The organism is Caldovatus aquaticus, assembly GCF_019458025.1.
Lineage (GTDB): Bacteria > Pseudomonadota > Alphaproteobacteria > Acetobacterales > Acetobacteraceae > Caldovatus > Caldovatus aquaticus.
The window spans coordinates 1-48,568 of sequence record NZ_JAHZUY010000022.1 but is presented as its reverse complement, the minus strand read 5'-3'; the positions used below and the strand labels follow the sequence as shown (position 1 = coordinate 48,568).

40 protein-coding genes and 1 tRNA gene are annotated in these 48,568 nt (G+C 77.6%); 21 read left to right on the top strand and 20 right to left on the bottom strand.

Going from position 1 to position 48,568, the window contains the following annotated elements; genetic code table 11:
* Together K1J50_RS10010 and K1J50_RS10005 are read right to left on the bottom strand one after the other, a co-directional pair.
* Positions 1-4,559, bottom strand: a 4,559-nt coding sequence (locus tag K1J50_RS10010) for a type I polyketide synthase (protein WP_220117571.1), incomplete at its 3' end; no start/stop codon positions are given.
* 151 nt (positions 4,560-4,710) lie between these two features.
* Complete coding sequence (locus K1J50_RS10005; RefSeq protein WP_220117570.1) at positions 4,711-6,102, bottom strand: glycosyltransferase family 4 protein; 1,392 nt, start codon at positions 6,100-6,102, stop codon at positions 4,711-4,713.
* A gap of 414 nt (positions 6,103-6,516) precedes the next feature.
* On the opposite strand from K1J50_RS10005, the gene K1J50_RS10000 reads away from it, so the two are divergent.
* On the top strand, positions 6,517-6,783 hold the full coding sequence (locus K1J50_RS10000; RefSeq protein WP_220117569.1) for a hypothetical protein: 267 nt from the start codon (positions 6,517-6,519) through the stop codon (positions 6,781-6,783).
* A 239-nt stretch (positions 6,784-7,022) separates the two neighbouring features.
* On the opposite strand, the gene K1J50_RS09995 is transcribed toward K1J50_RS10000, so the two are convergent.
* Positions 7,023-8,168: a trypsin-like peptidase domain-containing protein gene (locus K1J50_RS09995; RefSeq protein ID WP_255575155.1), complete on the bottom strand. Its 1,146-nt coding sequence runs from the start codon at positions 8,166-8,168 to the stop codon at positions 7,023-7,025.
* A 181-nt stretch (positions 8,169-8,349) separates the two neighbouring features.
* On the opposite strand from K1J50_RS09995, the gene K1J50_RS09990 reads away from it, so the two are divergent.
* The 9 genes from K1J50_RS09990 (at position 8,350) to K1J50_RS09950 (ending at position 17,830) form a co-directional block, all read left to right on the top strand.
* Entirely contained in the window at positions 8,350-10,758 is a 2,409-nt protein-coding gene (locus K1J50_RS09990) for a heavy metal translocating P-type ATPase (RefSeq protein WP_220117568.1), read from the top strand.
* Complete coding sequence (cueR, locus tag K1J50_RS09985; RefSeq protein ID WP_456304557.1) at positions 10,755-11,147, top strand: Cu(I)-responsive transcriptional regulator; 393 nt, start codon at positions 10,755-10,757, stop codon at positions 11,145-11,147. The genes K1J50_RS09990 and cueR overlap by 4 nt, the downstream gene beginning before the upstream one ends.
* A complete protein-coding gene (locus K1J50_RS09980) occupies positions 11,144-11,344 on the top strand; it encodes a heavy-metal-associated domain-containing protein (RefSeq protein WP_220117567.1) in 201 nt (66 codons plus the stop codon). Before cueR ends, K1J50_RS09980 begins: the two co-directional genes overlap by 4 nt.
* A gap of 147 nt (positions 11,345-11,491) precedes the next feature.
* Positions 11,492-12,526 (top strand): NAD-dependent epimerase/dehydratase family protein, encoded by a 1,035-nt coding sequence (locus K1J50_RS09975; protein WP_220117566.1) that lies wholly within the window; start codon positions 11,492-11,494, stop codon positions 12,524-12,526.
* Between the two features lie 63 nt (positions 12,527-12,589).
* Positions 12,590-13,645: a dihydrodipicolinate synthase family protein gene (locus K1J50_RS09970; protein ID WP_369413568.1), complete on the top strand. Its 1,056-nt coding sequence runs from the start codon at positions 12,590-12,592 to the stop codon at positions 13,643-13,645.
* Between the two features lie 14 nt (positions 13,646-13,659).
* On the top strand, positions 13,660-14,814 hold the full coding sequence (locus K1J50_RS09965; protein WP_220117565.1) for a Gfo/Idh/MocA family protein: 1,155 nt from the start codon (positions 13,660-13,662) through the stop codon (positions 14,812-14,814).
* A 5-nt stretch (positions 14,815-14,819) separates the two neighbouring features.
* Entirely contained in the window at positions 14,820-15,980 is a 1,161-nt protein-coding gene (locus K1J50_RS09960) for a dihydrodipicolinate synthase family protein (protein ID WP_220117564.1), read from the top strand.
* Between the two features lie 3 nt (positions 15,981-15,983).
* Positions 15,984-16,793: a sugar phosphate isomerase/epimerase family protein gene (locus tag K1J50_RS09955; protein WP_220117563.1), complete on the top strand. Its 810-nt coding sequence runs from the start codon at positions 15,984-15,986 to the stop codon at positions 16,791-16,793.
* A 65-nt stretch (positions 16,794-16,858) separates the two neighbouring features.
* A complete protein-coding gene (locus K1J50_RS09950; RefSeq protein ID WP_220117562.1) occupies positions 16,859-17,830 on the top strand; it encodes a Bug family tripartite tricarboxylate transporter substrate binding protein in 972 nt (323 codons plus the stop codon).
* On the opposite strand, the gene K1J50_RS09945 is transcribed toward K1J50_RS09950, so the two are convergent.
* The 3 genes from K1J50_RS09945 to K1J50_RS09935 are packed head-to-tail and all read right to left on the bottom strand — an operon-like array spanning position 17,817 to position 21,144.
* The gene (locus K1J50_RS09945; protein WP_220117561.1) at positions 17,817-19,280 is read right to left on the bottom strand and encodes an enolase C-terminal domain-like protein; all 1,464 of its coding nucleotides are present in this window, start codon (positions 19,278-19,280) and stop codon (positions 17,817-17,819) included. The genes K1J50_RS09950 and K1J50_RS09945 overlap by 14 nt on opposite strands.
* Positions 19,277-20,104, bottom strand: coding sequence for a sugar phosphate isomerase/epimerase family protein (locus K1J50_RS09940; RefSeq protein WP_220117560.1), 828 nt, complete (start codon positions 20,102-20,104; stop codon positions 19,277-19,279). Before K1J50_RS09940 ends, K1J50_RS09945 begins: the two co-directional genes overlap by 4 nt.
* Positions 20,104-21,144, bottom strand: coding sequence for a Gfo/Idh/MocA family protein (locus K1J50_RS09935; RefSeq protein ID WP_220117559.1), 1,041 nt, complete (start codon positions 21,142-21,144; stop codon positions 20,104-20,106). The genes K1J50_RS09940 and K1J50_RS09935 overlap by 1 nt, the downstream gene beginning before the upstream one ends.
* 156 nt (positions 21,145-21,300) lie before the next feature.
* Between K1J50_RS09935 and K1J50_RS09930 the strand changes: the two genes are divergently transcribed.
* The 5 genes from K1J50_RS09930 (at position 21,301) to K1J50_RS09910 (ending at position 26,106) form a co-directional block, all read left to right on the top strand.
* Positions 21,301-22,161, top strand: a complete 861-nt coding sequence (locus K1J50_RS09930) for a GNAT family N-acetyltransferase (RefSeq protein ID WP_220117558.1) — start codon at positions 21,301-21,303, stop codon at positions 22,159-22,161.
* 95 nt (positions 22,162-22,256) lie between these two features.
* Positions 22,257-23,279, top strand: a complete 1,023-nt coding sequence (locus K1J50_RS09925; RefSeq protein ID WP_220117557.1) for a tripartite tricarboxylate transporter substrate binding protein — start codon at positions 22,257-22,259, stop codon at positions 23,277-23,279.
* A complete protein-coding gene (locus K1J50_RS09920) occupies positions 23,276-23,830 on the top strand; it encodes a tripartite tricarboxylate transporter TctB family protein (RefSeq protein WP_220117556.1) in 555 nt (184 codons plus the stop codon). The genes K1J50_RS09925 and K1J50_RS09920 overlap by 4 nt, the downstream gene beginning before the upstream one ends.
* 9 nt (positions 23,831-23,839) lie before the next feature.
* Positions 23,840-25,366 carry a tripartite tricarboxylate transporter permease gene (locus K1J50_RS09915; RefSeq protein WP_255575154.1) on the top strand — a complete coding sequence of 509 codons (1,527 nt, stop codon included), beginning with the start codon at positions 23,840-23,842 and terminating at the stop codon, positions 25,364-25,366.
* A 77-nt stretch (positions 25,367-25,443) separates the two neighbouring features.
* The gene (locus K1J50_RS09910) at positions 25,444-26,106 is read left to right on the top strand and encodes a dienelactone hydrolase family protein (RefSeq protein WP_220117555.1); all 663 of its coding nucleotides are present in this window, start codon (positions 25,444-25,446) and stop codon (positions 26,104-26,106) included.
* Between the two features lie 69 nt (positions 26,107-26,175).
* On the opposite strand, the gene K1J50_RS09905 is transcribed toward K1J50_RS09910, so the two are convergent.
* Positions 26,176-26,261, bottom strand: a tRNA-Leu gene (locus K1J50_RS09905).
* A gap of 26 nt (positions 26,262-26,287) precedes the next feature.
* Here K1J50_RS09905 and lipB point away from each other — a divergent pair.
* Positions 26,288-26,974, top strand: coding sequence for a lipoyl(octanoyl) transferase LipB (gene lipB / locus K1J50_RS09900; protein WP_220117554.1), 687 nt, complete (start codon positions 26,288-26,290; stop codon positions 26,972-26,974).
* 101 nt (positions 26,975-27,075) lie between these two features.
* Here lipB and K1J50_RS09895 read toward each other — a convergent pair whose 3' ends face one another.
* From K1J50_RS09895 to K1J50_RS09865, 7 genes are all read right to left on the bottom strand, one after another.
* Positions 27,076-28,506, bottom strand: a complete 1,431-nt coding sequence (locus tag K1J50_RS09895; RefSeq protein WP_220117553.1) for a DEAD/DEAH box helicase — start codon at positions 28,504-28,506, stop codon at positions 27,076-27,078.
* A gap of 243 nt (positions 28,507-28,749) precedes the next feature.
* Positions 28,750-29,025, bottom strand: coding sequence for an acylphosphatase (locus tag K1J50_RS09890; RefSeq protein WP_220117552.1), 276 nt, complete (start codon positions 29,023-29,025; stop codon positions 28,750-28,752).
* A gap of 60 nt (positions 29,026-29,085) precedes the next feature.
* Positions 29,086-29,796, bottom strand: coding sequence for an ATP12 family protein (locus K1J50_RS09885; protein WP_220117551.1), 711 nt, complete (start codon positions 29,794-29,796; stop codon positions 29,086-29,088).
* Between the two features lie 95 nt (positions 29,797-29,891).
* Positions 29,892-32,534: an AsmA family protein gene (locus K1J50_RS09880; RefSeq protein ID WP_220117550.1), complete on the bottom strand. Its 2,643-nt coding sequence runs from the start codon at positions 32,532-32,534 to the stop codon at positions 29,892-29,894.
* A 69-nt stretch (positions 32,535-32,603) separates the two neighbouring features.
* Positions 32,604-33,638 carry an RluA family pseudouridine synthase gene (locus tag K1J50_RS09875; protein ID WP_220117549.1) on the bottom strand — a complete coding sequence of 345 codons (1,035 nt, stop codon included), beginning with the start codon at positions 33,636-33,638 and terminating at the stop codon, positions 32,604-32,606.
* A gap of 596 nt (positions 33,639-34,234) precedes the next feature.
* A complete protein-coding gene (locus K1J50_RS09870) occupies positions 34,235-34,879 on the bottom strand; it encodes a hypothetical protein (RefSeq protein ID WP_220117548.1) in 645 nt (214 codons plus the stop codon).
* Between the two features lie 184 nt (positions 34,880-35,063).
* Positions 35,064-36,437, bottom strand: coding sequence for a replication-associated recombination protein A (locus K1J50_RS09865; RefSeq protein WP_220117547.1), 1,374 nt, complete (start codon positions 36,435-36,437; stop codon positions 35,064-35,066).
* A gap of 214 nt (positions 36,438-36,651) precedes the next feature.
* Here K1J50_RS09865 and K1J50_RS09860 point away from each other — a divergent pair, with 214 nt between their 5' ends.
* The 3 genes from K1J50_RS09860 to K1J50_RS09850 all read left to right on the top strand — a co-directional run bounded on the left by K1J50_RS09860 (position 36,652) and on the right by K1J50_RS09850 (position 39,076).
* A complete protein-coding gene (locus tag K1J50_RS09860) occupies positions 36,652-37,656 on the top strand; it encodes a Bug family tripartite tricarboxylate transporter substrate binding protein (RefSeq protein ID WP_220117546.1) in 1,005 nt (334 codons plus the stop codon).
* Between the two features lie 146 nt (positions 37,657-37,802).
* Positions 37,803-38,324: a hypothetical protein gene (locus K1J50_RS09855; RefSeq protein WP_220117545.1), complete on the top strand. Its 522-nt coding sequence runs from the start codon at positions 37,803-37,805 to the stop codon at positions 38,322-38,324.
* 308 nt (positions 38,325-38,632) lie between these two features.
* Positions 38,633-39,076, top strand: coding sequence for a lytic transglycosylase domain-containing protein (locus K1J50_RS09850; protein WP_220117544.1), 444 nt, complete (start codon positions 38,633-38,635; stop codon positions 39,074-39,076).
* A 101-nt stretch (positions 39,077-39,177) separates the two neighbouring features.
* Here K1J50_RS09850 and pheT read toward each other — a convergent pair whose 3' ends face one another.
* The 4 genes from pheT to rpmI form a co-directional block, all read right to left on the bottom strand.
* Positions 39,178-41,646 (bottom strand): phenylalanine--tRNA ligase subunit beta, encoded by a 2,469-nt coding sequence (gene pheT / locus K1J50_RS09845; protein WP_220117543.1) that lies wholly within the window; start codon positions 41,644-41,646, stop codon positions 39,178-39,180.
* Between the two features lie 4 nt (positions 41,647-41,650).
* A complete protein-coding gene (pheS, locus tag K1J50_RS09840) occupies positions 41,651-42,760 on the bottom strand; it encodes a phenylalanine--tRNA ligase subunit alpha (protein ID WP_220117542.1) in 1,110 nt (369 codons plus the stop codon).
* Between the two features lie 95 nt (positions 42,761-42,855).
* Positions 42,856-43,230, bottom strand: a complete 375-nt coding sequence (gene rplT, locus K1J50_RS09835; RefSeq protein ID WP_220117541.1) for a 50S ribosomal protein L20 — start codon at positions 43,228-43,230, stop codon at positions 42,856-42,858.
* A 13-nt stretch (positions 43,231-43,243) separates the two neighbouring features.
* Positions 43,244-43,450 (bottom strand): 50S ribosomal protein L35, encoded by a 207-nt coding sequence (gene rpmI, locus K1J50_RS09830; RefSeq protein WP_220117540.1) that lies wholly within the window; start codon positions 43,448-43,450, stop codon positions 43,244-43,246.
* 195 nt (positions 43,451-43,645) lie between these two features.
* Here rpmI and K1J50_RS09825 point away from each other — a divergent pair, with 195 nt between their 5' ends.
* Positions 43,646-45,262: a helicase HerA-like domain-containing protein gene (locus K1J50_RS09825; RefSeq protein ID WP_220117539.1), complete on the top strand. Its 1,617-nt coding sequence runs from the start codon at positions 43,646-43,648 to the stop codon at positions 45,260-45,262.
* Between the two features lie 245 nt (positions 45,263-45,507).
* Here K1J50_RS09825 and K1J50_RS09820 read toward each other — a convergent pair whose 3' ends face one another.
* Positions 45,508-45,723: a DUF1192 domain-containing protein gene (locus tag K1J50_RS09820; protein ID WP_220117538.1), complete on the bottom strand. Its 216-nt coding sequence runs from the start codon at positions 45,721-45,723 to the stop codon at positions 45,508-45,510.
* A 144-nt stretch (positions 45,724-45,867) separates the two neighbouring features.
* Here K1J50_RS09820 and K1J50_RS09815 point away from each other — a divergent pair, with 144 nt between their 5' ends.
* A complete protein-coding gene (locus K1J50_RS09815; RefSeq protein ID WP_220117537.1) occupies positions 45,868-46,440 on the top strand; it encodes a DUF1013 domain-containing protein in 573 nt (190 codons plus the stop codon).
* A 94-nt stretch (positions 46,441-46,534) separates the two neighbouring features.
* Here the strand turns inward: K1J50_RS09815 and K1J50_RS09810 are convergent.
* On the bottom strand, positions 46,535-48,568 hold a 2,034-nt coding region (locus K1J50_RS09810), incomplete at its 5' end, for a peptidoglycan-binding domain-containing protein (protein ID WP_220117536.1).

Below are 48,568 nucleotides of genomic sequence, written 5' to 3'. Positions count from 1 at the left end.
CCCCCGGCGTCGCGCAGCAGGGCGCCGCCCGGGCCGTCGCCCTCCCACCAGGCGGGGTCCTGGCCGCAGGCGAAGTCCCACACCCGCCCGGCCAGCGGCTCGGCGAGCAGCAGCGCCGCGCCGGGCGCGGCGGCGTGGCGCCGCACGGCCTCCAGCAGCGCCGTCGCGTTCCCTCCGCCGCCGGCCGCGAGCGCCGCGCCGAGGCCGAGGATCAGGTCGGCCGGCCCGCAGGCCGGGGCGCCGTCGGCGCGCAGCGGGTCCCAGGTCTCCCGGGCGAATTCGACCCCTCCGGCGGGGCCGGACAGCGGGGCGGTGGCGCGCGCGCCCGCCGCCGCCCCGCCGGTCGCGGTGTAGAGCACCCGCCGCCCGCTGCGCCGCAGCGCCGCGAGCGCCTGGCGCGTCAGCACGCCCGCCCCGCCGGCGCCGAGCTCGAGCACCCGCAGCGGCCGCTGCTCCGGCCAGGCCGCGGCGTGCGCCGCGACCGCGGCGGCGAGCACCGCCGCCAGCCGCGCGAAGCCGCCGCCGTCGGGCGGCGGCATCCCGGCCGCCTCCGCCGCGGCCGCGCCGGGCCGCAGCGCCGCCGGCAGGCGCTCCGCCGCGCGCGCGAGCCAGGCCAGCTCGTGCGCGAGCTCCGGCTGCTCGGCCAGCACCGAGCGCCAGATCTCGACCGCCGGCGGCAGCGGCGGGCCGAGGTCGAAGCGCCATCCCGCCGCGCTTCCCTCCGCCTTCGCGGCCAGCCCCTGGGCGGCGAGCAGGCGCAGCAGCGCGCGCTGGTAGGGCGTGACGCCGAGCGGCGCGCCGGGCGGCAGGGCGGCGAAGGCCGCGTGTGCCGCCGAGGCGGCGAAGCCTTCGAGCAGCAGCGCCGTCTCGCCGAGGTCGCGCGCGGCGTCCGCGGCGCGTGCGGCGGCGAGCGCGGCGGCGAGGTCCGGTCCCTGCGGCGTCTCCGCCGCCGCGGGCAGCAGCGCGACGCGGAACAGCCCCTCCGCCGCGGCGGCGCGCGGGCCGAGCGGCAGGCGCTGCAGCCACAGCCCCTCGATGCAGGCGATGGCCTCGCCCGCGGCGTCGCGCAGCACCAGATCGGCGGCGAGGAAGCGGGTGCCGCGCCGGCCGAGCGCGATCCCGGCGCTGGCGATGGGGGCGGCGCCGCGCGTCGCCGCCACGCGGCCGAAGCGCACCGGCACCAGCGCCTCCCCTTCCGTCGCGGCGTGCCCGGCGAGCAGTCCGACCAGCCCCTGCAGGGCGCCGTCGAGGCGCACCGGATGCAGCGTCCAGCCGGCATCGGCGGGCGCCGCCTCCGGCCGGCGCAGCACGGCACGGGCGCGCTCGCCCGCGGCGTCCACCTCGACCCGCTCGACCGCCTGGAAGGCGGGGCCGTACTCCAGGCCGCAGCGCGCGGCGAGCCGCACCACCTCGGCCCCCGCGACCACCCGCGCCGGGGCGAAGCGGTCGGCGGTCGCGGCCGCCGCCGGCAGGCGGGGCAGGGCGGCGAGGCGGCCGCAGGCGTGCAGCGTCCAGCCCTCCTCCGACAGCCGCCGACGGCTCGCCAGCGCGAAGCCGCCTTCGCCGTCGAGGGTGCAGCGCAGCTCGCGCGCCCGCGCCGCCTCCAGCGGCAGGGCCCGCAGGATGCGGAACTCCGCCACCTCGAGCGCCGCCGCCTCCGGCGCCCGCGCCGCGATCGCGGCGAGCGCCATCTCCACCATCGCCGCCGCCGGCAGCACCGGCTCGCCGCGCAGGCGGTGATCGGCGAGCCAGGGCTCGGCCTCGGTGTCGAGAGTGCGGGTCCAGACGAGCGCCGGCTCGGCGCCCGCCTCGCGCCAGCCGAGCAGCGGGTGCTCGCGCGTCGCCTCGGTGAGGCGGCGCGACTCCACCGTGGCGGGGAACCAGACGGACGTGCGCTCGAACGGCGTCTTCGGCAGGGCGCGCCGCTCGGCCGGGCCGGCGAAGCCCGGGCCGCTGCGCGGGTCGGCGCCGCGCGCGAAGGCGCGGTCGGCGATGGCGGGGAAGGGATCGGCGCCGGGCGGGTCGCGGCGCGAGAGGGTGGCGAGCACCGCGCACTCCCCGGCGGCGTCGCGCAGCGATTCGCGCAGATAGCCCTGCAGCACCGGGTTGGGGCCGATCTCGAGGAACAGGCGCGCGCCGGCGCCGGCGGCGGCGCGCGCGGCGTCGAGGAAGCGCACCGGCTCGCGCAGGTTGCGCCACCAGTAGGCGGGGCCGCACGCCTCGCCGGCGAGCGCCGCGCCGGTGACGGTGGAGACGAAGGGGATCGCCGCCGGGCGGGGCGCGAGCCCGGCGAGGTCGGCGAGCAGCCCCGGCCGCACCGGCTCCATCGCCGCCGAGTGGAAGGCGTAGTCGAGTTCGAGCGGGACGAGGCTCCAGCGCCGCCGCTCCGCCTCGGCTCCGAGGCGCGCGAGCGCCGCCTCCGGCCCGGCGAGGGTGAGCGCGGCCGGGCCGTTGATCGCCGCGATCTCGAGGCCCGGGCCGCACGCCGCCAGCACCGGCGCCGCCGCCTCCGGCGTGGCGCCGCCGAGCGCGGCCATCCGCCCCGCTCCGCGCGTCGCGTGCTGGTGGCGCGAGCGGGCGACGATCAGCCGCGCCGCCTCCGCAAGGTCGAGGATGCCGGCGCACCACGCCGCCGCCACCTCGCCCACCGAATGGCCGAGCACGAGCGCGGGCGCGATGCCGTGCGCGCGCAGCGCCGCGACGATGCCGACCTGCACGGCGAACAGCAGCGGCTGGGCGAGGTCGGTGCCGGCGAGCGCCTCGGCCGTCACGCCCGCCTCGAGCAGCGCCAGCGGCGAGACGCCGAGCCGCGGGGCGAGGGCGGCGTCGGCCTCCGCCACCCCGGCGCGGAAGGCGGCGGAGGCGGCCAGCGCCTCCCGCGCCATGCCGGCCCATTGCGCGCCGTTGCCGCTGAAGACGAAGGCGACCGCGCCGCGCACGGCCGTCCCGTGCGCGACCCCGGCGCCCGCCCGCCCCTCCCGGCGCCAGGCGGCGAGGGCGGCGGCGAGCGCCGCCCCGTCGCCGCCGCGCAGCGCGAGGCGGTGGGCGAACAGGCCGCGGTGCCGCGCCGCGCCGCGCTTGAGCGCCGCGACCCGCGCCGCGTCGGCGCCGGCGAGCACGGCTTCCCAGCGCTCGGCGAGCGCCCGCAGCGCCCCGGCGGAGCGGGCCGAGAGCAGCAGCGGCGGCTCCGGCGCCTCCGGCGCGGCGGCGGCCTCGCGCGCCGCGCGGCGGCGGCGCGGCGCCGGGCCGAGCAGGGCGGTGGCGTTGGTGCCGCCGAAGCCGAAGCTGTTCACCCCCACCACCGCGTCGGCACGGCGCGGCAGCCGCTCCGCCGCGGTGGCGACGCGCAGGCCGAGCGCGGCGAAGTCGATCGCCGGATTGGGCGTCTCGCAATGCAGCGAGGGCGGGATCGCGCCGTGCTCCAGCACCAGCATCGCCTTGAGCAGCCCGGCCATGCCGGAGGCCGCCTCGAGGTGGCCGATGTTGGTCTTGACCGAGCCGATCGGCAGCGGCGTGCGCCGGTGCCGGCCGATCGCCGCGCCGAGGGCGCCGGCCTCGACCGGGTCGCCGGCCGGCGTGCCGGTGCCGTGCGCCTCGAAATAGACGAGGCGGTCCGGCGCGACGCCGCTCGCGGCCAGCACCTCGGCGAGCAGCGCCGCCTGCGCCTCCCCGCTCGGCAGCGACAGGCCGACGGTGCGCCCCGCCGCGTTCACCCCGCTGCCGAGCAACACGGCGCGGATCGCATCGCCGTCGGCGAGCGCGTCGCGCAGGCGCTTCAGCACCACCACGCCGGCGCCCTCGGCCCGCACGTAGCCGTCCGCCCGGGCGTCGAAGGCGCGGCAGCGCCCGGTGGGGGAGAGCATGCCGGCCATCGAGAAGCCGATGAAGCCGTAGGGGCTGAGCAGCATGCTGACGCCGCCGACCAGGGCGGCGGCGAGGCGCGGATCGTCGCGCAGCGCCCGCGCCGCGAGGTGCAGCGCCACCAGCGAGGAGGAGCAGGCGGTGTCCACCGTCTGCGCCGGGCCGTGCAGGTCGAACGCGTTGCTCAGCCGGTTGGCGAGGATGGACAGCGCGTTGCCGGTCATCTGGTAGCGGTCGGCCGCGGCCGGGTCGGCGAGGCGCAGCTCGGCGTAGTCGGTCGAGGAGCCGCCGACGAAGACGCCGACCCGCTGCCCGGCGACCCGCTCGGCCGGCCAGCCGGCGTCCTCCAGCGCCTCGGCCGCGACCTCGAGCAGGAGGCGCTGCTGCGGGTCCATCTCCTGCGCCTCGCGGGGCGAGAGGCCGAAGGCGGCGGCGTCGAACATGCGGGCCGCGTCCTCGCCGCCGACCGGGTCGAGCACGCCGGCGGCGAAGGTGTAGCTCCGCCCCGGCTCGCCGCGGCGGGGGTGGAAGAAGCGCGCCTGGTCGAAGCGGCCGGGGGGCACGGTGCCGACCGCGTCCCGCCCCGCGGCGAGCAGGCGCCAGAAGGCGTCGAGGTCGGACGCGCCGGGCAGGCGGCAGGCGGCGCCGACGATGGCGATCGCCTCGGCGGCGCGGCGGAGGCGGCGCGGGACGGTCATGCGGAGGAGGGCGGCTCGCCGCGGGCAGGGGGGCGGCCCGGCGCCCGAGCCCTCCGGCGTGGCGCCGCCGACCGGCTCGCCGCGGGCAGGGGGGCGGCCCGGCCGGCGCGGCGACCGCGCCCGGCGGGAGGAAGCGGATCTCACGCTTTCGTCATGGCACACCGGCGTTGCCGGCGGCAACCGCCGGGGCCGTGGCCGCCGCTGACGCTGCCGGGCGCAGGCGGCCGCCGCCCGCCCAGGCGATCGCATCGGCGCGCGCTGCCGAGCCAGCGGCGCGGGCGCCGTCGCGCGACGCCACGATCCGCGCCAGCAGTTCCTCTACGCGCGCGAAATGATCCGCCCAGCGCGGCGGCCGCCAGTGCCGCAGCCGCTCGAGCTGCGCGGCGCGCGCCGCGGATCGCGCATCGGCGTAGTCGAGGATCGCCCTTGCCCAGCCGGGTCCGTCCAGCGGATCGAGGTAGTCCGGCGCCGTCCCGCCGACTTCGCGCAGCGCCGGGATGTCGCTGGCCAGGGCCGGCGTGCCGAGCGCCAGCGCCTCCGCGAGCGGCAGGCCGTAGCCCTCGGCGAAGCTCGGGAACAGCAGGGCGCGGGCGCTGCGCAGCAGCCGCAGGACGGTGTGGTCCGTGGCCGGCCCGACCTCCTCCACCAGGCCGCGCAGCGCGGTGCAGCGGTCGAGCAGGTCGAGGACGTTCTCGTTCTCCCAGCCGCGCCGGCCGATCAGCAGCAGGCGCGGCGCGTCCGGCCCGAGCCGGGCGGCGAAGTCGCGCCAGAGGTGCAGCAGCAGCAGGTGGTTCTTGCGCGGCTCGATGGTGCCGAGGGTGACGAAATAGGGCGGCCCGGGCCGCTCCTCCGGCGGGGGCGGCGGCAGGCTCGCCCCGGGGCGGGCCGGGGCGAGCCCGAGGCCGAGCGGGGCGACGGCGACCGGCGGCGGGCCGCCGCGGCGGATCAGGTGCGGGCGCAGCGCCGCCTCGGTGGCGGCGGAGTTGACGATCACCCCGTCGGCGAGCGCGCCGACGGTCGCCAGCCGCCGCAGGTGCCGCTCGGCCTCCCCGGGCCGGCCGTATTCGGGGTAGGCCGCCGGGATCAGGTCGTGCACCAGGGGCACGAAGGCGACGCCGGCCCGGCGCAGGCGGGCGATCGCCGCCTGCCGTTCGAGCGCGCGATGGGAGACGGAGAGCAGCACGCACGGCCGGTGCGGCGTCGACCGCACCAGGCGGCGCAGGGCGCCGCGGCCGAGCCCCGCGAGCAGCGCCGCCTGCGCCATCGCGCCGGTCCGCGCCGCCCGCCGCTGCGCCCGCGCCAGGACGGCGGGCGGGCCGGCGCCTGCCCAGAGCTCCTCCAGCGCCGCGAGCATGGCCTGCACGGTCCGGCGCGGGACGGCGGCGAAGTCGCCCCAGGCGCCGAGGCCGACGAAGCCGACCCGATCCGGCTCTGCAGCGGCGAGCCAGTGGCGGGCATAGGCGGCCTCCACCCGGTCGATCCCGGACGGGGCCTGCCGCTGGCCGCAGCTCAGCAGCCTGGAGACGTCGAGCAGAACATGCACGGCTGGCGCTGCCTCGATCGGGATGGACCTCGGGAGCAGTCTGCCCGCGATTATCAACTCCAGGTTGCCGCCCGGGGCGCGATGCGGAGGCGCGCACGCCGTCCCGCATGCCGCGGGTCCGGCAGCCCTCGTTCCCCATCAGCGCGGCGGCGATTCGGCGACGCCCGAAATGATCGCGAAATCGTGAGGGGCTGTCAATGAAGTCCTTGGCCGGGGGGCGGCAATCGTCCCCTGTCGAAAGGCAGGATTGACAACGGTCCTGTTCTTCTCCGGGCGGTTGCCGCCGTTCTTCTTCCGGCGGTTGCCGGCGCGCCCGCCCGCCGGTCCCGGCGTCCGCCCGCGGCCTGGCCGGGCGCGGCTTCACCGCGGCTTAACCGCGTCCCGCGCAGCCTCGCCGCGGAGGCCGAGGCGCGCATGGACGGCGACCCGACGCTGCTGCAGCTCGTCGCCCGCACCGCGGCGGCGTACCTGAGGGTCGTGCTCGCCGATCCCGACACCGTCCGGCGCATGGTGTCGCCGGGGCTCGTCGCCGCCATCCTCGGCACCGGGGTGTCCCACGCCCTGGGGCTGCGGGAGGCCTACCGCAGCTACGCGATGCGCCTCGCCTTCAACGGGGCGATGGTGGTGCTCTTCTACCTGGTGCCCACCCTGCGGCTGGCGGCGGCGCGCCTCGGGCTCTAGAACGGATCGCGGACGACTGGAAGCAGCCGGCGCGGCGGCGGCCGAACGGGTTCACGCGCCGGAACCGTCGCCGCGCGCACCGCCGCGGGGGAACGGCTCTGGCGCGGAACGCGGAGCGCCGGAAACAGCCGGGAGCGCGAAGTCCGCTCGACCGGCAACGCGCCGTTGCCGCGCGTCCGGCCGGGCGGAAACCGCTCGGCAGGCAAGGCAGGGGCGGCCGCCGCGCAGGGTCCGGCCGCTCAGCGCTCGCAGCGGAGGAACACGGTGCTCGGATGCGCCGCCTCGCCGACTTCGGCCGCGCTCCGCTCCGGCCCGCGGCTCTCGGCGAGCCGCGGCGTCACGCCGGCGCGGCGCAGGAAGTCCAGCGCCTCCGTTCCCTTCACCGCGAAATTCACGTTCTGCGGGATGTCGCCCGTGAATTGCGCCACCCGCTGGGCGTTCAGCTTGCTCACCACCACCCCGACCACGTGCCCCAGGCGGTCGAGCAGCGGCCCCCCGGAATTGCCCGGCTGCACCGGGGCGCTGATCTGGAACTGCTGCGGATTGTCGCGCAGCCCGGCGAGCGCGCTGACCTCCCCCGTGGTCAGGGTCGGACCCGAGGACAGCAGGCCGGAGAGCGGAAAGCCGTAGGTCACCACGCCCTCGCCGCGGCGCACCGGCGGCGCGGCGCGGAAGGCGAGCGGCGGGCCGGGATCGCCCGGCACGGCAAGCAGCGCGAGGTCGCGCTGGCGGTCCACCTGCGCCGGCGGCACCGCGGCGAGCAGGCGGTTGTCGGCGGTGCGCACCAGCACCCGGTTGCAGTCGGCGATCACGTGCTGGTTGGTCAGCACCCGGTCGCGCGCCACCACGAAGCCGGTGCCGGAGGAGGCCCGCGCGTTCGGATTGATCCGCACCGGGCCGGGCGCGGGCGCGGCGGAAGCGCCGGGCGGCGGCGCCGGCGGCGGGGGCGCGGCCGCCATCACCTGCGCCGGCTCCGCGACCAGGGTGCGATTGGCGCAGATGTCCTGGTCCATCAGGCGCGCCTCCCGCCCGTCGGCCAGGACCAGCCGGATGTCGAAGCGGCAACCGGCCCGCTCGCCCGGCCGGATCAGGAAGACGCGGTCCGGGGCGAGCGGCCGCTCCAGCAGGTTGCGGCCCCACTCGCCGCGGCCGCTGCGCACGGCGTGCAGCGCCGTCACCTCCTGCCCGGTGCGGTTGACGATGCGGAACGGCTCCCGCTGCGCCTGGCCCGCCCCCTGGCCGGGTGGGGGTGCGGCGGCCGGCTGCGCCCCGGCCGGCGACGGCGGCACCGCGGCGGCGACCAGGGCCGCTCCGGCCAGCAGCGGCGCGACGAGGGCGGGCAGCGGCGGCATCGAACGGCGCGAAGGCGACATGGCGCGCGGCATGTCGGGCAGCCGTTGCGCCAAGTCAATGCAGCCGTCCGCGGACCGCCCGCCGGCGGGACTTGCGCCCGATCAAGGCGGCGCCGGCGCCGCGGCGGTCCCCTGCCCGGCGCGGCGCCCTCCGCCGCCGCCTTGACCTTCCCATTGTGGGAACCCCCATCTGGGCCTGCAGAGGAGCCCCCGCATGCCCGAAGCCCCCCTGACCCCGACCGGATCGCGGCTGGTCCTGCCCATCGCGGGCATGACCTGCGCGAGCTGCGCCGGCCGCATCGAGCGGGCGCTCCTCCGCGTGCCGGGCGTGGCCGAGGCCCATGTCAACCTCGCCGCCGAACGGGCCGAGGTCGTCGGCACCGCCTCCGCCGCCGCGCTCGCGGAGGCGGTGCGAGCGGCCGGCTACACGGTGCCGGAGGCGGTCTTCATCCTGCGCCTCGGCGGCATTACCTGCGCGAGCTGCGCCGGGCGCGTCGAGCGCGCGCTCCTCCGCGTGCCGGGCGTGATCGAGGCGCGCGTCAACCTCGCCGCCGAGACGGCGCGGGTGCGCGCCGTCGCCGGCACGCCGGAGGCGTCGCTGGTCGCCGCCGTGGAACGCGCCGGCTACCAGGTGCTCGGCACCGAGGGCGGCGGCGCGGCGGCGGAGGCCGAGGGCGCGGCGCGGCTCGCGCGGGAACAGCGGCAGCTCCTCGCCGCGGCGCTCCTCACCGCGCCCTTCCTCGGCGGCATGCTCGGGACGCTGCTTGGCCGCGACTGGATGCCGGGGCCGTGGTGGCAGCTCGCGCTCGCCACGCCGGTGCAGTTCTGGCTCGGCGCGCGCTTCTACCGCGCCGGCTGGGCGGCGCTGCGCGCCGGCACCGGCAACATGGACCTGCTGGTCGCGATCGGCACCAGCGCGGCCTGGGGGCTCTCGGCCTGGCTGCTGCTGACCAGCGGGCCGCATCACGGTCCGCAGCATCACGGCCTCTACTTCGAGGCGAGCGCGGTCGTGATCTTCTTCGTCCTGCTCGGCAAGCACCTCGAGGCCCGCGCCAAGCGCGCGACCGGGGCGGCGATCCGCGCGCTGCTCGCGCTGCGCCCGCAGACCGCGCGCCGGCTCGACGCCGCCGGCATGGAGACGGAGGTCCCGGTCGGCCTGCTGCGCCCGGGCGACCGCGTGGTGATCCGCCCCGGCGAGCGCATCCCGGTGGACGGCCGCGTGCTCGAGGGCCGCTCCGGCGTGGACGAGAGCGCGCTGACCGGCGAGAGCCGGCCGGTCGAGAAGGACCCCGGCGATGCCGTCGCCACCGGCACCGTCGCCCTCGACGGCCGCCTCGTGGTCGAGGCCACCGCGGTCGGCGCCGACACCACCCTCGCCCGCGTCGCCGCGCTGGTCGAGGCCGCGCAGGCGAGCCGCGCCCCGGTGCAGCGCCTGGTGGATCGCGTCAGCGCCGTCTTCGTCCCGGTGGTGGTGGCGATCGCCGCGCTGACGCTCGCCGGCTGGCTGCTCGCCGGCGCCGGCGCGGAGCGGGCGGTGCTGAACGCGGTCGCGGTGCTGGTCATCGCCTGCCCCTGCGCCCTCGGCCTCGCCACGCCGGCGGCGATCATGGCCGGCACCGGCGCCGCCGCGCGCGCCGGCATCCTGGTCCGCGACGCCGAGGCGATCGAGCGCGCGGGTGACGTGACCCTGGTCGCCTTCGACAAGACCGGCACCCTGACCGAGGGCCGGCCGCGCCTTGCCGCCGTGCATCCGGCGCCGGGCGTGACGGAGGCCGAGGCACTCGGCCTCGCCGCCGCGCTGCAGGCGGGCAGCGAGCATCCGCTGGCGCGCGCGGTGCTGGAGCGGATGTGCCCCGCCGCCCCGGCGGAGCAGTTCCGCGCCCTGCCCGGGCGGGGCGTCGAGGGCGCGGTGGCCGGGCGGCGGCTGCTCCTCGGCAGCGAGCGGCTGCGCGCCGAACGCGGCGCCGACCCCGCTCCCGCGCTCGCCGCCGCGGCGGCGGCGGAGGCGGCGCAGGGGCGCACCCTCTCCTGGCTGATCGAGGACGGCGCGGCGCCGCGCGTGCTGGCCCTCCTCGCCTTCGAGGATGCGCCCAAGCCGGGCGCCGAGGCCGCCATCGCCGGGCTCAAGCGGATGGGCGTGCGCGTGGCGATGATCTCCGGCGACAGCCGCGCGGCGGCGGAGGCGGTGGCGCGCCGCCTCGGCCTCGACGACGTCGCCGCCGAGGTGCTGCCGGCGGACAAGGCGGCGCGCGTCGCCGCCTGGCGCGCCCAGGGGCACCGCGTCGCGATGGTGGGGGACGGCGTCAACGACGCCCCCGCGCTCGCCGCCGCCGATCTCGGCATCGCCATGGGCACCGGCACCGACGTCGCGATCGAGGCCGCCGGCATCACCCTGCTGCGCGGCGATCCCGCGCTGGTGCCGGCGGCGCTCGAGGTGACGCGGCGCACCCTGCGCAAGATCCAGCAGAACCTCGCCTGGGCCTTCGCCTACAACGTCGTCGGCCTCCCGCTCGCCGCGCTCGGCCTGCTCTCGCCGGTGCTGGCGGGGGCGGCGATGGCGCTGTCCTCCGTCTCGGTGCTGACCAACGCGCTGCTGCTGGCGCGCTGGAGGCCGCATCCATGATGACCATCGGCGAGGCGGCCGCCGCCTCGGGCGTCTCCGCCAAGATGATCCGCCACTACGAGACGGTCGGGCTGCTCCGGCCGCACCGGGCGGCGAACGGCTACCGCGTCTACGCGGACGCCGACATCGCCGTGCTGCGCTTCATCCGCCACGCGCGCGACCTCGGCTTCCCGCTGGAGAAGGTGCGGCGGCTGCTCGCGCTGTGGCGCGACCGCAACCGCAGCAGCGCCGAGGTGAAGCGGCTGGCGCTGAGCCACGTCGAGGCACTGGAGGCGAAGGCCGCGTCGCTGCGCGCGATGGCGGCGAGCCTCCGCCAGCTCGCCGAGCACTGCCACGGCGACGAGCGGCCCGAATGCCCGATTCTCGACGAGCTGGAGAAGGCCCCATGATCGAACTGAAGGTGGAAGGCATGAGCTGCGGCCACTGCGTGAAGGCCATCACGCAGGCGATCCGGCAGCGCGATCCGAAGGCGGAGGTGCAGGTGGACCTCGCCGGCGGGCGGGTGCGGGTGGAGACGCGCCTGCCGCGCGCCGAGGTGGTCGCGGCGGTGGAGGAGGAGGGCTACACGGTTCCGCCGCAGGGCTGAGCCGCGCCGGCGCCGCGCCTGCGGCCGCCCTGCGCCGCCGCCCCTCGCGGTCCCTTCCCGGCTGGGCCGGCCCGGCCCCGCGGCGGTTGCCGGGAGCGGGCGGCGCGGCGATGCTCGCCGCCCGAGAGGGACGGTAAGGAGGGAGTCATGGACCGGGACGCCGCCTGGCCAGAGCGGATCGCCGACGAGGAGGCGCTCGAGGAGGTGCTGAGCCGCCCCGACGCGGCGCTGCGCGCCGACCTCGCCGCCGTGCCGGGCGACCTCCTGGTGCTCGGCGCCGCCGGCAAGATGGGGCCGACGCTCTGCCGCCTGGCGAAGCGCGCCGACCCGGCGCGGCGGGTGATCGCGGTGGCGCGCTTCTCCGAGCCCGGGCTGCGCGAGCGGATGGAATCCTGGGGCGTGGAGTGCCGCGCCGCCGACCTGATGGACCGCGCCGCCCTCGCCGCGCTGCCGGAGGCGCCGAACGTGGTCTTCATGGCGGCGCGCAAGTTCGGCTCGACCGGCAACGAGCCGCTGACCTGGGCGATGAACGTGCTGCTGCCGGCGATGGTGGCGGAACGCTTCGCCGCCGCGCGCATCGTCTTCTTCTCCACCGGCAACGTGCTGCCGCTGGTCCCCGTCGCCTCCGGCGGGGCGGACGAGGGGGTGGCGCCGGCGCCGGTCGGCGACTACGCCGCCTCCTGCCTCGGGCGCGAGCGGGTGTTCCAGCACGCGGCGGCGACCCGCGGCACCGCCTGCGCCGGCATCCGGCTGAACTACGCGGTCGAGCTGCGCTACGGCGTGCTGCACGACGTGGCGGCGAAGGTGCGCGACGGCATCCCCGTGCCGCTCGCCATGGGCCACGCCAACGTGATCTGGCAGGGCGACGCCAACGCCTGGGCCTTGCGCGCGCTGCGCCACGCCGCGCCCGCCTGCCCGGTCCTCAACGTCACCGGGCCGGAGACGGTCGCGATCCGCTGGCTGGCCGAGCGCTTCGGCGAGCGGCTCGGCCGCGCCCCGGCGTTCGAGGGGGCGGAGGCGCCGGACGCGCTGCTCTCCAACGCCGCGCGGGCCTTCCGCTGCTTCGGCTATCCGCGGGTGCCGCTGCTGCGGATGGTGGACTGGGTGGCGGACTGGGTGGCGCGCGGCGGGCGGACGCTCGGCAAGCCGACCAGGTTCGAGGTGCGGGACGGGCGGTTCTGAGACGGCGTTGACAGGGCGCGGCGGCGGGGGGACGAAACGCGCGGAGCGGCCGGGGAGGGAGAGGTGCTGCGCTGGAGCGACTGGCCCGCGGGGATGCTGGAGCGGCTGCGCGAGGGCTGCGTGATCCCGGCGCATCCGCTGGCGCTGACCGCGGAGCGGAAGCTGGACGCGCGGCGGCAGCGGGCGCTGTCGCGCTACTACCTGGACGCCGGCGCGGGCGGGCTCGCCGTCGGCGTGCACACCACGCAGTTCGCCATCCGCGAGGCCGGGCTCTACGAGCCGGTGCTGCGCATCGCCGCCGAGGCCGCGGCCGAGCGCGGCGGCACCGCGATCCTGGTCGCCGGCGCGATCGGCCGCACCGGGCAGGCGGTGCGCGAGGCGCGGATCGCGCGCGGCCTCGGCTACCACGCGGTGCTGCTCTCGCTCGCCGCCTTCCGCGGCGCCTCCGAGGACGAGATGATCGCCCACTGCGAGGCGGTGGCGCGCGAGATGCCGCTGTTCGGCTTCTACCTCCAGCCCGCGGTCGGCGGGGTGCCGCTGCCGGCGAGCTTCTGGCGGCGCTTCGCCGCGATCGAGAACGCCGTCGCGATCAAGATCGCCCCCTTCAACCGCTACGCCACGCTCGACGTGCTGCGCGGCGTGCTGGAGGCGGGGGCGGAGGAGCGCATCGCCCTCTACACCGGCAACGACGACCACATCGTCGCCGACCTCCTCACCCCCTTCGCGCTGTGCCACGACGGGCGCGAGGTGGTGCTCCGGATCGTCGGCGGCCTGCTCGGCCACTGGTCGGTCTGGACCAGGGCCGCGGTGGACCTGCACGCGCGCTGCCGCGCCGAGGGGCGGGGGCTGACGCTGCCCGCCGGCCTGCTCGCGCTCGATGCGCAGGTGACGGAGATGAACGCCGCCGTGTTCGACGTCGCCAACGGCTTCCGCGGCGTGATCGCCGGCTGCCACGAGGTGCTGCGCCGCCAGGGGCTGCTCGAGGGCACCTGGTGCCTCGACCCGGAGGAGGGCCTCTCGCCCGGCCAGGCGGCGCTGATCGAGGCGGTGGCGCGCCGCTACCCGCAGCTCACCGACGACGCCTTCGTCCGCGACAACCTGCACCGCTGGCTTTCCTGAGGAGAACCCGACGCATGGCGGAGCGCCGCATCGGCATCATCATGCATGGCGTGACCGGGCGCATGGGGACGAACCAGCACCTCGTCCGCTCCATCGCCGCGATCCGCGCCGACGGCGGCGTGCCGCTCGCCGACGGCGACCGGCTGATGCCCGACCCGATCCTGGTCGGGCGCAACCGCGAGAAGCTGGAGGCGCTGGCGAAGGCGCACGGCATCGCGCGCGTCTCGACCGACCTCGACGCCGCGCTCGCCGACCCGCGCGATGCGGTGTTCTTCGACGCCGCCACCACCCGGATGCGCGCCGGGCTGCTGCGCAAGGCGATCGCCGCCGGCAAGCACGTCTATTGCGAGAAGCCGAGCGCGGACAACCTCGCGGACGCGCTCGAGGTCGCCCGCCTCGCGCGCCGGGCGGGGGTGAAGAACGGCGTGGTGCAGGACAAGCTGTTCCTGCCCGGCCTGCGCAAGCTGAAGCTGGTGATCGACTCCGGCTTCCTCGGCCGCATCTGCGCGGTGAAGGGGGAGTTCGGCTACTGGGTGTTCGAGGGCGACCTGCAGCCGGCGCAGCGGCCCTCCTGGAACTACAGGAAGGCCGAGGGCGGCGGCATCATCCTCGACATGCTCTGCCACTGGCGCTACGTGCTCGACAACCTGTTCGGCGAGGTGCGCGCCGTCTCCTGCCTCGGCGCCACCCACATCCCGGAGCGGGTGGACGAACAGGGGCGGCGCTACAGGGCCGACGCCGACGACGCCGCCTACGCCACCTTCGAGCTCGCCGGCGGCATCGTCGCCCAGATCAACTCCTCCTGGGTGACGCGCGTGCGGCGCGACGACCTCGCCGTGTTCCAGGTGGACGGCACGCACGGCAGCGCGGTGGCCGGCCTGCAGAAGTGCTGGACGCAGAGCCGGGTCAACACCCCGAAGCCGGTCTGGAACCCGGACGTGCCGCAGACCATCGACTTCTTCGCCGGCTGGCAGGAGGTGCCGGACACCGAGGCCTACCCCAACGGCTTCCGCGCCCAGTGGGAGCTGTTCCTGCGCCACGTCGCGGGCGAGGTGGCGGAGTTCCCGTGGGACCTGCTGGCGGGCGCCAAGGGCGTGCAGCTCGCCGAGGCCGGGCTGCAGAGCTGGCGCGAGCGGCGCTGGATCGACCTGCCGCGGCTGGAGGCCTGAACGCCATGCCGACGATCGCCCTGCCGACCGCGGACCGCCGCCTCGTCCCCTTCGCCACGAGCGCGCCGCGCGAGTTCCCGCGCGCGACGCCGCCCTTCCCGCGCGTCGCCCTCGCCGCGGCGCACGTGGTGGCCGACCCGCTCGCCGAGCAGGACCCCTGGCTCGACGTGCGCATCGACTGGGAGCGCACCGTCGCCTACCGGCGCTACCTCTGGTCGCTCGGCCTCGGCGTCGCCGAGGCGATGGACACCGCGCAGCGCGGCATGGGCCTCGACTGGGAGGGGGCGAAGGAGCTGATCCGCCGCTCGCTCGAGGCGGCGCGCGACACCCCGGGGGCGGTGATCTTCTCCGGCGCCGGCACCGACCATCTCGCCCCCGGCCCCGAGGTCACGCTCGACGACGTGATCCGCGCCTACGAGGAGCAGTGCGGGGCGATCGAGGCGATGGGCGGGCGCATCGTCCTGATGGCCTCGCGCGCCCTGGTGCGGGCGGCGCGCGGCCCGGCCGACTACGAGCGCGTCTACGGCCGCATCCTCTCGCAGCTCCGCGCGCCGGCGATCATCCACTGGCTCGGCGAGATGTTCGACCCCGCGCTCGAGGGCTACTGGGGCAGCCGCGACCACTGGCAGGCGATGGAGACCGCGCTCGCCGTCATCCACGCCAACGCGGCGAAGGTGGAGGGGGTGAAGATCTCCCTCCTCGACAAGGACAAGGAGATCGCCATGCGCCGCCGCCTGCCCAAGGGCGTGCGCATGTACACCGGCGACGACTTCCACTACGCCGAGCTGATCGCCGGCGACGAGCACGGCCATTCCGACGCGCTGCTCGGCATCTTCGATCCGATCGCGCCGGCGGTGGGGGGGGCGCTGGCGGCGCTGTCGCGCAACGACCTCGCGGCCTTCCACGCGATCCTGGCGCCGACCGTGCCGCTCTCGCGCCACATCTTCCGCGCGCCGACCCGCTTCTACAAGACCGGCGTCGTGTTCCTCGCCTGGCTCAACGGGCACCAGGACCACTTCGTGATGGTCGGCGGGCAGCAGTCGGCGCGCTCGATCCTGCACTTCGCCGAGCTGTTCCGCCTCGCCGACGCCGCCGGCCTGCTGCGCGACCCGGATCTCGCCGTGGCGCGGATGCGCCACCTGCTCGCCCTGCACGGCGTCGCCTGAGCCATGCTGCCGCTCTCGCTCAACACCGTCACCGTGCGCGAGCGCTGGTCGCTCGCCGAGTGCATCGAGGGCTGCGCGCGCCACGGCATCCCCGGCATCGCGCCCTGGCGCGACAAGCTCGCCGAGATGGGCCTCGCGCGCGCCGCACGGCAGATCCGCGACGCCGGCCTCGCCGTCACCGGCCTCTGCCGCGGCGGCATGTTCCCGGCCGCCGACGCCGCCGGCCGCGCCGCCGCGATCGAGGACAACCGCCGCGCCATCGCCGAGGCGCACGCGCTCGGCGCCGCCTGCCTCGTCGTCATCGGCGGCGGGCTGCCGCCCGGTTCCAAGGACCTGCCCGGCGCGCGCGAGATGGTGCGCGAGGGCCTGCACGCGATCCTGCCCGAGGCGCGCGCCGCCGGCGTGGCGCTCGCGCTCGAGCCGCTGCACCCGATGACCTGCGCCGACCGCTCGGTGCTCTCGACCCTCGCCCAGGCGCTCGACCTCTGCGACGAGCTGGGCGAGGGCGCGGGCGTGGCGGTGGACTGCTACCACGTCTGGTGGGACCCGGACGTCGCGCGCCAGATCGCCCGCGCCGGGCGGCGCATCCTCGGCTTCCACGCCTGCGACTGGCTGGTGCCGACCACCGACCTCGTCTTCGACCGCGGCATGCCGGGCGACGGCGTGATCGACATCCCGGCCCTGCGCCGCATGGTGGAGGGCGCCGGCTATGCCGGCTTCCTGGAGATCGAGCTGCTCTCGCGCCGCTGGTGGGCCGAGGACCCGGACCACGTGCTGCGCGTGATGAAGGAGCGGCACCGGAGCGCCTGCTGAGGCGCGCCGCCGCCTGGACGCGAGGCCCCGCTTCGGGGATAGGAGGGGCGCCAGGAGAACGCCGCATGATCCGCCGCCGCACGCTGCTCGCCGCCGCGCCGCTCGCGCCCGGCCTCGCCCTCGCCCAGCCCGCCGTCTGGGCGCCGACCCGCCCGATCCGCTTCGTCGTCCCCTACGCCGCCGGCGGCAGCACCGACGTCGCCACCCGCATCCTCGCCGACCGCATGGCGGAGCTCCTCGGCCAGAGCGTGGTGGTCGAGAACCGCGGCGGTTCGGGCGGCAACATCGGCGGCGAGCTGGCGGCGCGCGCCGAGCCGGACGGGCACACGCTGCTGATGGCGGGCACCGGCCTGCTCACCACCAACCCCCACATCTACCGCTCCATGCCCTTCGACCCGGCGAGGGACCTGGCGCCGGTCTCCCTCGCCTACACCTCCGACATGGTGATCGTCGTCCACCCCGGCGTGCCCGCGCGCACGCTGGCGGAGTTCGTGGCGCTGGCGAAGGCGCGGCCGGGCGCGTTCTCCTTCGGCTCGTCCGGGCACGGCGCCTCCACCCACACCGCGACCGAGCTGTTCAAGATCGCCGCCGGCATCGACCTGCTGCACGTGCCCTACCGCGGCAGCGGCGCCGCCATGAACGACCTGGTGGCCGGCACCATCCAGATGATGCTGCTGCAGATCGCGGGCGCGGTCGGCAACATCCGCGCCGGCCAGGTGCGGGCGCTGGCCGTCACCGGGCCGCGCCGCCATCCGCTGCTGCCCGAGGTGCCGAGCATCGCCGAGGCCGGATGGCCGGAAGCGGTCGCCACCTCCTGGGGCGCGGTGATGACCGCGGCCGGCACGCCGGAGCCGGCGATCCGCCGCCTCAACCAGGCGGTGCGGCAGGCGCTCGAGTCGGAGCGGGTGCAGGAGCGGTTCCGCAGCGTCGGCGTGGACGGCGCCTCCTCCACGCCCGAGGAGCTCGCCGGGTTCCTCCGCGCCGAGCGCGAGAAGTGGGGCCGCGTCGTGCGCGAGGCGCGGATCAGGGTGGAGTAGCGGCGCCGCCGCCGGCGGGGGGCGGCCACGCCGCGCGCGGCATCTCCTCCATCGCCGCATAGTCCGGCTCGACGCTCGCCCCGAGGCCGGGCGTGTCGAGCGAATCGAGCGCCAGCATCCCGTCGCGGATCGCAAGGCGCGGCCCGCGCGGCGTCGCCGCGTAGAGGTCCGGGTGCGCGGCGAGGAAGCGCGCCGCCTCCGCCGCCGGCCGGCCGGCGAAGCCGTCCACGAAGTGGTGGCCGTTGCGCTCGACGTGGTTGAGGCCGAGCAGCGCCACCAGGGCGAGGTCCTGCTGCACGCACACCCCGGCGAGCGTCGTCAGGTCCTCGGCGCTCAGGAAGAACCGCTCGCCGCGCTCGGCCGCGTTCCACGCCCGGCAGCGCGCGAGGTTGACCAGCGACCGCCACACCCCCTTGCACGCCTTGCTCGACACCCCGGCATAGCCGAGCGCGCGCGCGCGCACGAAGGCGTCGAGCTCGCCGTCGCTCTCGTCGATGATCACCGGCCGGGCGGCGGCGAGCGTGGCGATGCCGGTCGCGAGCGCCTGCGCCCGCTTCACCGGCTGCTCGATGAACAGGATCGCCGCGCGGAGCCGCGCCAGCCGCGGCTCCGCCTCGATCGCCCGCCACAGCGCGAGCGCGCCCTCCGCGTCGGCGTACTGCTCGTTGCCGTCGAGCGTCGCGTAGTAGGCGCCGGGCAGGCGGTCGAGCACCGCGGCGATGCGCGCAAGCCGCTCCACGTCGGCCGCCGCGTCGCCGCCGACCTTCAGCTTGAAGTAGCGGTGGCGGTAGGCGGCGACCACCTCCTCCAGCGTCTCCGGCAGGCCGTCGCCGACGCGCTCCGCCTGGTCGGCGGCGGTGATCGGGTCCACGAGGCCGACCGTGTGCCGCGCATGCACCCGCCGCAGCGGCGCGAGGCCCGCGAGCATCGCCGCGAAGTCGAAGCCGGCGAGGTCGGGGATGACGGGGTGCGGCGCCATGCCGCCGATGTTGGCGCGCATCCCGGCCCAGAAGCTCGCGCCGTGCAGCTTGAGCAGCGCATCGAGCGCGGCGCGGTCCACCAGCGCGCGGCCGTAGCTCGCCACCAGCGGGTTCAGCCCCTCGCGCGCGCAGGCGGCGACCTGGTCGGCGTAGGCGTCGGCGAAGTGCCCGAAGGCGGTGTTGGCGCCGGCGGCGAGCGAGGCCTCGCCCGCGATCTCCAGCGCGCGGCGGAGCTGGTGCTCGTTCTGCGCGTCGGTCCAGCGCGGGTCCTTGTCGAACCACTTGGCGGCGAGCGTCTCGGCCGCCACGCCCCAGCCCTCGCGCCCGTCCTCGGTGCGGATGCGCGCGCGCACCACCGCCTGGCGGCCGTGCGTGACGGTGACGACGCCGAAGCGGAAGGGCAGGCGCAGGCGGAACGGCCATTCGCGCCGCTCGATGGCGAGGATGCGGAAGCGCGGGGCGGCGGTCATGCGGCGGGCTCCCCTTCCTGCAGGCCGCGCAGGTAGCCGATGGCGCGCGCGGCGCAGGTCGGCCCGTCGGGCAGGTACTCGAACGGCTCCACCGCGCAGTCGCCGGCGTAGCCGGCGCGGCGCAGCGCGGCGAGGATCGGCCCGAAGCGGTCGGCGCCCTGGCCCGGGGCGCGGCGGTTGCGGTCGTTCAGGTGCACATGCGCGATCAGGCCGGTCGGCACCCAGCGTTCGAGCAGCGCCGCCGCCGGCTCCGCCTCGCCGTTGCCGGCGGCGCAGACGTCGAGCATGGTGCGCAGGCCCGGCACGCCGAGGCGCCGCACCACCGCCGCCGCCTCGGCGACGGTCGTCACCCAGTTGGTCTCGCGCGGCGCCAGCGGCTCGAGGCAGTAGGTCAGGCCGGCGCGCGCCGCCCACTCGCCGGCGCGCGCCATCGCCTCCTCGGCCCGCGCCGCGTCGTCCGGCCCCGCCACGCGCCGCTGCGCCGGCGAGCCGTGCACCAGCAGCCGCGCGCCGAGGTCGGCGGCCAGCCCGATCAGCCGCTCGATCACCTCGAGCGTGCGCGCGCGCACCGCCGGATCGGCGCTGGTGATGGAGAGGCCCGGCGGCGCCACCAGCAGCCAGTGCAGCGAGGTGATGGCGAGGCCCGCCTCCTGCGCCGTCCGCCGCAGCTCGGCGCGCCGCGCCGCGGGCAGGAGATGCGGCGCCTCGCGGTCGAGGGTGAAGGGGGCGATCTCGATGCCGTCGTAGCCGAGCGCGGCGGCGAGCGCGCATTGCCGCGCGAAGGGCAGCACCGCCACCACCTCGTTGCAGAGCGCGATGCGCATCACGCCTCCTCCACCGCCACCGCCCGTCCTTCTTGCGCCGAGCGGCGCGCCGCGTCCAGCACCAGGGCCGGGAGCAGCGCGCCGGCGCGCAGATCGGCCTCCGGCGCGCGGCGGGCGGCGAGGCAGTCGAGGAAGGCGGCGAGTTCCGCCGCCACCACCTGCACCGGACCGGCCGCCGGCGCCGCCACCGTCTCGGCCGGCGCGTGCTCCGGCACGAAGGCGCCGCCCGCGGCCGGGCGGTGGCGGCCGCGGCGCAGCCGGAAGGTCTCGGCGGCGAAGTCCACCTCGGCGAGCGCGGCGCTGCCGGCGACGGCGATCTCCTTGCGCGTCTCGGCGCCGGGCACCACGGCATCCGGCCAGCGGCCGGGCAGCACGCAGCCGGCCTCGATCAGCCCGAGCGCGCCGTCGGCGAAGCGGAGCTGCAGCACGGCGAGATCCTCGCGCCCGCGCCCGAGCGGATCGGCGAGCTGGGCGAACACCCGCGCCACCGGCGCCCCGGCGAGCCAGGGCAGGAGGTCGGCGAAATGCACCGCGTCGTTGAGCAGCGCCCCGGAATCGCCGCGCGCGCGCTTGAGGCCGGAGAACCGCCCCGCCAGCCAGTGCAGGCGGCCGAACGCGCCCTCCGCGATCAGCGCGCGCAGCGCCCGCGCCTTGGGGTGGCTGCGGAAGTAGAGGCCGACCTGCACGATCCGTCCCCGCTCCGCGGCGAGGCGGAGCAGCGCCCGCGCCTCCTCCGCCCGCTCCACCGCCGGTTTCTCGAGGAACAGGTCGCGCCCGGCGCGGAGCACCGTCGCGGCGAGCGCGGCGTGGGTCGGGACCGGGGTGGCGAGGATGACGGCGTCGCAGGCGGCGAGCCCGGCCTCCAGGCCGGCGGCGAGGCGGAGCCACGGGAACGCCGCGCGGGCGGCGGTCGCCGCCGCCGGATCGGGATCGAACCCCAGCACCCGCGGCGCCAGGCCGAGCGCGGCGAGCGCGGCGAGGTGCACGCGCCCGAAGGCGCCGCAGCCGAGCAGCAGAAGACGCGGCGCATCGGCCGGCATGGCGCCGAGTGGAGGGCGCGCCCCGGCCGGCGTCAAGCCCGCCGCCCGCGGCCCCGGCGCCCGGCCGGCGCGTCGGCGCGGCATGGCCGGGCGAGGACGGCGGCGCGCCGGCCGCCGCTTGACGCGCCGCCGCGCGCCGCCGAGCGTCGCCGCGCCATGCCCGCCTTCCGCCCGCTTGCCGCCGCCGACCTGCCGCGCGCCGCCGCGCTCTCCGCCCTCGCCGGCTGGAACCAGACCGCCGCCGACTGGGCGCTGTTCCTGCGCGAGGGGGAGGTGCGCGCGCTCGACGACGGCGACCCCGCGGCGCTCGCCGCCACCGCCGCGATCCTTCCCTACGGCGCCGAGGTCGCCTGGATCGCCATGGTGCTGGTGCGCCCGGACCGGCGCCGCCAGGGCCTCGCCACCGCGCTGATGCGCTGGGCGGTCGCGGCGCTCGCCGGCGTGCCCTGCGTCGGGCTCGACGCCACCCCGGCCGGGCGCGAGGTCTATCGCCGCCTCGGCTTCCGCGACGCCTGGGGCTTCCGCCGCTGGGCGCTGCCCGCGGCGCTGCCGCGGGAGCCCGGCGTGGCGCTGCGCCCGCTGCGGGAGGCGGACTGGCCGGCGCTGCTCGCCCTCGACGCCGCCGCCTTCGGCGCGCCGCGCGCGGCGCTGCTGCGCGACTTCGCGGCGCGGCTGCCGCAGGCGGCGTGGGTCGCGCCGGATGCGGCCGATGCGCCGCGCGGCTTCATCCTCGGGCGCGAGGGCCTGCGCGCGCCGCAGCTCGGCCCCCTGCTGGCGCCGGATGCGGCGACGGCGCGCGCGCTCCTCGCCGCCGCCCTCGCCGCGCTGCCGCCGGCCGCGCCCGGCGCGCCGCGCGCGCTCGCCGACCTGCGCGACGCCGCCGCCGGCATCGCCGCCTGGTGCGCCGCGCACGGCGCGACCGCGCAACGGCCCTTCACCCGCATGGTGCTGGGACGCACCACCCCGCCCGGCGATCCGGCGCCGCTGATCGCCCTCGCCGGGCCGGAATTCGGCTGATCGGCGTGCCTTGACGCCTGCGCGCAGGGCGCCGCACCATCCGCGCCACCAGCGGGTCGCCCGCCCGCCGCAACGGGCCTTCGAGGGAGGCGAAGATGCAACGCAGGGAATTCCTCGCAGCGACCGCCGCCGCGCTCGCCGGGGTGGCGCCGGCGCGGGCCGGGGCGCAGCCGCTGCCGAACCTCCCCTGGCGGCCGGAGCGGCCGGTGACGATCATCGTCCCCTGGGCCGCCGGCGGCAGCACCGACCAGATGGCGCGCATCGTCGCCGCCGAGCTCGAGGCCGCGATCGGCCAGCGCTTCGTGGTGGTGAACCAGCCCGGCGCCTCCGGCTCGATCGGCACCCGCAACGCGCTCGAGGCGCCGCGCGACGGCCTCACCTGGGCCGCCGGCGCGGCGGTGGACGTCGGCTGCTACAAGGTGCTCGGCCTGCTCGACACCGAGCTCAAGGACTGGCACCTGTTCTTCGCCGTCGCCAACGTCAATATCGTCGTCGCCAACCCGAACAGCGGCTTCCGCGACTTCGGCCAGCTGCTGGAGGCGCTGAAGGCGCGCGGCCAGTCCATCGGCATCTCCACCGCCGGCGTCTCCTCGGCCGGGCACAATTTCATGGAGGCGATCCGCGCCGCGACCGGTATCCAGTACCGCCACGCCACCTACGACGGCGGCGCGCCGGCCACCGTCGCCGCCGTCTCGGGCGAGGTGCCGGTGGGCGCCGTGCTGCTGGTCGAGGCGGCGGAGATGATCAAGGCGCGGCGCCTGATCCCGCTCGCCGTGCAGGCCGAGCAGCCGGTGACGCTCGCGGGCTACGGCGAGATCCCCTCGATCCGCCGCTGGATCCCGGACATCCCGGCGCCGCTCAACTATTTCGGCATCTGGACGCCGAAGGGCGTGCCGGAGCCGGTGATCCAGACCATGACGCGGGTGTGGGAGGAGCGCATCGCGAACTCGCAGCGCCTCAAGGACTACGCGGCACAGCGCGCGGCGCTGTTCACGCCGCTCCATGGCCAGCGGGCCTACGACGAGGCGTGGAAGATGGTGCGCCAGACCGCCTGGCTCTACTACGACGGCGGCAAGGCGCGGATCTCGCCCGACACGATCGGAATCCAGCGGCTTTGAGCGGCAGCGACCCGGCGGCGCCGGAGGTCCACTCCCCCTTCGCCGGCGAGCGGGCGCCGGTCTCGCCGCGCGCCGACCTGCTCGCGGCGGCGGTGCTGCTCGCCTTCGGGCTCGCGGTGCTGGCGCTGTCGCTGCGGATGCCGACCTTCGCCGAGCAGTCGGGCACCGGCCTGACCGCGCCGGGCATCGTGCCGGGCTTCCACGGCACGGTGATCGCGCTGCTCGCGCTCGTGCTCGGCCTGCGCGCGGTGCGGCGCGGCGCGTTGCGCGGCGGCGCGCCGGGCCCGGCCAGGGCGCCGCGGCGGCAGGACGCGCTGCGCCTCTCCGCCGCCGCCGCGCTCGGCACGCTGTATGCCGGGTTCCTGGTCGGGCGGCTGCCCTTCTGGCTCGCGACCGCCCTGTTCGTCTTCGCCTTCACCGCCGGCTTCGAGTGGCCGCGCGGCCCGGCCGGGCGCGGGCGCCGGCTGGCCGAGGCGGCGGCGCTCGGGCTTGGCACCGGATGGGCGGTGCAGCTCGTCTTCGAGGACCTGTTCCTCGTGCGCCTGCCGTGATCGCCGACGATGCTTGACGCGCTCGGCATGCTCGGCGCCGGCTTCGCCCATGTGCTGCAAGGGGGCGCGGCGTTCCACGCGCTGTGGGCGACGCTGGTCGGCATCGTCATCGGCGCCCTGCCCGGGCTGACCGCGACCATGGGGGTGGCGCTGCTCACCACGCTCACCTTCTCGATGGACCACTCGGTGGCGCTGCTGGTGCTGGTCTGCGTCTATGTCGGCGCCATCTACGGCGGCTCGCGCAGCGCGATCCTGCTCAACATCCCCGGCACCCCGGCCTCCGCCGCCTCGACGCTCGACGGCTACCCGCTGGCGCGGCAGGGGCTCGCCGGCCGGGCGATGGGCATCTCCACCTCCGGCTCCTGGCTCGGCACGCTGTTCGGCACGCTGTGCCTCGCGCTGTTCGCCCCCGTGATCGGCGAGTACGCGCTGGAGTTCCAGTCCTACGAGATGTTCTGGGTGGCGATGTTCGGCATCGTCATCGCCGGCTCGCTCTCCGGCGGCGATCCGCTGAAGGGCTACATCGCGGGCTTCCTCGGCCTGTTCGTCGCCACCATCGGGCAGGAGGCGAACCACGCCTATCCGCGCTTCGCCTTCGGCAGCACCGACCTCGCTGGCGGGCTCGGCCTGCTGCCGGTCCTCGTCGGCGTGTTCGGCGTCGCCGAGGTGCTCTCCGCCATGCGCGGTCCGGCGGTGCGGGCGGTGTCCTCGAAGATCGATTCCGTGATCCCCCGCCTGCGCGACGTGCTGCAGTACTGGCGCACCATCCTGCGTTCCGGCGCGATCGGCACCTTCATCGGCGCCATGCCCGGCCTCGGCGAGGACATCGCCGCCTGGACCAGCTACGCCGCCGCCAAGCGCGCGAGCCGCGAGGCGGAGAGGTTCGGCAAGGGCAGCATCGAGGGCCTGATGGCCGCCGAGACGGGCGAGAGCGCCTGCGTCCCCGGCGCCATCATCCCGGTGCTGACCCTCGCCGTCCCCGGCAGCGCGCCGGCGGCGGTGCTGATGGCGGCGATGATGATCCACGGGCTCAACCCGGGCCCGATGCTCGCGATCACCACGCCGGAGTTCATCTACCAGATCGTCGCGATGCTGATCGTCGCCGACATGGTGAAGCTGTTCTACGGCCTGATCCTGGTGCGCCCGCTGCTCTGGGTGCTGCTGATCCCGCGCGAGCGGCTGATGCCGGTGGTGTTCGTGCTGTGCTGCGTCGGGGCCTTCGCCATCACCTCGCGGCTGTTCGACGTCTGGGTGATGCTCGGCGCCGGGCTGGTCGGCTTCGTGCTGCGCGAGCTGCGCTTCCCGATGGCGCCCCTCGTGCTCGGCATCGTGCTCGGCGACCTGCTCGACAAGAACCTGCTGCGCGGGCTGGTGCTCTCGGGCGGCGACGTCACGCCGTTCTTCACGCGGCCGATCAGCGCGGTGCTGGCGGGGCTGGTCGCGCTGATGCTCCTGATGAGCGTCCCCGGCGTGAACGCCCGCCTCGCGCGGGGCGCGCGCGGGCTGTTCGGCGCGCTCCGGCGGCGGCCGGCCTGAGCGGCCGCTGGACCGCGCCGCGCCCGGGTGGCAATGCTCCCCGGCGCGGCCTCGCCGCGCATCGGGAGGGACGAGGGATGCGCATCGAACTCGTGGCGAGCGACGGCCACCGCCTCGGCGCCTGGCGCGCCGGCCCGCCGGCGGCGCGGCGCGCGCTCGTGGTGGTGCAGGAGATCTTCGGCGTCAACCGCCACATGCGCCGCGTCTGCGACGCCTTCGCCGCGGAGGGCTACGCCGTGGTCTGCCCGGCGCTGTTCGACCGGGTGGAGCGCGACGTCGAGCTCGGCTACGAGGCGGCGGACGTCGCCCGCGGCCGCGCGCTGCGCGAGAGGATCGCCCCCGCGCAGGTGATGGCCGACATCGAGGCCGCCGCCGCGGCGCTGCCGGCGGGGGCGAGGCGCGGCATCGTCGGCTACTGCTGGGGCGGCACCGTCGCCTGGTGGGGGGCGACGCGCAGCGACCGCTTCGCCGCCGCCTGCTGCTGGTACGGCGGCGGCATCGCCGCGACCAGGGACGAGACGCCGCGCTGCCCGGTGCAAATGCATTTCGGCGAGCTCGACCAGTCCATCCCGCTGGCGGACGTGGAGGCGATCCGCGCCGCGCAGCCGGGGGTGGAGATCTTCGTCTATCCCGGCGCCGGCCACGGCTTCGGCTGCGAGGAGCGCGCCTCCTACAAGCCCGACGCGGCCGCGCTGGCGCAGCGGCGCACGCTCGACTTCTTCGCCCGGCATCTCGGGTGACCGCCGGCGCCGGGCGCCGCCCGGTCCCGGCCGCCGCGGAGGCGCGGCGCCTCAGGAAGGATGAGGAAGTGGTGCGGTCGAGAAGATTCGAACTTCCACGGGGTTTCCCCCACCAGCACCTCAAGCTGGCGCGTCTACCATTCCGCCACGACCGCTCGCGACAGGCGGGGGCATATAGCCGATGACGGCGCCGGCATCAACGCGCCCCGGCGATCCTGGTGCGGAGCCGGAATGGATTGTCGCCGACGCCCCGGTGCCCTATCCGGAGGCGCTGGCGGCGATGGCGGCCCGGGTGGCGGCGATCCGCGCCGGGGCGGCCGGCGAGCGGGTCTGGCTGCTCGAGCACCCGCCGACCTACACCGCCGGCACCTCTGCCCGGCCGGAGGACCTGCACGACGCGGCCCGGTTCCCGGTGTTCCGCGCCGGCCGCGGCGGGCAGTGGACCTATCACGGGCCGGGCCAGCGCACGGCCTATGTCATGCTCGACCTCGCCCGCCCGCACGGGCGCGTGCCGCCGCGGGACGTGCGCGCCTACGTGCACGCGCTGGAGGAATGGCTGATCCGCGCGCTGGACCGCTTCAACATCCGCGGCGAGCGGCGCGCGGGCCGGGTCGGCATCTGGGTCGCCGACCGCGCCGCGGGGGGCGAGGCGAAGATCGCCGCGATCGGCGTGCGGGTGACGCGCTGGGTCTCCTGGCACGGCGTCGCGCTCAACGTGGACCCCGATCTCTCGCACTTCTCCGGCATCGTCCCCTGCGGCCTCGCCGGGCACGGCGTGACCAGCCTGTGGCGGCTCGGCGTCACGGCGACGATGGAGGAGGCCGACGCCGCGCTGCGGGCGGCGTGGGCGGAGGTGTTCGGGGGGTAGAGCCGATTGTGGAGGGCCGGGGACGGCCGGGCGCGTGGATCCTTCCGGATCGGATCACGCGCCGGCGCCGTCCCGGCGCCCGCGGCCGGGCGAGGAGGGCGCTAGGCCGCTCCCGCCCGCCGCTCGCCGCCTGCCGGCCGCCCGCTGCGGTGCCGGTCGTTGCGCCCACCCCGGCAGAGGCGCGGATCGGGCTCGGCCAGGCCGTCGCGGAAATCGGCGTCGCGCCAGCGGCGGTCCTTCCGGTCCGGTGCCGCTGCGGGAACGGGACGCGTGCGGCCTTCGCGGCTCGGCGCAACGCCGCTGCCTCCCGGTGCCGGCGGCTGCCGCGTCGGCGGTCGCGGCGGGCGGCCGTCCGGCCGCCTCCCGCCGCCGGCGCCCGCCCCAGGGGGGGCGAGCGCCGCGCCGCGCTCCTGCCGCCGGTCCTCGGCGGGCAGGCGCAGGCGGATCAGCCTCTCCACCGCCGCGAGCTTCTCCCGCTCCTCCGGCGCGCAGAGCGCGATCGCGACGCCGGAGGCGCCGGCGCGCGCGGTGCGGCCGATGCGGTGGACGTAGCTCTCCGGCGTGTCCGGCAGGTCGAACTGCACGACATGCGTCACGCCGTCCACGTCGATGCCGCGCGCGGCGATGTCGGTCGCGACCAGCACCGGCGCGCGGCCGGCGCGGAACTCGGCGAGCGCGCGCTCGCGCTGGCCCTGGCTCTTGTTGCCGTGGATCGCGTGGGCGGCGATGCCGTCCTGGCCGAGCTGCTTCACGACGCGGTCCGCGCCGTGCTTGGTGCGGGCGAAGACCAGGGTGCGCCCGACGCCCTCGCCGCGCAGCAGCTCGGCGAGCAGCGCCCGCTTGCGCGCCGCCTCGACGAACAGCACGCGCTGCGCGATGCGCTCGACGGTGGTCGCCGCCGGCGTGACCTCGACCCGGGCGGGGTCGCGCAGGAGGTCGGCGGCGAGGCGCTCGATCTCGCGCGGCATGGTGGCGGAGAAGAACAGCGTCTGCCGGTCCTTCGGCAGGGCGGGCACCAGGCGCCGGATGTCGGGCAGGAAGCCCTGGTCGAGCATCCGGTCCGCCTCGTCGAGGACGAGCACCCGCACCGCGTCGAGCCGCAGCGTGCGCCCGTTCAGGTGGTCGAGCAGCCGCCCCGGCGTGGCGACCACGATGTCCGCCCCGCGCTCGAGCGCGCGCACCTGCGGCCGGTGCGGCACGCCGCCGAAGACGGTGACGACGGACAGGCCGAGATGCCTGCCGTAGGTCTTGAACCCGTCGGCGATCTGGCTGGCGAGCTCGCGCGTCGGGCTCAGCACCAGGGCGCGGCAGCCGCCGCGCGGCGGCCGGCCGGGCGTGGCGGCGAGCCGCTGCAGCAGGGGCAGCGCGAAGGCCGCGGTCTTGCCGGTGCCGGTCTGGGCGATGCCGAGCAGATCTCGGCCCTCGAGCGCGAGCGGGATCGCCTGCGCCTGGATCGGGGTGGGGGAGGCGTAGCCGGCCTCCTCCAGCGCGCGCAGCAGCGGCGCCGAGAGGCCGAGGGAAGGAAAGGACATGAAGGGAGGCGCACTTTCGCGGACGCGCCGCGCGCCGAGCGCACGGGGCGTCATGGGGTTGCAGCGAGAACACCCCGCGTGCCTGGAGCTGTTCCGGTGGATGCCTGGCGACCGGCGCTCCGGCCCGGCGCAGCCCCCGGAGGGGCGACCGATCACGCAACCGGAGCGACGCAGGGCGCGCGGGATCGCGCGCCGGCCAGGCGCATATGCCCGCTTGGCGGACGGATTGCAACCCGCCGCGACTCAGGCGGTCGGGCGGCGGTGGAATCCCGGTTCGTCCGGCGGGTCGGCGAATTCCTCGACGATGCGGTCCACCCGCGCGAGGCGCGGCCCGGCGCGGCAGGCGGTGAGGAGCGCCTGCACCGCCGCCTCCTCGCCCGCCACCAGCGCCTCCACCGCGCCGTCGAGGGTGTTGCGGACCCAGCCCTGCACGCCGAGCCGCGTCGCCTCCCGCACCATCCAGTCGCGGAAGCCCACGCCCTGCACGCGGCCCTCGATGCGGATCCGCCGGCCCTTCACCGCCGGCGCGCCCCGCGCGGTTCCGTCATCGGCGTCCCGCCGCCCCTGCCCGCACGTCCCTCACTCCGAGCTTGCCAGATCCATCAGCCGCCGTGCCAGCGCCACCTCGGCCGCGATGCGCGCGCGCCGCGCGGCCGCCTCGGCGTCCACGCCCCAGAACGCCTCCTGGAAGGCCTCGTCGAGCGTGGCGAGGCGGAACGCCTCCGCCGCGTCGAGCCGCCCGAGCGCCAGCGCCAGGCCGAGCACCACGCTGCCGAGCGCCGGCACCGCGACGCCGAGCGCCGCAAGCTCGAGCGGCGTGCGCGCCGCCACCGCACGGCGCAGCGCGGCGAGCGCGGAGGGGTCCTGCGCCACCGGCATCACGCCGGAGGTGACGCGCAGCGGCGCGTCGAGCTGCAGCGCCGCCCAGTCGAGCAGCGGCTGCCATTCCGCCGCCTGGCGCTCGGCGAGGCGCCGCTCCTCGGCGCGGTAGCAGAGCAGGTCGGTCTCGGCGTATTTCGCGATCGCCGCGACGGTGGGCGCGGGGTCCGGCGCGATCCGCTCCTGCGCGGTGCCGACGAGGCGGGTGAGCGGCAGCGCCTCCAGCCCCGCCTCGCCGCCCTTGCCGCCGCCGGCGGCGTTCCACACGGCGGCGAGCGCCACGGCGAGGCGCCGGTGCGCGACGCGCCGCGGCGCGCCGCCGGGCAGGCGGACCGGGCGGCCGTCGAGCAGCACGGCGAAGCCGCCCTCCGGCAGCGGGGCGATGGCGGCGGTATCCCAGAATCGTCTCATGATCTCTCCCGGCCCTTGCGCGGCGGGGGCGGCGGTGGCGCGGCGGCGCCGTCATGCCCGGGGCGGTCACGCGGCGCCAGGGGGCCTCCCCGGCCTCATCGCCCGAGCAGGCCGCGCAACAGGTTCTGCACCGGCGGGGGCACGCCGCCCGGCAGGCCGGGCGCCGGCTCGCGCGAGGGAGCGGCCGGCCGCGCCTCGGCGGGCCGCTGCGCCGGGGCCGCGGCCGGCGCCGGACGGCTCTCGCCTCGCGCCACGGCGAGCTGCGCGGCGCAGTCCGGCAGCGTCGCGGCCGCGCCGCCGCCGAGGGCGCCGGCCAGCGCCTGCAGCGTGCGGTCCGGCGTGTTCTGCAGCGACAGGAAGGCCTCCAGCCCGCCGGCCGCCGCCGCGGCGGGGTCCACGCCGAGGCGCGGCGCGGCCAGCGTGCCGGCGACATGCACCGGCGCGCGCACCGCGACGCCCGCGGCGCGGATGTCGGGCAGGAGGCGCAGCGCCAGCGACTCGTCGCGCAGGTTCAGCGCGCCGCCGCCGCCGAAGCGGCCGATCGCCGAATCGAGCAGCATCGCCTGGCTGCGCGCCACCCCGTCCTCGACGGCCACGCGCAGCGCCAGACAGGAGACGGCGATGCGCGCGGGCAGCGGCGGCAGCGGCAGGTTGCTCCGGCGCAGCGGCGCCAGGACCGGCTCGAGCAGCGCCGCCTCCACCTCGCCCTCCGTCGCGGCGAGGCCGAGCCCGCCGTCCAGCGTCGCCGCCAGGGCGCGGGTGTCGCGCCCGCGGCCGCGCAGGTCGGCCGCCAGCCAGAGCCGGCCGGCGGCGCGCGGCGGCTGGCCGAAGGCCGCGAGCAGCCCGGCGAGATCGAGGTCCGGCGCCCGCGCGGCGAGGCTGACCGCCGGCGGGTCCTGCCGCGCCTCCACGCCGAGGGTCAGCGACAGCGCGCCGCCCTCGCGACGGCCGGCCGTGGGCGTCGCGCCGGCGCGCAGCCCCGCGCGGCCCCGGCCCGCCTCCAGCGCGATCTGCGCCTCGACATCGCGCCAGACGGCGCCGCCCGGGCCGGAGAGCACGGCGATGCGCCAGACGAGATCGGCGTCGAGCAGCCCCAGGGCGGCGACGGGCAGCAGGATCTCCGGGATGACCCGCCGCGGCGCGACATCGCCGGGCGGCACGGAGGGCGGCGGCGCCGCCGCGGCCGGGGAAGCGGCGGCCGGGCGCGGCGGCAGCAGCGCGTCGAGCCGGAGCCGGCGCGAGGCGAGCCGCGCGGCCACCGCGTCGCGCGCGCCGATCGCGTAGGCGACCTCGCCCGCCACGTCGCCCGCCGGGGACTCGAGGCGCAGCTCGCGCAGCACGGCGCCGCCCGCGAAGCCGACGCCGCGCTCGGCGAGGCGCGCGGCGAGGGTGACGTCGCGCAGCGGCGGCAGCGGCCCGTCGCCGAGCAGCGGGCGGAGTTCGGCGAGATCGGGGACGCGCCCCTCCAGCCGGAGATCGACGCCGGCGATCGCCCGCGGATCGGCGATCGCGCCCTTCACCGTGCCGCTCGCCGCGCCGGCGCCGAGCGCGAGCTCGACCGGGAAGGGCGCGTCGCCGCGCAGCAGGGCGAGCGGCGCGCCGAGCGTCCCCTCCAGCCGCAGCGGCAGCGGGCCGAGCGCCGCCTCGACCGCCACCTGCACCGGCCGGTCCGGCGCCGGGGCCGCGAGGTCGAGCCGGTTCAGCGCCAGCCCCTGGCGCAGCGCGCCGAGGTCGCTCGGCCCGGCGCGCAGCCGGAGATCGGCGACGGTCACGGGCCACGGCGCGCCCGCCTCGGCCGCGGCGAGCTCGGCGCTCGCCGCCACCTGGCGCAGCGGCGGCAGCGGCAGGTCGGGAACCAGCGGGGCGAGGCGGGCGAGGTCCGCCGCCTCCGCCCGCACGCGCAGCCGCCAGCCCGCACCGGGCGCCGCCAGCGCGCCCTCGGCGTCGAGGCGGAGCCCCTCGGTGTGCGCGCTCAGGCGGACCGGCCAGGCGCGGCCGGGACTGCCGAGGGCGGAGAGCGGGCCGCCCTCGGCGCGCAGCGCGACCGGGACGCCGGCGTGCTGCAGCGTTCCCTCCAGCCGGACCGGCCCCTCCGCCGGCGCCGCCGCGTCCAGGCGGGGAATGGCGATCGCGACGACGCGCGGCGACGCTCCGCCCGGAGCGGCGCGGTAGGTCACGCGCCCGCGCTCCACGGTCAGCGCGTCCACCGCGATGCCGAGGCGGCGCCCGGCCTCGCGCGCCGCCTCCGCCGGGCGGGACGCCCCCTCGGCGGCCGGCACGGCGGGCGCGGCGGCGGGCTGGAACAGCCAGTTCGGGCGACCCTGGGCGTCGGCCTCCAGCAGCAGGTCGGGCTCGACCAGCACCAGACGGCGCACCCGGATCTCGCGCGCGAGCAGCGGCAGCAGGGCGAGGCGCAGCTCGGCGCGGCGCAGGGTCAGCATCTCCGGCCGGCTGCCGCCCGGCAGGTTGGCCAGCGCCACCCCCTCGAGCGCGATGGCGGGGGTCAGGCCGAAGGCGACCGAGACCGGCCCGGCCAGGGTCAGCGTCCGCCCGGTCGCCGACTCCACCGCGGCGGCGAGGCGCGGCTTCCAGGCCTCGGCGTCGAAGGTGGCGAGGAACAGCCCCGCCGCCGCCAGCGGCAGCAGCAGCAGCAGGAGGAGGAGCGCGACCAGCACCCGGCGCAGCGCGCGGCGGCCGCGGCGGCTTTCGGCGGGAGCGGGGGCGGCGGTGGCGGGCATCGGGCGGCTCCTTCCCCGCGGCGACTACGCGCGGGCGGGGGTTCGGTCGTGACGGGCGGAGCGGGAGGTTCAGCGCGACGCGCGGCGCGGCGGCGGGGTGCGCGGGCGGTCGAAGCCGAGGAAGGCGAAGGTCTCCTCCATGTGCGGCGGCAGCGGCGCGGCGACCTCCAGCACGCCGCCCTCCGGATGTGGCAGGCGCAGCGCGCGGGCGTGCAGGTGCAACAGCGGCGGCAGGCCCTCGATCATCGCCGCGGCGCCGCCGTACTTGCCGTCGCCGAGGATCGGCGTGCCGAGGCCCTGCGCGCAGTGCACGCGAAGCTGGTGGGTGCGGCCGGTGAGCGGGCGCAGCTCGAGCCACGCCGCGCGGCGCTGCGCGGCGTCGAGCACGCGGTAGTCGGTGACCGCGCGCGCCGCCTTGTCCGCGCCGGGCTCCGCCGGCGCGGTGCGCTCGCCGCGCGGGCCGGACTGCCGGGCGAGCGGCAGGTCGATCCGTCCGGCCGCGGGCGCGGGGCGGCCGACCGCCACGGCCCAGTAGATCTTTTCCACGTCCCGCCCGCGGAACGCGGCGGCGAGCTTCGCCGCCGCGGCGGCGCTGCGCGCCAGCACGAGCACGCCCGAGGTGTCGCGGTCGAGCCGGTGCACCAGGCGCGGCCGCTCCTCCTGCCCGAAGCGCAGCGCGTCGAGCATGGCGTCGAGATGGCGCGTCAGCCCGGGCCCGCCCTGCACGGCGAGGCCGTGGGGCTTGTTCAGCACGATCACGCTGGCGTCGCGGTAGAGCACCATCCGCTCCAGCAGGCGCGCCTCCTCGGGCGAGACCGGGCGCGGCGGGCGGCGCGGCGCCTCGAGCGCCGGGCCCTCGGGCAGCGGCGGGATGCGGATCTGCTGGCCCGCGAGCAGGCGTGTGCCCGCCTCGGCGCGCTTGCCGTCCACGCGGATCTGTCCGGTGCGCAGCATCTTCTGCAGCGCGCCCTGGGTCAGGCGGGGGAAGTGGCGGCGGAACCAGCGGTCGAGCCGCGTGTCCGCCTCCTCCGGCGCGACGCTGCGGTGCTGGATCGCGGTGGCAGCGGGGGGCGGGGCGGTGGCGGAGACGGGAGGCGTGCTCATGGGATCGCGGCGGGACGGCTGTCCATGTGGCGGCTGCCGTCGCGCCTTACCAGCCCGGTCGCCGGGGATCACGTCCCCGCCCGCCGGGTGGCCGGGAGGGTGGCGCGCCGGGCCTGTCCGCTGCCCGGCAACGGGCCGCACCCGGGCGCTTCGCGCGCGCGACGCCCCCCGGGCTCCGCGCCCGGCCTGGCGCCCGCCGCGCGCGACCGCTGCCGGATCGCCCGGCTCGGCTGGCGAGATCCTTTGGGGGGAGACAAGGGCGCCATTGCGCCGCACACTGCCGGGAGGGGCCGGGTGGGGCCTTGCCCTACTGATGCGGCCCCCGGTGGCCTCTCCCGGTGTGCCGCCCGCGCCAACCGCTACGCCGAGGCCCGGGCGAGTGCCCCGGCGATCGTCGCGGCATCCTGCGGAGGTGGAGTCACCGCTCCCTCCATGCCTGGACGGCAGGCCCGCGGGCGGGAGCCCCGCCCGTGGGCCCCTTATACAAGGCGCGGCGCGAGGGACGGAGTCAAGGGGCCGGGGCGCACCATCCCGTGCATCGCCGATCCCTGCGCGGGCGGGCCGTTCCGGCCGGCAGGCGGCGCGGGCCGCGGTGCCTAGAGGCGCGGCGTCAGCACCAGGCGGCGCTGCGCGAGCTCGGCCGCGTCGAAGCCCACCACCTGGCCGGCGCGGTTGCGCACGACGCAGCCGTCGGGGCGGAATTCCAGCACCGGCATCACGGTCTGCACGTGCAGCCGCTCCCGGGCGCTGCCCATCCGGTCCACCACCACGCGCACGGCGGAGGCGCGGGCCGGGTTCGCCCCGGTGGTGAACATGGCGTAGCGGATCGGGAAGGCGATCCCGGCGCCGCGCCCGTCGGTGAGGTTGTGATGGATGACGGCGCGCATGTTGTCGTGCGAGTTGGAGGCGTGGAACATCAACGCCCAGGCGTCGTGCCCGGCCGGGCTGTTGAGCGCGGCCATGGCGAACTGGAAGACGTCGAGGGTGCGGACGAAGGCGGTGAGGAAGATCGCCTCGTGCTGGCGGCGCTGGGCGGCCTCGTCGTCCGGGTGGAGCTCGGCGTATTCCTCGCGGGCGGCGAGCTCCTCGGCGTAGCGCCGGCGCAGCTCCTCGTTGCTCAGGCGCTCGTGGCGGGCGAGCGGGTGGCCGACCTGGCCGCCGCTGCCCGGGTAGGAGGAGGCGCGGCCCTCGGATTCGCGCACCAGGCGTTCGACCTGCTCGAGGGTGAAGGGGGGTGGCATGGGCCGCGCGCCTCGGTCGGGTCCGGGGCGGCATTCTGGCGCGCCGCGGCGGCGCGGGGCAACACGGGCGGCGCCGGCGCGGAACGCGGCCGCCGGTCGCCGCGGCCGCCGCGCGCGCCTCCGGCGCGGCGCAACCCCTGGCGCGCCGCGCCGGAGGGCACCCTCCCCGCGCCCCGGCGGGCGCTCAGCCGCCGCGCGCCTTGCGCGCCCGCAGCGCCTCCCAGTGCCTCAGGCGCTCGGCGATCGCGGCCTCCGCGCCGCGCCCGCTCGGGCGGTAGAAGCGCTGCCGCTCCATCCCCTCCGGGAAGTAGTCCTGCCCGGAGAAGCCCTCCTCCTCGTCGTGGTCGTAGGCGTAGCCGCGTCCGTAGCCGAGCTCCCTCATCAGCCGCGTCGGCGCGTTGAGGATGTGCTTCGGCGGCATCAGGCTGCCGGTCTCGCGCGCCGCGCGCATCGCCGCGCCGAAGGCGGCATACACCGCGTTCGAGCGCGGCGCGGTGGCGAGGTGGACGACGAGCTGCGCCAGCGCCAGCTCGCCCTCCGGCGAGCCGAGCCGCTCGTAGGTCTCCCACGCCGCGATCGCGAGCGGCAGCGCCGTGGGATCGGCGAGGCCCACGTCCTCGGCGGCGAAGCGCGTCAGGCGCCGGGCGATGTAGCGCGGGTCCTCGCCGCCCTGGAGCATGCGCGCGAGCCAGTAGAGCGCGGCGTCCGGGTCCGAGCCGCGCAGCGACTTGTGCAGCGCGGAGATCAGGTTGTAGTGCTCGTCGCGGTCCTTGTCGTAGAGCGCGGCGCGGCGGGCGAGCAGCGCCGACAGCGCGGCGGTGTCGAGCGGCGGCTGGTCCTCCGGCAGGGCGAGGAGCTGCTCCGCCATGTTCAGCAGGTAGCGGCCGTCGCCGTCGGCCATGGCGCGCAGCGCGGCGCGCGCCGCCTCGTCCACTGGCAGGGCACGGCCGGTCGCGGCCTCGGCGCGGGCGAGCAGCCTCTCCAGCGCCTCGTCGTCGAGCCGGCGCAGCACCAGCACCTGGCAGCGCGAGAGCAGGGCGCCGTTCAGCTCGAAGGAGGGGTTCTCGGTCGTCGCGCCGACGAGGGTCACCGTGCCGTCCTCGACGACGGGCAGGAAGCCGTCCTGCTGGGCGCGGTTGAAGCGGTGGATCTCGTCCACGAAGAGCAGCGTGCCCCGGCCCGCGGCGCGGCGCCGGCGCGCCTCGTCGAAGGCGCGCTTGAGGTCGGCCACGCCGGAGAACACCGCCGAGAGCGGCACGAAGGCGAGCCCCGCGCGCTCGGCGAGCAGGCGGGCGATGGTGGTCTTGCCGGTCCCCGGCGGCCCCCAGAGGACCAGCGAGGCGAGGCTGCCGCGCGCCAGCATGCGCGTCAGCGCGCCCTCCGGGCCGAGCAGGTGATCCTGCCCGACCACCTCCTCCAGCGCGCGCGGGCGCAGCCGGTCGGCGAGGGGGCGGCGCGCGTCGTCCGGCGCCGGCGGCGCGGCCGGGGCGGCGGGCGGCGGCCCGAACAGGTCGGGCGCGGCGGGGATGGCGGGGGCGCGGCGGGGCGGCGGGGACATGCGATCGGCATCATAGCGCGCCGGCCCTGCGGGCGAGGGCGCGGCGGGCGCGGGACGGCCCCGCCTGGCCTCCGCCTCGGGGGTGCGTCCGCGCGGCTGGGGTCGCTGCGGCGGCTCCGGCCCGTTGTCTGCGGAGCCGCTGCGCGCGTCCGGCCGGTTCCGGCCGTCCGCGATCGGCTCTAGGGTGGGGAGGAACCTGGGAGGATTCAACGCCGTGCCGCCTGTCCCGCCCCGCCTGTCGCGCCGCGCGCTCGCCGCGGCGCTCGCCGCCGGCGCCGCCGCCCGGCCTGCCGCCGCACAGGGCGCCGGCGCCGCGCCGTCCTGGTCGCCGAGCCGTCCGATCCGCCTCCTCGCCGGCTATCCGCCCGGCGGCGGCGTGGACACCACGGCGCGGCTGCTCTCCGGCCCGTTCGCGGCCCAGCTCGGCCAGCCGGTGGTGGTGGAGAACCGGCCCGGCGCCGGCGGCTCCCTCGCCGGGGCCGAGGTGGCGCGCGCCGCGCCGGACGGCCACACCCTGTTCGTGGACGCGAGCCCGCAGGTGGTGAACCACGTCCTGCTGAAGAACCTGCCCTTCGACTACGCCACCGCCTTCACGCCGATCAGCCAGGTGATCGTGCTGCCGCAGATCATGATCGTGCACAACGGGCTGCCGGTGCGCACGCTCGCCGAGTTCATCGCCTACGCCAAGGCGCGGCCGGGGCGGCTCTCCTACGGCTCCTCCGGCAACGCCACCGCCTCGCATCTCGGCACCGAGCTGTTCCTGCGCCGCGCCGGGCTCGACATCGTGCACGTGCCCTACCGCGGCGGCACGCCGGCGCTGCAGGACCTGCTCGGCGGCAACGTCGCCTTCGTGTTCGGCACCGTCTCCTCCTCGCTCCAGCTCGCGCGCGAGGGGCGGGTGCGGCCGCTCGCCGTCACCACCCTGCAGCGCATCCCGCCGCTGCCCGAGGTGCCGACCTTCGCCGAGCAGGGCTTCCCCGGCTACGAGCTGAACGAGTGGAACGGCGTGTTCGCGCCGGCCGGGCTGCCCGCGCCGATCGTCGCGCGGCTGCACCAGGCGGTGCTGGCGGCGCTGGCCGATCCCGTCGTGCGCCAGCGCGTCGAGGCGCTGGGGGCGATCCCGGTCGGCAGCGATCCGGCGACCTTCGCCCGCTTCCTCGCCGAGCAGCGCGAGGCGATGGGCCGGCTCGCGCGCGAGATCGGGCTCGAGGCGGGGTGAGCGGGAGGGGCCGCGCCCGCGCGGCGGTGCCCGTCCTGCCGTCCCGCGCCGGGCGCGGACGGACGGCAACGGCCGGCTGCGCGGCGGCTCCGGGCGCGGCCGGCCGGTGCGGTCGCGGCGGCTCCCCGAACGGACAGGCGGCGCCGGTGCCGCGCGCCGGCGCCTGCCGCGGCGGGCGGATCGTGACGCGGCGCGGGACCGCCCCCCTGCCGCGGCTGCCGGCGTTCCTGCTGCTGGGCGCGGCGCTGCTCGCGCCGGGCGCGGCGCGCGCGGCGGAAGAGACGCCCGGCGCGGCGGCCCTGCTCGGCCAGCCGGTCGCGGCGCTGCTCGGGCAGCCGGGGGTGGCGCTCGGCCTGCGCCTGGCCGGGGGCGGATGGCAGCACGCCCTGGCGGAGGCGGCGCGCCTGCCCGGGCCGCCGCTGCGCCGCGCGGCGGACGGGCGGCACCTCTTCGCCTGGGGCTGCGCGCCGGAGGCCGGGTGCGGCGCGCGCGGCCTGTTCCTCGCCTGGGATCCGCAGGGCGGACGGGTCTTCGCGGCGCTGGTCGAGAACGGGCAGCCGGTGCTGTTCGTCCCGCCGCGGCGCAGCCGGGAGTGGCCCGCGGCGCTCGCCGCGCCGGTGCAGGCGTTCGACGCCGGCGTCGCGGGACGGCTGCGCTTCGGCCGGTGAGCCCCCGCCGGCGGGCGGAGGATGCGGCGCGGGAGGCCGTTCGCCCGGCCCGGAGCGCGGAGGTCGTTACGCGCGGCGAGGATTCCGGTGTAGACAGGAGCGAGGCCGGCGGCGACGCGCCGCCCGGCCTGCGGAACCTGACGGATGCCGGAGGCGATGGGCCGATCCGTTTCTCCAGCCGTGTCACCGCGCGGCGCGATCGGGCCGGCGCGGCGCCCTGCCGCCACGCCCGGTCGCGGCCCCGCGATGCCGGCCGGCGGGCGGCCGCGGCGCGCCCACGCCCGGCCCCGGCGCGCGGCGCGGGCGGCATGAGCGCCTCCGCCCTGCTCGCCTGCATGGCGATGGTGGCGCAGATGTTCGACCTGCCGCCGCGGCTGCTGCCGGCGATCCAGGCGGCCGAGGGCGGCCGGGTCGGCGCGGTGCGGGCGAACCCGAACGGCACCGAGGACCTCGGGCTGATGCAGGTGAACACGGTCTGGCTGCCGCAACTGGCGCACGCCTCGGGCCTGCCGCCGGAGGAGCTCCGCCGCCGGCTGATCCACGACGGCTGCTTCTCGATCCAGGTCGCGGGCGCGATCCTGCGCATGCACCTCGACGCCGAGCGCGGCGACCTGCTGCGGGCGATCGGCAACTACCACTCGCGCACGCCGGGGCGGCACGAGGCCTACCAGGAGCGGGTGATCGCCGCCGCCATCCGCTTGTTCGGGCACGGCGGCGCGGGCGGCGGCGACGGCCAGCGCCGCGGGCGGTGACCTAGCGCCGGCCCCCTGCCGGCGCGGGCGGTCCGGGCACTCACCACCGCGAAGGACGGCCGGACCTCCCCGAAGCCGTCCCGGCCCGTCCGGGGCGGGCGCTACGCCCGCAGCACCGCTCCGGTCGCCTTCGCCACCGCCTGCACCACCTTGTCGGCCACGGCCTCGATCTGGGTGTCGGTCAGCGTCGCCTCGCGCGGCTGCAGCGTCACCTGGATGGCGAGGCTGACCTTGCCCGGCGGCACCCGCTCGCCGGCGTAGCGGTCGAACAGGATCACGTCGCTGATCAGCGCGCGGTCGGCGGCGCGGGCGGCCCTCAGCACCGCCTCGGCCGGCACTGTCTCGTCCACCAGGAAGGCGAAGTCGCGCCGGACCGGCTGGAAGGGCGGCAGGTCGGGCGGGCCGCGCCGGCGGCGCTTCGGCTCGGGGATGGCGTCGAGGAACACCTCGAAGCCCACCGCCGGGCCGGGCAGGTCGAGCGCGGCGAGCACCTGCGGGTGGATCTCGCCGAAGGTCGCCAGCGCCTGCTTCCCCTGCCGCACCACGCCCGAGCGGCCCGGATGGTAGAAGCCCGGCGCGTCCGCGGTGACCGTCAGCGCCGGCATCGGCACGCCGAGCGCGGCGAGCAGCGCGAAGGCGTCGCCCTTGGCGTCCATCGCGTCCATCCGGCGCGAGGGTTCGGCCCAGTGGCGCGGCGTCGCGCCGACGCGCACGCCGGCGGCGATCTCGCGCTGCCCCTCCGGCGTCGGGTCGCGGTAGCCGCCGCCGACCTCGGCCAGCGCCACGTCGCCGAAGCCGCGCGCCGCGTTGCGCCGGGCGGCGAGGAGCAGGCTCGCGAGCGGGGTCGGGCGCATCTGGTCGAGGTCGGAGGCGATCGGGTTCTCCAGCCGCAGCGCCGCCGGCGCCTCGCCGAACAGCGCGGCGAGGCGGGAGTCGAGGAAGCCGAAGCTTACGCAGTCGAGCATCCCGCGCGCCGCCAGCACGCGACGCGCGAGCGCGGTGCGTGCCTGCCGCGGCGTCAGCGCCGGCGGCGGCACCGGCGAGGCGAGCGGCAGCGAGACCGGCGGCACGCGGTCGAGGCCGCGGATGCGCAGCACCTCCTCGATCAGGTCGCACTCCGGCTCGATCTCGGCGCAGCCCTCGGCGGCGGCGCGCGCCCGCTCCGCGGGCAGGCCGGGCGCCTGGTCGAGCGCGCCGGGCTGGGCGATGTCGTTGCGCCAGGAGGGGACGGCGACGGTCACGCTCTCCGCGTCGCGCCGCTCCACCGCGAAGCCGAGCCGCTCCAGCACGGCCACCGCCTCCTCGGGCGGCACCTCGGCGCCGCCGAACTCGGCGAGGCGGCGGAAGCGCAGCGTGGCGCTGCGGCGCCAGGCGGGCTCGGCGCCGGCCGCGACCACCTCGCTCGCCTCGCCGCCGCAGAGCTCGAGCATCATGCGCGTCGCCGCCTCGAGCGCGGGCGGCATCAGCGCCGGGTCGACGCCGCGCTCGAAGCGGGCGCGCGCGTCGGTGCGGATGTCGTGGCGGCGGCCGGAGAGGGCGATGCGCACCGGGTCGAACAGCGCGCACTCGATGAAGGCCTCGGTCGTGTGCTCGTCGCAGCCGGTGTGCTCGCCGCCGATGATGCCGCCCAGCGCCTCGGCGCCGGCGGCGTCGGCGATCACGCCGTCCTCCGCCGTCAGCACGTATTCCCTGCCGTTCAGCGCGACCAGCCGCTCGCCCTCGCGCGCCATGCGCATGGTCAGCACGCCGCCCTTCACCTTCCTCACGTCGAAGACGTGCAGCGGGCGGCCGAGGTCGTAGGTGAACCAGTTGGTCACGTCCACCAGCGCGTTGATCGGCCGCAGCCCGATCGCGGTGAGCTGGTCCTGCAGCCACTTCGGGCTCGGGCCGTTGGAGAGGCCCCGGAGCGCGCGCCCGAGCACCCAGGTGCAGGCGCGCGGGTCGGCGATCTCCCAGCGCAGGGGGCTCGCGAAGCGCGCCGGCACCGGCTCGGGGCGCCACGGCCGCAGCGTGCCGAGCCCCGCCGCCGCCAGGTCGCGGGCGATGCCGCGCACGCCGAGCGCGTCGCCGCGGTTCGGCGTGACGCCGATCTCGATCACCGGATCGTCGAGCCCGGCCCAGCGCGCGTAGCTCTCGCCGACCGGCGCCTCCTCCGGCAGCTCGACGATCCCGGTGTGGTCCTCGCCGAGCCCCATCTCGCGCGCGGAGAGCAGCATGCCGTTGCTCCTCACGCCGCGGATCTCGCCGACCTTGAGCGTGATCCCGGTGCCCGGGATGAAGGAGCCGGGCGGCGCGAACACGGCCTTCATGCCGGTGCGCGCGTTGGGGGCGCCGCAGACCACCTCGACGATCCTCCCCTCGCCCGCGTCCACCTTGCAGACGCGCAGCCGGTCGGCATTCGGGTGCGGCACCGCCTCCACGACGCGCGCGATGCGGAAGGGGGCGAGCGGGGCGGCGCGGTCCTCCACCCCCTCGACCTCGAGGCCGATGGCGGAGAGGGTCCCGGTGATGCGCGCGAGCGGCGCGTCGGTGTCGAGGTGGCGGCGCAGCCAGGAGAGGGTGAACCTCATCGCCTCACACCCCCTCCGCCAGCGAGGGCGGGGAGAGCGGATCGGCGCGGTAGTGGCGCAGCCAGCGCACGTCGCTCTCGAAGAAGGGCCGGAGGTCGGTCATGCCCTGCTTGAGCATGGCGATGCGCTCGATCCCCATGCCGAAGGCGAAGCCCTGCCAGACGCGCGGGTCGAGCCCGCAATTCGCCAGTACCTTCGGGTGCACCATGCCGCTGCCGAGGATCTCCAGCCAGTCCTCGCCCTTGCCGAGCTCGCCGGTCCTGCGGTTCCAGCCGATGTCCACCTCCATCGAGGGCTCGGTGAAGGGGAAGTAGCTGGCGCGGAAGCGCACCGGCAGGTCGCGGATGCCGAAGAAGGCGCGCAGGAAGTCGATCAGGCAGCCCTTGAGGTGGCCGAGGGTGATCGCGCGGTCGATCACCAGCCCCTCCACCTGGTGGAACATCGGCGAGTGGGTCGCGTCGTGGTCGGCGCGGTAGGTGCGTCCCGGCACGATCGCGCGGATCGGCGGCTCCTGCGTCAGCATGGTGCGGATCTGCACCGGGGAGGTGTGGGTGCGCAGCACCGGGCGGCGGCCGTCGGGGCCGGGGGGCAGGTAGAAGGTGTCGTGGTCCTGGCGCGCCGGGTGGTGCTCGGGGATGTTGAGGGCGCCGAAATTGTGCCAGTCGCTCTCGATGTCCGGCCCCTCGGCCACCGCGAAGCCCATGGCGCCGAAGATCGCGGTCAGCTCCTCGACGGTGCGGCTGATCGGGTGGATGCCGCCGTCCTGCGCCGTGCCGGGCGCGGTCGGGCGCGGGGGGAGGGTGACGTCGAGCCGCTCCGCCCGGAGGCGCGCCGCGAGCGCCGCCTGCTCGAGCTCGGCGCGGCGCGCCTCGATCGCCGCCTCCAGCTCGGCCTTCAGGCGGTTCAGCGCGGCGCCGCGCTCGCGGCGCTGCTCCGCCGGCACCTGGGCGAGCCCCTTGAGCAGCGCGGTCAGGCGCCCGTTCCGGCCGAGCGTGGCGACGCGCACCGCATCCCAGGCGCGCAGGTCGGTGGCGGCGGCGAGCGCCGCCTCGGTCTCGCGCCGCAGCGCCTCCAGGTCGTCTCCGGCTGTCGTGGTGGTGATCGCCTCGGTCATGATCCCGGTTCCGGATGCGGAAAGGGCCGCTCCTCCGCGGAAGCGGCCCCCTGCTGAACGCCTCGGCGCGGGGCGGTGCGCCCCGCGGTGGCCGCTTACGCCGCCGGCGCCGGCTGCGGGCGGGCCGCCCGCGCCTTCTCGACCAGCGCCGCGAAGCCCTGCGGGTCGTCGAAGGCGATCGCCGCCATCACCTTGCGGTCGAGCCCGATCCCCGCCGCCTTGGCGCCGGCGATGAACTGGCTGTAGGTCATGCCGTGCTCGCGCACCGCGGCGTTGATCCGCTGGATCCACAGGCCGCGGAAGTCGCGCTTCTTGTTGCGGCGGTCGCGGTAGGCATAGCGCAGCGCCTTCTCCACCCGCTCCAGCGCGACGCGGTAGGAGGTGCTGCCGCGGCCGAAATAGCCCTTGGCGAGCTTGAGGATCTTCTTGTGACGGGCGTGCCTGGTGACGCCCCGCTTGACGCGCGCCATCGCTCAGCCCCCCTCAGCGATCAATCCCGTAGGGCATCCACTGCTTCACCGTCCGCGCGTCCTGCGGGCAGAGCACCTGCATCCCGCGCCCCTTGCGCTTCGCCTTCTGGGTGCGGGCGGTGAGGTTGTGGCGCTTGTTGCCCGGGCCCGCCAGGACCTTGCCGGTGGCGGTCAGCCGGAAGCGCTTCTTGACGCTCGACTTCGTCTTCATCTTGGGCATTTCGGACCTCCGGGCCGGAAGCGCCCCGGCGGCGCGGGACGCGGGACCGCGGCCGGGCATGCCCGTCCATCGCACCGGCGCGCGGGGGAGGGGGCGCCTATAGCCGCGCGGGGGGCGCGCCGCAAGGGTTCCGCCGCGCCCCCGCCATTCCCAGAATAGAGGCGGCAGCGAGCGGACGGGCGAGGGCGGGACGGCATGACGGCGACGCAAGCGCGACAGGCGATCCTGATCGGCCGGGGCGAGCGCCCCTGCGAGCTGCTCCTCTCCCGCGCCAACCGGCACGGGCTGATCGCCGGCGCCACCGGCACCGGCAAGACGATCACGCTCCAGGTCCTGGCCGAGGGCTTCTCGCGCGCCGGCGTCCCGGTGTTCTGCGCCGACATCAAGGGCGACCTTGCCGGCCTGAGCCGGCCCGGCCGGCCCGACCCGAGGATCGAGGCCCGCGCGCGCGCGCTCGGCGTGGCCGACTTCGCCTACGAGCCCGCTCCGGTGGTCTTCTGGGACGTGTTCGGCGAGCAGGGCCACCGCCTGCGCGCCACGGTCGCCGAGATGGGGCCGCTGCTGCTCGCGCGCATGCTGGAGCTGAACGAGACGCAGGAGGGCGCGCTCACCATCGCCTTCCGCCTCGCCGACGACGAGGGGCTGCTGCTGCTCGACCTCAAGGACCTGCGCGCGATGCTGAGCCACCTCGCGGAGCGGGCGGAGGAGATCGGCACCGCCTACGGCCACGTCAGCCGGGCGACGATCGGCGCCATCCAGCGCCGCCTGCTGATGCTGGAGCAGGCCGGGGCCGGCCACTTCTTCGGCGAGCCGGCGCTCGACCTCGCCGACATGATGCTGCTCACCCCCGAGGGGCGCGGCGCGGTCAACGTGCTGGCGGCGGACAGGCTGGTGCAGAGCCCCCGCCTCTACGCGACCTTCCTGCTCTTCCTGCTCTCCGAGCTGTTCGAGGAGCTGCCGGAGGTCGGCGACCTCGACCGGCCGAAGCTCGTCTTCTTCTTCGACGAGGCGCACCTCCTGTTCCGCGACGCGCCGAAGGTGCTGGTCGAGAAGGTCGAGACGGTGGTGCGGCTGATCCGCTCGAAGGGCGTGGGCGTCTATTTCGTCACCCAGAACCCGCTCGACCTGCCGGCGGGCGTGCTCGGCCAGCTCGGCAACCGCATCCAGCACGCGCTGCGCGCCTTCACCCCCGCCGAGCAGAAGGCCGTGCGCGCCGCGGCCGCGACCTTCCGCCCCAACCCGCGGCTCGACGTCGAGCGCGCGATCGGCGAGCTCGCCGTGGGCGAGGCGCTGGTCTCGACGCTCGCCGCCGACGGCACGCCGACGCCGGTGGAGCGCGCGCGCATCTGCCCGCCGCGCTCGCGCATCGGCGCGATCACCGCCGAGGAGCGGGCGGCGATCGTCGCCCGGAGCCCGCTTGCCGGCCGCTACGACCGGGAGCTGGACCGCGAGTCCGCCTACGAGCTGCTGACCGGCCGCGCCGGCACGGCGATCGCCGATCCCGGCCCGCACCGCGCCGACCCCGCGCCGGTGCGCGGCGACGATCCCTGGGGGGGCATGACGGCGCCGCGGGGCCGGATCCCGGAGATCCCGCCGCGGCGCATCCCGGCGCCGGCACGGCCGCAGGCGCCCGCCGGCGGCGGAGGCCTCGGCGGGACGCTCGGCGGCATCCTCACCGGCAACCGCGGACGGCGCGAGGGGGTCGCCGAGGCGCTGGCGAAATCGGCCGCCCGCAGCATCGGCGCGGCGGTGGGCCGGCAGATCGGCCATGCGGTGCTGCGCGGGGTGCTCGGCACGATCCTGCGCCGTTAGCCCGGGGCGCCGACGGCCGCGCCGGCCGGGGGCGGCCCTTTCCGCACCGCGCCGGTACCGTTGCGGCGGATGCAGCCGAGCGGGAAGCGCGCGGGGCGGGTCGCGACCGCGCGCCGCCGCCTTGCCCTAGGGCGTTCGCCGCACCGCCCTTCGGCCTGGCCGGCCGGCCGCGCCTCCGGCGCTCGCCTCGCCCCTCCGCTCCCCGGCCAGCGGCCAGGGCGGCTCCACCCTTCCCTGCGCCGCGCTCAGGGCTTGCGGAACAGCGCCTCCGCCGCGCTGCGCTGCGCCTCGCGGGCGGCGATCACGGCCTCGGTCCGGGCGATCTCGGCGCGCAGCGCCGCGACGTAGGCCCGCATCTCCTCCACCGACCAGCCGTCCAGCGCCGCCGGCTCCAGCCCGCGGCGCCCGCCCGGCTGCGCCGCCGCGGATCGGCGCCGCCGGTCCTCCTCGTCCTCGGCCATCGCGCGTCCTCTGCTGCCTCGCGTGCCGCCCCGGGCTTTGACCCGTCGGCTCCCCACCCTATATCCTGTGCAACTCCTGCCAGGGGAGGGAGGCGGCCAGCCTCCCCCCTCGCCACCCCTGGCCCCGACCCTGAAGGTCCCCCCATGCCGCTGCCCCTCATGCCGAAGGCCACCGCCGTGTGGCTGATCGAGAAGACCTCGCTGACCTTCGACCAGATCGCCGACTTCGTCGGCATGCATCCGCTCGAGATCCAGGCCATCGCCGACGGCGAGGTGGCGCAGGGCATCGTCGGCTTCGATCCGGTCGCGAGCGGCCAGCTCACGCGCGAGGAGATCGCCCGCTGCGAGGCCGATCCCACCGCGCGGCTGCGGCTGAACGAGCCCTCCGTCCCCCTGCCCAAGCCGCGCGGCAAGGGCGCCCGCTACACCCCGGTCGCCAAGCGCCTCGACCGGCCCGACGCCATTGCCTGGCTGCTGCGCCACTATCCGCAACTGCCCGACTCGGCGATCGCCAAGCTGCTCGGCACCACCAAGGAGACGATCCAGAAGGTGCGCGACCGCACCCACTGGAACAGCGCCAACATCAAGCCGCGCGACCCGGTGATCCTCGGGCTCTGCACCCAGTCCGACCTGAACGCGGCGCTTGCCGCCGCCGGCATCAACCCGGCCGGATCGCCGCCGCCGCAGCAGCAGCACCTCTCGGGGGACGCGGCCTGAGGCCGACCGCGGGCGGCGGGAGCCCTTCGGGCGCGGGCAGGTAGCGCGGCGGCGGGGAAGCCGCGCGGCGCGCCGGGGCCGCCGGCGGGCGCGGTCAGCCCGCCGCGGCGGCACCCGGCTCGCCGAGCAGCCGGTCGAGCTGCTCCCGGGTCAGCTCGCCGGTGTCCGGCCTGCCCAGGCTGCGCTGGAAGGCGCGGATCGCGTCGCGCGTGCGGGGGCCGACGATGCCATCCGCCGCGCCGGCGTCGAAGGCGCGCGCGTTCAGGGCGCGCTGCACGCGCAGCGCGGTCGCCCGGTCGAGCGTCACCACCACGTCCGCCGGCGCGGCGGCCGCCGCTTCCGGCGCCGGCGGCGGCGCGAGCGCCGCCTCCTCCGCCTGGCGCAGCTCGGCGGCGAAGACCGCGCGGTGGGGTTCCACGGCGTAGCTCCAGACCGCGTCGCCCGTCCGGCGCAGCGTGTCGGGGCGGGCCAGCCGCACCGCGCGCAGCGCGAAGCGCCAGCCCGCGCCGTTGCGCGCCAGCAGCGCGTCGGCGCCGCCGGCCGCGGCGGCCAGCGCCCGGCCGCGCTCCGTGGCGGCGAGCCGCGCGATCTCGATCACCGGGCACGCGCCGGGCTCGGTCCGCCAGCGCGCGCGCGGCGCCAGGCCGATCACCGGCTCCCGCCCCTGGGTCTGCGAGACCGGCTCGAGCACGCCGCCATTGCCGTAGGCGCCGAGCGCCTCGGCGGCCGGGATGCCGGCGGCCGCCAGGCTGTGGTCGCGGAACAGCAGGTCCACCTCCACCGCGCGTACCGCGAGCGGGCCGGCGTTGCGGATCTCGGCGCACAGCGCCGCCTGCCCGCCGGCTTCCGTCCGGCCCGGCGCCGGCCAGCCCGGTGCGGGCCGGGAGGCGACGGCGACGAACCGGCTCGCGTAGTCGGCGGCCAGCGCCTCGGCCAGCGCGTCGCGCGCCGCCTCCACCGCCGCCTCCGCCTCCCGCGCCCGCGCGGCGGCGTCCTCCGCCGCCTGCCGCGCCGGTGCGGCGGGCGGCACCTCCGCCTCCAGGGCGGCGGCGTGGGCGGCCTCGACCGTCGCAAGCTCCGCCCGCGCCGCCTCGAGCCGCGCCCCGGCCGCCTCCAGCGCCGCCTGGCGGGCGGCCGCCAGCGGCTCGGCGGCGGCGCGGAATTCGGCCGCGCGGAGCTGCAATTGCTGGCCGGCCTGCTCGATCTCGGCGCGCGCCCGGCGGATCTCGGCCTGGGCGGCGGCGATGGCCTGGGCCGCCGCCGCGCGCGCCGCCTCCGCCTCCTCCGCCGCGCGGGTCTCGCGCGCGACGGTGCCGCGCAGCGCCGTCGCGCGCAGGGTCACGGCGCCGAGCCGCTCCTGCGCGTTCTGCGCCAGGGCCTGCGCCACCGCGGCGGGATCGGCGCACTGCGCCTCGCGGAAATTCTTCAGCGCGTCCTCGCCCAGCCAGACCAGGGCGCCGCTCAGCATGCTGGCGTCGGTGCCGCGCAGCGCCACGCTCGCCTGCAGGCCGAGGATCGCCGAGGTGAAGTAGGCCTCCAGACGCTCGCGCTTCTCCGTGCAATAGAGGAAGGGCGGCATCCCCTCGGCCTGCTCCTTCAGCCGGGTCAGCGCCGGCAGGCGCTGCAGCACGAGCGGCCGCACCGCGTTCCGCGCCTGGCCGAAGAGCGCGGTGAACTCGCCCTCCAGCAGCAGCAGCCGGCGGTCCTCCTCGCGCGCGCCGCGCAGATGGGCGTCGTCCACGCGGGCGCCGGGGGCGAGGAGGGCGGCGCGCTGGCGGGCGATCTCGGCGATCGCCTCCTCGTGCCGGGCGAGCTCGGCCTGGGCGGCGCGGGCGCGCGCCGCCGCCGCGTCGCGCGCCTGCTCCCCGGCCTGCCGGGCCTGGGCCGCGGCGGCGAGGCGGCGCTCCCCCTCCGCCAGGAGCCGTTGCGCCTCGGCGCGGCGGGCGAGCAGGGCGGCCTGCTCGGGCGGCACCTCCGGCAGGCGCGCGGCCGCCTCGTGCTCGGCCTGGGCCGCCGCGACCGCCGCCCGCAGCGTGGCGAGGGGCACGGCGAACCGGGCCTCGACCGGGGCCCGCGCGGCGGCCGCGCGCTCCTCGGCGGCGGCGAGGGCGACGGCCGCGTCCTCCCG

Bases quoted from the DNA above. Each gene is read 5' to 3' on its own strand.
- K1J50_RS10000 (WP_220117569.1), top strand. From the start codon at position 6,517: ATGGACGGCGACCCGACGCTGCTGCAGCTCGTCGCCCGCACCGCGGCG.
- K1J50_RS09995 (WP_255575155.1), bottom strand. From the start codon at position 8,168: ATGCCGCGCGCCATGTCGCCTTCGCGCCGTTCGATGCCGCCGCTGCCC.
- K1J50_RS09990 (WP_220117568.1), top strand. From the start codon at position 8,350: ATGCCCGAAGCCCCCCTGACCCCGACCGGATCGCGGCTGGTCCTGCCC.
- cueR (WP_456304557.1), top strand. From the start codon at position 10,755: ATGATGACCATCGGCGAGGCGGCCGCCGCCTCGGGCGTCTCCGCCAAG.
- K1J50_RS09980 (WP_220117567.1), top strand. From the start codon at position 11,144: ATGATCGAACTGAAGGTGGAAGGCATGAGCTGCGGCCACTGCGTGAAG.
- K1J50_RS09975 (WP_220117566.1), top strand. From the start codon at position 11,492: ATGGACCGGGACGCCGCCTGGCCAGAGCGGATCGCCGACGAGGAGGCG.
- K1J50_RS09965 (WP_220117565.1), top strand. From the start codon at position 13,660: ATGGCGGAGCGCCGCATCGGCATCATCATGCATGGCGTGACCGGGCGC.
- K1J50_RS09960 (WP_220117564.1), top strand. From the start codon at position 14,820: ATGCCGACGATCGCCCTGCCGACCGCGGACCGCCGCCTCGTCCCCTTC.
- K1J50_RS09955 (WP_220117563.1), top strand. From the start codon at position 15,984: ATGCTGCCGCTCTCGCTCAACACCGTCACCGTGCGCGAGCGCTGGTCG.
- K1J50_RS09950 (WP_220117562.1), top strand. From the start codon at position 16,859: ATGATCCGCCGCCGCACGCTGCTCGCCGCCGCGCCGCTCGCGCCCGGC.
- K1J50_RS09945 (WP_220117561.1), bottom strand. From the start codon at position 19,280: ATGACCGCCGCCCCGCGCTTCCGCATCCTCGCCATCGAGCGGCGCGAA.
- K1J50_RS09940 (WP_220117560.1), bottom strand. From the start codon at position 20,104: ATGCGCATCGCGCTCTGCAACGAGGTGGTGGCGGTGCTGCCCTTCGCG.
- K1J50_RS09935 (WP_220117559.1), bottom strand. From the start codon at position 21,144: ATGCCGGCCGATGCGCCGCGTCTTCTGCTGCTCGGCTGCGGCGCCTTC.
- K1J50_RS09930 (WP_220117558.1), top strand. From the start codon at position 21,301: ATGCCCGCCTTCCGCCCGCTTGCCGCCGCCGACCTGCCGCGCGCCGCC.
- K1J50_RS09925 (WP_220117557.1), top strand. From the start codon at position 22,257: ATGCAACGCAGGGAATTCCTCGCAGCGACCGCCGCCGCGCTCGCCGGG.
- K1J50_RS09915 (WP_255575154.1), top strand. From the start codon at position 23,840: ATGCTTGACGCGCTCGGCATGCTCGGCGCCGGCTTCGCCCATGTGCTG.
- K1J50_RS09910 (WP_220117555.1), top strand. From the start codon at position 25,444: ATGCGCATCGAACTCGTGGCGAGCGACGGCCACCGCCTCGGCGCCTGG.
- lipB (WP_220117554.1), top strand. From the start codon at position 26,288: ATGACGGCGCCGGCATCAACGCGCCCCGGCGATCCTGGTGCGGAGCCG.
- K1J50_RS09895 (WP_220117553.1), bottom strand. From the start codon at position 28,506: ATGTCCTTTCCTTCCCTCGGCCTCTCGGCGCCGCTGCTGCGCGCGCTG.
- K1J50_RS09885 (WP_220117551.1), bottom strand. From the start codon at position 29,796: ATGAGACGATTCTGGGATACCGCCGCCATCGCCCCGCTGCCGGAGGGC.
- K1J50_RS09880 (WP_220117550.1), bottom strand. From the start codon at position 32,534: ATGCCCGCCACCGCCGCCCCCGCTCCCGCCGAAAGCCGCCGCGGCCGC.
- K1J50_RS09875 (WP_220117549.1), bottom strand. From the start codon at position 33,638: ATGAGCACGCCTCCCGTCTCCGCCACCGCCCCGCCCCCCGCTGCCACC.
- K1J50_RS09870 (WP_220117548.1), bottom strand. From the start codon at position 34,879: ATGCCACCCCCCTTCACCCTCGAGCAGGTCGAACGCCTGGTGCGCGAA.
- K1J50_RS09865 (WP_220117547.1), bottom strand. From the start codon at position 36,437: ATGTCCCCGCCGCCCCGCCGCGCCCCCGCCATCCCCGCCGCGCCCGAC.
- K1J50_RS09850 (WP_220117544.1), top strand. From the start codon at position 38,633: ATGAGCGCCTCCGCCCTGCTCGCCTGCATGGCGATGGTGGCGCAGATG.
- pheT (WP_220117543.1), bottom strand. From the start codon at position 41,646: ATGAGGTTCACCCTCTCCTGGCTGCGCCGCCACCTCGACACCGACGCG.
- pheS (WP_220117542.1), bottom strand. From the start codon at position 42,760: ATGACCGAGGCGATCACCACCACGACAGCCGGAGACGACCTGGAGGCG.
- rplT (WP_220117541.1), bottom strand. From the start codon at position 43,230: ATGGCGCGCGTCAAGCGGGGCGTCACCAGGCACGCCCGTCACAAGAAG.
- rpmI (WP_220117540.1), bottom strand. From the start codon at position 43,450: ATGCCCAAGATGAAGACGAAGTCGAGCGTCAAGAAGCGCTTCCGGCTG.
- K1J50_RS09825 (WP_220117539.1), top strand. From the start codon at position 43,646: ATGACGGCGACGCAAGCGCGACAGGCGATCCTGATCGGCCGGGGCGAG.
- K1J50_RS09820 (WP_220117538.1), bottom strand. From the start codon at position 45,723: ATGGCCGAGGACGAGGAGGACCGGCGGCGCCGATCCGCGGCGGCGCAG.
- K1J50_RS09815 (WP_220117537.1), top strand. From the start codon at position 45,868: ATGCCGCTGCCCCTCATGCCGAAGGCCACCGCCGTGTGGCTGATCGAG.